The organism is Halopseudomonas salina, from assembly GCF_014637955.1.
Lineage (GTDB): Bacteria > Pseudomonadota > Gammaproteobacteria > Pseudomonadales > Pseudomonadaceae > Halopseudomonas > Halopseudomonas salina.
In genome coordinates this window covers 163,837-221,507 of record NZ_BMFF01000005.1, presented here as the reverse complement: position 1 = coordinate 221,507, position 57,671 = coordinate 163,837, and the positions used below count along the sequence as shown (strand labels likewise).

At 58.1% G+C, this 57,671-nt stretch carries 43 protein-coding genes and 3 tRNA genes (1 of these 46 running past the window's edge); 22 read left to right on the top strand and 24 right to left on the bottom strand.

From position 1 onward, the window contains the following. Nucleotides 1-670 carry the 3' portion of an AI-2E family transporter gene (locus IEV54_RS13080; RefSeq protein ID WP_223825467.1) on the top strand. Its footprint begins 524 nt before the window's first position, so 670 of the gene's 1,194 nt are visible here — the last part of the coding sequence; its start codon lies off the left edge, out of view; the stop codon is at nt 668-670. A gap of 44 nt (nt 671-714) precedes the next feature. Here the strand turns inward: IEV54_RS13080 and IEV54_RS13075 are convergent, their stop codons facing one another. Next, on the bottom strand, nt 715-1,578 hold the full coding sequence (locus IEV54_RS13075) for a DMT family transporter (protein WP_223825468.1): 864 nt from the start codon (nt 1,576-1,578) through the stop codon (nt 715-717). A 160-nt stretch (nt 1,579-1,738) separates the two neighbouring features. Here IEV54_RS13075 and IEV54_RS13070 point away from each other — a divergent pair, with 160 nt between their 5' ends. Next, entirely contained in the window at nt 1,739-3,220 is a 1,482-nt protein-coding gene (locus IEV54_RS13070) for an HDOD domain-containing protein (protein ID WP_373286450.1), read from the top strand. On the opposite strand, the gene msrA is transcribed toward IEV54_RS13070, so the two are convergent. The 3 genes from msrA to nudE form a co-directional block, all read right to left on the bottom strand. After that, nucleotides 3,221-3,868 (bottom strand): peptide-methionine (S)-S-oxide reductase MsrA, encoded by a 648-nt coding sequence (gene msrA, locus IEV54_RS13065; protein WP_150278199.1) that lies wholly within the window; start codon nt 3,866-3,868, stop codon nt 3,221-3,223. 99 nt (nt 3,869-3,967) lie between these two features. Next, entirely contained in the window at nt 3,968-4,792 is an 825-nt protein-coding gene (gene cysQ, locus IEV54_RS13060) for a 3'(2'),5'-bisphosphate nucleotidase CysQ (protein WP_150278021.1), read from the bottom strand. Then, nucleotides 4,789-5,355, bottom strand: coding sequence for an ADP compounds hydrolase NudE (gene nudE, locus IEV54_RS13055; protein WP_150278022.1), 567 nt, complete (start codon nt 5,353-5,355; stop codon nt 4,789-4,791). The genes cysQ and nudE overlap by 4 nt, the downstream gene beginning before the upstream one ends. Before the next feature lie 71 nt (nt 5,356-5,426). Here nudE and yrfG point away from each other — a divergent pair, with 71 nt between their 5' ends. Further along, nucleotides 5,427-6,089: a GMP/IMP nucleotidase gene (gene yrfG / locus IEV54_RS13050; protein ID WP_150278023.1), complete on the top strand. Its 663-nt coding sequence runs from the start codon at nt 5,427-5,429 to the stop codon at nt 6,087-6,089. Between the two features lie 6 nt (nt 6,090-6,095). On the opposite strand, the gene rimK is transcribed toward yrfG, so the two are convergent. Together rimK and rimB are read right to left on the bottom strand one after the other, a co-directional pair. Continuing rightward, nucleotides 6,096-7,001, bottom strand: coding sequence for a 30S ribosomal protein S6--L-glutamate ligase (gene rimK, locus IEV54_RS13045; RefSeq protein WP_150278024.1), 906 nt, complete (start codon nt 6,999-7,001; stop codon nt 6,096-6,098). 10 nt (nt 7,002-7,011) lie between these two features. After that, nucleotides 7,012-7,482, bottom strand: coding sequence for a retropepsin-like aspartic endopeptidase RimB (gene rimB / locus IEV54_RS13040; protein WP_150278025.1), 471 nt, complete (start codon nt 7,480-7,482; stop codon nt 7,012-7,014). 96 nt (nt 7,483-7,578) lie between these two features. On the opposite strand from rimB, the gene IEV54_RS13035 reads away from it, so the two are divergent. The 6 genes from IEV54_RS13035 (at nt 7,579) to IEV54_RS13010 (ending at nt 11,219) form a co-directional block, all read left to right on the top strand. Beyond that, nucleotides 7,579-7,986: an RNA-binding S4 domain-containing protein gene (locus IEV54_RS13035; RefSeq protein ID WP_150278026.1), complete on the top strand. Its 408-nt coding sequence runs from the start codon at nt 7,579-7,581 to the stop codon at nt 7,984-7,986. A gap of 33 nt (nt 7,987-8,019) precedes the next feature. Beyond that, the gene (gene hslO, locus IEV54_RS13030; RefSeq protein WP_150278027.1) at nt 8,020-8,901 is read left to right on the top strand and encodes an Hsp33 family molecular chaperone HslO; all 882 of its coding nucleotides are present in this window, start codon (nt 8,020-8,022) and stop codon (nt 8,899-8,901) included. Nucleotides 8,902-9,114: 213 nt separating this feature from the next. Next, nucleotides 9,115-10,659, top strand: a complete 1,545-nt coding sequence (locus tag IEV54_RS13025) for a phosphoenolpyruvate carboxykinase (RefSeq protein WP_150278028.1) — start codon at nt 9,115-9,117, stop codon at nt 10,657-10,659. 276 nt (nt 10,660-10,935) lie between these two features. Beyond that, nucleotides 10,936-11,011, top strand: a tRNA-Asn gene (locus IEV54_RS13020). A gap of 13 nt (nt 11,012-11,024) precedes the next feature. Further along, nucleotides 11,025-11,101: transfer RNA gene (locus IEV54_RS13015), tRNA-Pro, on the top strand. A gap of 42 nt (nt 11,102-11,143) precedes the next feature. Then, nucleotides 11,144-11,219: transfer RNA gene (locus IEV54_RS13010), tRNA-Lys, on the top strand. Nucleotides 11,220-11,364: 145 nt separating this feature from the next. On the opposite strand, the gene IEV54_RS13005 is transcribed toward IEV54_RS13010, so the two are convergent. Both IEV54_RS13005 and IEV54_RS13000 read right to left on the bottom strand, forming a co-directional pair. Continuing rightward, the gene (locus IEV54_RS13005; RefSeq protein WP_150278029.1) at nt 11,365-12,687 is read right to left on the bottom strand and encodes an NAD(P)/FAD-dependent oxidoreductase; all 1,323 of its coding nucleotides are present in this window, start codon (nt 12,685-12,687) and stop codon (nt 11,365-11,367) included. A gap of 55 nt (nt 12,688-12,742) precedes the next feature. Then, a complete protein-coding gene (locus tag IEV54_RS13000; protein WP_150278030.1) occupies nt 12,743-12,919 on the bottom strand; it encodes a DUF3094 family protein in 177 nt (58 codons plus the stop codon). 216 nt (nt 12,920-13,135) lie between these two features. Here IEV54_RS13000 and IEV54_RS12995 point away from each other — a divergent pair, with 216 nt between their 5' ends. Together IEV54_RS12995 and IEV54_RS12990 are read left to right on the top strand one after the other, a co-directional pair. Continuing rightward, nucleotides 13,136-13,813, top strand: a complete 678-nt coding sequence (locus IEV54_RS12995; protein ID WP_150278031.1) for an energy-coupling factor ABC transporter permease — start codon at nt 13,136-13,138, stop codon at nt 13,811-13,813. A gap of 69 nt (nt 13,814-13,882) precedes the next feature. Then, entirely contained in the window at nt 13,883-14,098 is a 216-nt protein-coding gene (locus tag IEV54_RS12990) for a hypothetical protein (protein WP_150278032.1), read from the top strand. Nucleotides 14,099-14,137: 39 nt separating this feature from the next. Here IEV54_RS12990 and IEV54_RS12985 read toward each other — a convergent pair whose 3' ends face one another. Continuing rightward, complete coding sequence (locus tag IEV54_RS12985) at nt 14,138-14,842, bottom strand: SIMPL domain-containing protein (RefSeq protein ID WP_150278033.1); 705 nt, start codon at nt 14,840-14,842, stop codon at nt 14,138-14,140. A 212-nt stretch (nt 14,843-15,054) separates the two neighbouring features. On the opposite strand from IEV54_RS12985, the gene IEV54_RS12980 reads away from it, so the two are divergent. The 3 genes from IEV54_RS12980 (at nt 15,055) to IEV54_RS12970 (ending at nt 17,982) form a co-directional block, all read left to right on the top strand. Beyond that, the gene (locus tag IEV54_RS12980) at nt 15,055-16,329 is read left to right on the top strand and encodes an ATP-binding protein (protein WP_150278200.1); all 1,275 of its coding nucleotides are present in this window, start codon (nt 15,055-15,057) and stop codon (nt 16,327-16,329) included. Next, nucleotides 16,322-16,876 (top strand): response regulator transcription factor, encoded by a 555-nt coding sequence (locus tag IEV54_RS12975; RefSeq protein ID WP_150278034.1) that lies wholly within the window; start codon nt 16,322-16,324, stop codon nt 16,874-16,876. The genes IEV54_RS12980 and IEV54_RS12975 overlap by 8 nt, the downstream gene beginning before the upstream one ends. Nucleotides 16,877-16,947: 71 nt before the next feature. Beyond that, nucleotides 16,948-17,982 (top strand): Leu/Phe/Val dehydrogenase, encoded by a 1,035-nt coding sequence (locus IEV54_RS12970; protein WP_150278035.1) that lies wholly within the window; start codon nt 16,948-16,950, stop codon nt 17,980-17,982. A gap of 3 nt (nt 17,983-17,985) precedes the next feature. On the opposite strand, the gene IEV54_RS12965 is transcribed toward IEV54_RS12970, so the two are convergent. The 7 genes from IEV54_RS12965 to IEV54_RS12935 all read right to left on the bottom strand — a co-directional run bounded on the left by IEV54_RS12965 (nt 17,986) and on the right by IEV54_RS12935 (nt 31,431). Next, entirely contained in the window at nt 17,986-18,810 is an 825-nt protein-coding gene (locus tag IEV54_RS12965) for an SDR family oxidoreductase (RefSeq protein WP_150278036.1), read from the bottom strand. A 39-nt stretch (nt 18,811-18,849) separates the two neighbouring features. Further along, on the bottom strand, nt 18,850-19,314 hold the full coding sequence (locus IEV54_RS12960; RefSeq protein WP_150278037.1) for a hypothetical protein: 465 nt from the start codon (nt 19,312-19,314) through the stop codon (nt 18,850-18,852). 49 nt (nt 19,315-19,363) lie between these two features. Then, entirely contained in the window at nt 19,364-20,158 is a 795-nt protein-coding gene (locus IEV54_RS12955; protein ID WP_150278038.1) for a TatD family hydrolase, read from the bottom strand. A gap of 3 nt (nt 20,159-20,161) precedes the next feature. Beyond that, on the bottom strand, nt 20,162-24,061 hold the full coding sequence (locus IEV54_RS12950) for a DUF1631 family protein (RefSeq protein WP_150278039.1): 3,900 nt from the start codon (nt 24,059-24,061) through the stop codon (nt 20,162-20,164). Between the two features lie 155 nt (nt 24,062-24,216). Beyond that, a complete protein-coding gene (locus IEV54_RS12945; protein ID WP_150278040.1) occupies nt 24,217-25,800 on the bottom strand; it encodes a peptide chain release factor 3 in 1,584 nt (527 codons plus the stop codon). Between the two features lie 98 nt (nt 25,801-25,898). Beyond that, nucleotides 25,899-27,431, bottom strand: a complete 1,533-nt coding sequence (gene glpD / locus IEV54_RS12940; protein WP_150278041.1) for a glycerol-3-phosphate dehydrogenase — start codon at nt 27,429-27,431, stop codon at nt 25,899-25,901. Nucleotides 27,432-27,564: 133 nt separating this feature from the next. Then, complete coding sequence (locus IEV54_RS12935; protein ID WP_150278042.1) at nt 27,565-31,431, bottom strand: DUF1631 family protein; 3,867 nt, start codon at nt 31,429-31,431, stop codon at nt 27,565-27,567. Between the two features lie 250 nt (nt 31,432-31,681). Here IEV54_RS12935 and IEV54_RS12930 point away from each other — a divergent pair, with 250 nt between their 5' ends. From IEV54_RS12930 to pelG, 7 genes are read left to right on the top strand one after another with little or no spacing between them, the layout of a single operon-like run. Beyond that, complete coding sequence (locus IEV54_RS12930; protein ID WP_150278043.1) at nt 31,682-34,516, top strand: bifunctional glycoside hydrolase/polysaccharide deacetylase family protein; 2,835 nt, start codon at nt 31,682-31,684, stop codon at nt 34,514-34,516. Continuing rightward, nucleotides 34,494-38,084, top strand: a complete 3,591-nt coding sequence (locus IEV54_RS12925; RefSeq protein WP_150278044.1) for a tetratricopeptide repeat protein — start codon at nt 34,494-34,496, stop codon at nt 38,082-38,084. The genes IEV54_RS12930 and IEV54_RS12925 overlap by 23 nt, the downstream gene beginning before the upstream one ends. Before the next feature lie 29 nt (nt 38,085-38,113). Then, nucleotides 38,114-38,629, top strand: coding sequence for a penicillin-binding protein activator LpoB (locus tag IEV54_RS12920; RefSeq protein ID WP_150278045.1), 516 nt, complete (start codon nt 38,114-38,116; stop codon nt 38,627-38,629). Continuing rightward, entirely contained in the window at nt 38,629-39,993 is a 1,365-nt protein-coding gene (locus IEV54_RS12915; protein WP_150278046.1) for a PelD GGDEF domain-containing protein, read from the top strand. The genes IEV54_RS12920 and IEV54_RS12915 overlap by 1 nt, the downstream gene beginning before the upstream one ends. Beyond that, nucleotides 39,971-40,960: a tetratricopeptide repeat protein gene (locus tag IEV54_RS12910; RefSeq protein WP_150278047.1), complete on the top strand. Its 990-nt coding sequence runs from the start codon at nt 39,971-39,973 to the stop codon at nt 40,958-40,960. Before IEV54_RS12915 ends, IEV54_RS12910 begins: the two co-directional genes overlap by 23 nt. Further along, nucleotides 40,957-42,495 carry a GT4 family glycosyltransferase PelF gene (gene pelF / locus IEV54_RS12905; protein WP_150278048.1) on the top strand — a complete coding sequence of 513 codons (1,539 nt, stop codon included), beginning with the start codon at nt 40,957-40,959 and terminating at the stop codon, nt 42,493-42,495. Before IEV54_RS12910 ends, pelF begins: the two co-directional genes overlap by 4 nt. Further along, nucleotides 42,495-43,865, top strand: coding sequence for an exopolysaccharide Pel transporter PelG (gene pelG / locus IEV54_RS12900; protein WP_150278049.1), 1,371 nt, complete (start codon nt 42,495-42,497; stop codon nt 43,863-43,865). Before pelF ends, pelG begins: the two co-directional genes overlap by 1 nt. Nucleotides 43,866-44,138: 273 nt before the next feature. On the opposite strand, the gene urtE is transcribed toward pelG, so the two are convergent. The 8 genes from urtE to atzF form a co-directional block, all read right to left on the bottom strand. Continuing rightward, the gene (gene urtE, locus IEV54_RS12895; protein ID WP_150278050.1) at nt 44,139-44,834 is read right to left on the bottom strand and encodes an urea ABC transporter ATP-binding subunit UrtE; all 696 of its coding nucleotides are present in this window, start codon (nt 44,832-44,834) and stop codon (nt 44,139-44,141) included. 3 nt (nt 44,835-44,837) lie between these two features. Then, complete coding sequence (gene urtD / locus IEV54_RS12890) at nt 44,838-45,674, bottom strand: urea ABC transporter ATP-binding protein UrtD (protein WP_150278051.1); 837 nt, start codon at nt 45,672-45,674, stop codon at nt 44,838-44,840. Beyond that, nucleotides 45,671-46,768 carry an urea ABC transporter permease subunit UrtC gene (gene urtC / locus IEV54_RS12885; protein WP_150278052.1) on the bottom strand — a complete coding sequence of 366 codons (1,098 nt, stop codon included), beginning with the start codon at nt 46,766-46,768 and terminating at the stop codon, nt 45,671-45,673. The genes urtD and urtC overlap by 4 nt, the downstream gene beginning before the upstream one ends. A 51-nt stretch (nt 46,769-46,819) precedes the next feature. Continuing rightward, the gene (gene urtB / locus IEV54_RS12880; RefSeq protein WP_150278053.1) at nt 46,820-48,490 is read right to left on the bottom strand and encodes an urea ABC transporter permease subunit UrtB; all 1,671 of its coding nucleotides are present in this window, start codon (nt 48,488-48,490) and stop codon (nt 46,820-46,822) included. A gap of 98 nt (nt 48,491-48,588) precedes the next feature. Continuing rightward, nucleotides 48,589-49,884, bottom strand: coding sequence for an urea ABC transporter substrate-binding protein (gene urtA / locus IEV54_RS12875; RefSeq protein ID WP_150278054.1), 1,296 nt, complete (start codon nt 49,882-49,884; stop codon nt 48,589-48,591). Between the two features lie 111 nt (nt 49,885-49,995). After that, entirely contained in the window at nt 49,996-50,772 is a 777-nt protein-coding gene (locus tag IEV54_RS12870; RefSeq protein WP_150278055.1) for a GntR family transcriptional regulator, read from the bottom strand. A 3-nt stretch (nt 50,773-50,775) separates the two neighbouring features. After that, nucleotides 50,776-54,405: an urea carboxylase gene (gene uca / locus IEV54_RS12865; RefSeq protein ID WP_150278056.1), complete on the bottom strand. Its 3,630-nt coding sequence runs from the start codon at nt 54,403-54,405 to the stop codon at nt 50,776-50,778. Between the two features lie 22 nt (nt 54,406-54,427). Beyond that, nucleotides 54,428-56,209 (bottom strand): allophanate hydrolase, encoded by a 1,782-nt coding sequence (gene atzF, locus IEV54_RS12860; protein ID WP_150278057.1) that lies wholly within the window; start codon nt 56,207-56,209, stop codon nt 54,428-54,430. 623 nt (nt 56,210-56,832) lie between these two features. Between atzF and IEV54_RS12855 the strand changes: the two genes are divergently transcribed. Beyond that, nucleotides 56,833-57,671, top strand: an 839-nt coding sequence (locus tag IEV54_RS12855; protein ID WP_188434466.1) for a type III PLP-dependent enzyme, incomplete at its 3' end; no start/stop codon positions are given.

Below are 57,671 nucleotides of genomic sequence, written 5' to 3'. Positions count from 1 at the left end.
CGTCAGCAAGCATGTAAAGCAGGGTGGTATGGAGTTGATGGTGGCTATTCTGGCAGCCACGCCCGTTATGATTGCTCAGCTCCTCACCTGCGTTATTCTGATTCTCTTTCTGCTGATATTCGGTCCGCGATTATTCAATGCGTATATTCATATATTCGTGCCACCGGACACGCGTGAGGAAAGGGTCAATCTCGTAGGTACCATCCAGCTTGAGCTATCACGGTATATCGGCACGGTCAGTGTGATTAATGCTGGGCTCGGTATGACAACGGGGCTGGCGCTGTGGCTCTTCGGAGTGGAAGACGCTCTGCTCTGGGGAGTACTGGTCGGTTTGCTCAACTTTGCTCCCTACGTAGGGCCTATCTTCGGCATGGCCATGCTCTGTCTTGCGGGGCTTGCCCAGTATGGTCCGGTAGCCCTGGCGGCGTTGCCGGTGTTGATCTATTTTTCCATCAATCTTCTCGAGGCGCAGTTTGTCACGCCCCTGGTGCTGGGTAAGAATATGCGCCTGAACCCCTTGATACTGATTGTCTGGCTGTTCATCTGGGGCTGGTTGTGGGGCGCGGTGGGTGTGTTGATCGCAGTACCCTTGCTGGTCTGTATCAAGCTCGCGGTCGGCAAGCTGCCAATGACTGATCGCTGGGTAAGGCTCATAGAAACCCGGGCCTGAGGGCGTCGGCCTGAGGTTCGCTCGGGCGGGTTGAGGGTTGGGTTTCAGGCCGGTTTGGGTGGCTGCCGGACCAGGGCGAGTGCTGACACAATCAGAACCCCACCCAACAGCATGGAGAGGGTGGGCTGCTCGGCAAACAGAAACCAGGCAAACAAAATGCCGTAGACTGGTTCCAGCGCGAAGAACAGCGAAGCCACCCTGGCTTTGAGAACCTGCAAGCTGGCTACAAATAGCCCGTGGGCCAGCCCGGTGCATAGCAAGCCGAGCAGGGCGATCCACAGCCAGTCCAGAGGTGCCATCTGGCCGACGGCCATTGGCGCGAAGGGTAACAGGCACCCCAAGATCACCAGGTTTTGCCAACAGGCAATCTGCACAGGGTGTAGGTCGCCAGCGGTATAGCGATTGCCTACCGAGGCGCCGGCAAAGCAGAGGCCCGAGAGCAGCGCCCAGAGCAGGCCGGCTGTCGCCTGGTTGCCCAGGCTGAAGTCGGGCGTAACCAACGCCAGGCCGATACAGATTAGCACGACCTTGAGCAGGTCCAGACGACTTGCCGACTCCTTCCACAGCAGCCATTCAAGCATGACAACAAAAGCCGGAAAGCTGGCAAACCCCAACGTGGCTATGCCAACACCAGCAATTTTCACCGCGTGAAAAAAGGTCATCCAGTGTACGCCCAGCAGAATGCCGCAAGCTGCCAGCTGCATGAGGCGCGTTCTGTTAATGCCGCGCAAGATGGGAGAGCTGAATATGCGCGCAAAGATCAGTAGCGCGAGCACTGCAAAGAATGCCCTGCCCAGCACTATGGCGATGGGCCCCGCCTGGGTGAGTTTGCCAAAGATGCCGGTAAGTCCGAACATGAGCGCGGCGACGTGCATGCTGGCGATCGCCCGGCTCGTTGTCATCTGCATGCTGTCATCCTGGTTCGTCAATGGTGGTCTGGCCGCGCAGTCTACCCAGCGCTGCCAACCTGGCCAAGCTACAGCTATGGCCGCACAGTTCACCGCCGCGGTGGGTAGATGTTACATTGGCATCATTTGGTAACATTCAAACAAGAGCAAGGGTCCCGAATTGAGTGATCAAACCCACGGTCTGGCGCAATGGACGGCTCGCCTGAATAATGCCGAACTGCCTGCAATGGCAGTGGTAGTACATGACTTGCTGCGACTTTCCCAGTCGCAAACCGCTTCGGTCAGGCAACTGGCGGAAGTTCTTCTACGTGATGCCTCACTTACTTCCAAGGTGCTGCGGGTCAGCAATAGCGTTTACTGTAATCCGGGCCGTGAGGTTATCCGCACGATTTCCCGAGCTGTTGTGGTGATCGGCTTCGACCAGGTGCGGATGATCGGCCTGTCAGTCAGCCTGCTCGATGGTCTGCTGAAGGACTCGCCGCGTGAACAGCTGCAGTCACTTTTGGCGCGTTCCTTTCACGGTGCAATGCAGGCGCGCAATCTTGCGGACTACAGGGCCTTGCCGGAAAAGGAAGAGATTTTCATAGCGACACTTTTGCGCCACCTCGGCGAGATGGCGTTCTGGAGTCACGGCGGCAAACAGGCTGACCTGCTTGCGGACGCGCTCGCGGTGCCTGGGGTTGACCGGGACAAAACGGTAAAGCGTGTAGTAGGCGCCAGTTTTGATCAGTTGACCTTCGGTTTGCTCAAGACCTGGAATATGGGTGAGATCGGTCAGTTGGTCAAAGCCAGTCATAGCTCCTCCGGGCCTGCCGCGCGAGCAGTTACTTTGGGCTCTGCCATTGCCGAGGCTGCCCGAGAGGGTTGGGCAGGGGAAACAATGCAGGCCTTGCTGGATCCGGTTGCGGAGCTGACCGGAACCACTCGCGAAGAGGCCATGCAGCAGATTCTGGCCAGTGCTGACGAGGCGGTCCGGGTCGCTGGCACTTGCTCCAACGCCGACCTGGGAGCATGGATACCCCGTACCGATGACCTCCCTCTGGATCTCTCCGAGTTGCTACAGATGGATGCTGTGCCCGCGCAGTCGGCACGCACAGCGGTACAGGAGCCCCTGTTGCAGCCAAATGTAGAGATGCTCAAGCTGTCGGTGCAGAACATGATGCTGATGACCAAAAGCCCGATCAATCTCGAAAATACCCTGACCGGTGTGATCAATGGAATGCACTTGGGAGCTGGGCTGGAGCGGGTCATGCTTGCTGTTTTGGCGGATAACCAGACGCGTTTTCGGGCACGGCGAGTAGCCGGTAAGGGAACCCAGAGCTGGGCCCAGGATTTCAATTTGCCCTGTGTGGTATCCAATCCTCATATATTCAGTTACGCGTTGCAAAACAACGAAGTGATTTGGATGGGTACGCCGACTAGCAGCGGCTTAAAGGATTTGATTACGTCCGACATTACCAGCTGGCTGGGTGAGGGCCCGTTCTTTATTGCGCCGGTAATCGCCGGCACCCGGCGAATTGGCATTCTTTATGGCGATATGCGACTGTCGGGAAGGCCCTTGACCAAGGCTCAGTTCACGGCTTTTCAGCGTCTGACCGAACTCACTGGAAGCTGCCTGAAAGCCCTGAGCGGGCGCGGCTGATCAACTACCCTGCATGCATATACCTGTACCGGCAAGATTGCAGTAGCCACCCGGATTCTTGTGCAGGTATTGCTGGTGGTAGGGTTCTGCATAATAGAAGGTCGGGGCCGGAATGATCTCGGTAGTGACCGCATCCATGCCGGCTTGCAATAACAGATCGGCGTAATTGGCCTTGCTGACTTCTGCCGCCGCCTGCTGTGCCGGAGTACTCAGGTAAATGCCCGAGCGGTACTGTGTGCCGGTATCGTTGCCCTGACGCATGCCCTGGGTAGGGTCATGATTTTCCCAGAAAGTCTTGAGCAGCTCCTCGAAGCTCACTTCCTCCGGATCGAAGACCACCAGAACCACTTCGTTGTGACCGGTCATGCCCGAGCAGACTTCCTCGTAGGTGGGGTTGGGAGTCAGCCCTGCGCAATAGCCGACGGCGGTGGTGTGCACCCCAGGAATCTTCCAGAACAACCTTTCCACTCCCCAGAAGCAGCCCATGCCAAAGATGACCTGCTGCATCCCCGCTGGAAAAGGGGCATGCAAGGAAGTGCCGAGCACGGTGTGGATCTGGCTGGTCTGGATGGCTTCATCCCGGCCTGGCAGGGCCTCTTCAGCGGTGGGCAGGCGCATTTTATGTTCGGGAATACGGCGGAAAAACATGGGCGACTCCGGGCAGAGGGGCAGGGCGAATTTGAATTTCATGGTGCGCCTGGCAGTGACTACCTGTCCAGCCGCGGATTCATTGCTGTGTGTGTCCTGTCAGATGCTCAGGTCAAGCGCCTGGAGCAGGTCAGGAGGCAGCTTGCCCGTCGCGACAAAGTGCGGGTTGAGCCAGGTGTCTCGAGCCGGATAGCCGAAACGCTGTCCGTCCAGGCCGAGAACCTGCCCGCCGGCGCCTTCGAGCACCGCCTGGGCTGCGGCTGTATCCCATTGACTGGTAGGGGCGAACCGCGGGTAGAGATCGGCGTTGCCCTCGGCCAATAGGCAGAACTTGAGTGAGCTGCCGATATTCACCAGATCGATCTGCTGTAGTGATGTCAGGCGGCTGAGCAGTGCTTCTTGTTCCGGACTGGTGTGTCTGCGACTGGCAACCACTGTCAAAGTCTCGCTCGTACTGCGGCAGCGGATAGCTTCGGCGGGCTCCCTGCCGGAGCGGCGCCATGCACCGAGCGATTGGCCTCCCCAATAGAGATTGTCACGGGCTGGCACGCCTACCACTCCAAAACGGATCTGCCCCTGCTCTATCAGCGCTATGTTGACGGTGAACTCATCCGTGCCGGCAATAAACTCCTTGGTACCGTCTAGCGGATCGACCAGCCAGAACCGTTGCCAGTGTTGCCGCTCAGTCAGGGGCACTTGCGCGTCTTCCTCAGATAGTACCGGGATCTCGGGCGTTAGCTGGCGCAGGCCCTCCAGAATCAGGTGGTGTGCTGCAAGATCCGCTGCGGTCACCGGAGAGTCATCGGATTTGGCGGTAACCTCAGGCTTCTGACGCCACCATTTCAATGTTTCCCGTCCCGCCCGCTCGGTCAGCGCCAGTAGTGCATCGGTATTGAAGGGCAGGCTGTCGAGTGAGCGGGTCATCTGTGCAGCTCTCCGCGCTGCTCGAGCAGGTCGCGCACAAGGTATAGTGCGGCGAGGGCGCGGCCTTCTGTAAAGTCCTCACGTGCAGCCAAGTCGCTGAGTGCGTAGAGGTCGACACTGTCGACCCGCATGGGTTCGGGTTCGTCACCCGGCAAACGCTTTTCGTAGAGGTCGCGGGCCAGCACTATGGCAATCTGCTGACTCATGTAGTTGGGAGACAGGGAGAGGTGGGTCAGATATTCCAGGCGGCGGGCGCCAAAGCCGGCCTCTTCCATCAATTCACGGTTAGCGGCATCAAGTACATCTTCGCCAGGTTCCACCAGGCCCTTGGGGACGGACATCTGGTAGTTGCCCATGCCGCCACAATATTCCTCTATCAAGACCACCCGGCGCTCGTCCTGCATGGCTATCACCATCACCGCCCCATACCCCTGGCTGCGGTTGACCAGGCGCTCGTAGGTGCGCTCGACGCCGTTGCTGAAACGCAGTTGCACCTGCTCGACGGTAAATAGTCTGCTCTTTGCGACGATCTGCGCCTCGAGGGTTTCGGGCAGTTTTGGCATTGGGTGCTCCGTGGTTAACAGCGTTTGGCTTGGGTATCATAGCGGCACATGTCACCAAAGCCCAAACGCCCATGCTGAACTGGAACAACATCGATACCGTCCTGCTGGATATGGACGGGACCCTGCTGGACCTGCATTTTGACAACCACTTCTGGGTCGAGTATCTGCCGCAGCGTTACGCCGAGCATCATGGTCAGTCGGTCGAGTGGGCCAAGGCCGAGATTTATCCTCTGATGAAGGAAAAGCAGGGGCAACTGGACTGGTACTGCCTGGATTTCTGGACCCGTGAGCTGGCCATGCCGATCGTTGAGCTCAAGCGCGAAGTAGCGCACCTGATCAGCCTCAGGCCTGACGCGGAAGTATTTCTGCGGGCGCTACAGGCCAGTGGCCGTGATGTGATATTGATCACCAATGCGCACCGTGGCTCCCTGTCATTGAAGCTGGAGCGCGTCGAGTTGCGAACCTACTTTCAGCGTCTGATCAGCTCCCATGACTTCGGTTTTCCGAAAGAGGCGCAGGCTTTCTGGGTTGCATTGCAAGCTGAAGTCCCCTTTGATCCGCAGCGCACGCTCTTCATTGATGACAGCCTGGGAATTCTGCGAGCTGCCAGGGACTACGGTGTCAGCCACCTGCTGGCGGTCAGGCAGCCAGACAGTCGCGGAGCCTTGCGTGATACCGAGGAGTTTGATGCCGTGGAGGACTACCGCGATCTGGCGGCAGCCTGCCAGGGCTAATATTGTTCAGCCTTCGCCCTTGGTCCGGGTCTGATTGGGCTTGGCGTTCTTTTCAATGTACTCGATGATCAATCCGGCGATATTGCGGCCGGTGGTTGACTCGATACCCTCCAGCCCCGGGGAGGAGTTGACCTCCATGACCACCGGGCCATGGTTGGAGCGCAGAATATCCACACCTGCGACGTTAAGGCCCATCACCTTGGCAGCGCGTACTGCGGTCATGCGCTCTTCCGGGGTGATCTTGATCAGGCTGGCGCTGCCGCCGCGATGCAGGTTGGAGCGAAACTCGCCAGGCTTGGCCTGGCGTTTCATTGCTGCGATGACCTTGTCGCCCACGACCAGGCAGCGAATGTCCGCTCCGCCCGCTTCCTTTATATATTCCTGCACCATGATGTTGGCCTTCAGGCCCATGAACGCCTCGAGCACTGATTCAGCAGCCTGCTCGGTTTCGCACATCACCACGCCAATGCCTTGCGTGCCTTCCAGCAGCTTGATAACCAGCGGCGCGCCGCCGACCATGCTGATCAGGTCCGGTATGTCGTCGGGTGAGTGAGCGAAACCGGTGACCGGCAGGCCAACCCCCTTGCGGGCCAGCAGCTGCAGTGAGCGCAGCTTGTCCCGGGAGCGGGTGATGGCGACTGATTCGTTCAGGGGGAAAACGCCCATCATCTCGAACTGGCGCAATACCGCCGCGCCATAAAAGGTAACCGACGCACCAATGCGCGGAATGATCGCATCGAAGCCTTCCAGCTCGGCGCCCTTGTAATGGATGGTCGGCTTGTGACTGGCGATGTTCATGTAGGCGCGCAGGGTGTCGATAACGCGCACCTCGTGGCCGCGTTCGCGTGCCGCTTCGACCAGTCGGCGGGTGGAATACAGGTTGGCGTTACGCGACAGTACCGCAATCTTCATGGTGGTTCCTTCAGGGGGTTACGGCGAACAGAGAGGTTTGGGGTTTTTCCTGGACAAATCGGCGGCCGGGATCAATTACCAGCTCGCCTTCCAGCATGGCGGTACAGCCCATCAACACGCGATAGCGCATGGATTTACGGCAGGTGAGCGTGAAATACACCGACCAGCAACGGTCACCGAGTACCAGTGGCGTACGTATGACATGACGCTCCTGCAAATGACCATTGGAGCTGCGGATGGATTTGTATTCCACCAGTTCCGCCTCGCAGCGCTGGGCCCGTTGTTTCTTCTGGCTACCAATGTGCGCATTGAAGCGCACCCAGGTTGCACCTTTGCGCTCGAACGTCTCGATATCACTGGCATGTAATGCCGAGGTTCTTGCCCCGGTATCTATTTTTGCCATGATCTGGTCGATGCCAAGCTCGGGCAGGCCAATCCACTCGCGCAACCCGATAACATTAAGGTGATCAAAAGTTTTCAAGCAGACAGCTCCTGGTGCATTTGGCGCGCATCATGGGGCAAGTCATGGGCGACGACAAGCCTGATACACTCGGCCTGAATGAGGAGTACAGACCCTATGGGCGATGATAGCAAGGTACGGTTGGATAAATGGCTCTGGGCCGCTCGATTTTTCAAGACTCGAGGTCTGGCGAAGGCGGCCATAGAAGGCGGCAAGGTGCAATGCCGGGGTGAGCGCTGCAAGCCCAGTAGAGAGCCGAAGGTGGGTGAGCAATTGCAGATACGTCAGGGCTTCGAGCAGCGTACGGTGACTATTCTCGAGCTCAGCGGCCAGCGGCGTGGGGCTGCTGAGGCGCAGTTGCTTTACGAAGAAACGGCCGACAGTCTTCGCCAGCGCGAGGAAGCTGCAGCCAAGCGCAAGGCCATGGGGCCCGGTCTGCTGATCAGTGAGCATCGCCCGAACAAGAAGCAGCGCAGACAGATCCATCAGTTTCGCAATGCACGCAATTCACCCGAGGATGGGTGAAGGGGTATAATCGCCATTTGCCAGGGGCTGATCATGGCGTATCAAGATACCACCCAACGTTTTCTGTTTGAAAACGCCGACGTGCGCGGCGAACTGGTCGCGCTGGAGACCAGCTACCGCGAGGTGCTGGCCAAGCACGACTATCCCGAGCCGGTTCGTGAGCTACTGGGCCAGATGCTAGCTGCGGCGGTGTTGTTGTCGACGACTATCAAGTACGACGGCCTGCTGATACTGCAGGCGACTTCTTCGGGTCCTGTTTCGACACTGATGGTCGAGTGCGCCAGTGACCAGGCCGTGCGAGGGATAGCCCGGTACGATGTGGATATGACCGATGGCAGTCTGGCCGATCTGATGCCCGGCGGCATCCTGGCCATTACCGTAGATCCCCAGGAGGGACAGCGCTACCAGGGTATCGTCTCCCTTGATGGGGCCACCCTGGCCGAGTGCCTTAACGGCTACTTTGAAAACTCCGAACAGTTGCCGACCAGGTTCAGGTTGCAGGCCGACGGGCGCTCTGCCAGGGGATTGTTGCTGCAGGCGCTGCCTGCCGATCGTCAGCGGGATCCGGAGCAGCGCGCAGCAACATGGGAACACCTGAATATTCTTGCTGACACGCTCACGGCTGAAGAGCTGCTGTCCCTCGATAACCAGACAATTCTGCGCAGGCTCTTTCACGAAGAGGACGTACGATTGTTCGATCATCAGGCGGTGCGATTCGAGTGCAGCTGTTCAATGGAGCGCTCGGGTAATGCCCTGGTGAGCCTGGGGCGAGATGACGCCATGGCATTGCTCGATGAGCAAAACGGTGAAATCGAGATCGACTGTCAATTCTGCAATACCCGCTATCTGTTTGATCAGGCCCGCCTGGAGGCGCTGTTTCACTCGGCACAGGAGCATGCCAGGCGGTTGCATTGATCAGCGAAGGCGAAATACATGCATTGCAACTCAAGTAGATAGTCAACGGCTATGGTCATGATGAATAACGAGTGCTGATCAGGTTTAGCGCGGCTGGTTTTTTTTTGGCATAATGGCGCGCCCGCGCGCTGACCTGGCGTACACACGAAGAGCTGAGGCCGATCTGTCGGTCCCATGGAGATTTCGGCCCACGCCGAACGAGGATGAGGTTTGATGACGCACAGTAACCATACGGTTTATACCGACCTGAGTATTCCACACCTCGTTGAGCTGGCTATTCAGCGTAACGAAGGTCAGTTGGCCGATAACGGCGCGCTCGTGGTCAAGACCGGTGAGCGCACCGGCCGTTCACCCATGGACCGCTTCATTGTCGAGGAGCCATCGACGCAGGACTCCATCGCCTGGGGCCCTATCAATCGTCCGTTTCCGGCTGACAAGTTCGATGCCTTGTGGAAGCGCGTTGCAGGCTATCTGGCTGAACGCACCAGTTTTGTGTCCCACGTGCATGTTGGCGCCGATCCTGAGCATTATCTGCCTGTGGTGATGGCTACTGAAACAGCCTGGCACAACCTGTTCGGGCGCACGCTTTTCATCAACCCGGAAGAGTTCAATCCGGCTGCCAGGGACCGTTGGCATATCATCAATGCGCCGCATTTTGTTTGTGAGCCCGAGCGCGATGGCACCAACAGTAATGGTTGCGTGATCATCAACTTTGCCGAGCGCAAGGTGCTTTTGGCTGGCATGCAGTACGCCGGTGAAATGAAGAAGGCGATGTTTTCGGTACAGAATTTCCTGCTTCCGGCCAAGGACGTTTTGCCTATGCACTGCGCCGCCAACGTCGGCGACGAAGGTGATACCACGCTGTTCTTTGGTTTGTCCGGCACTGGTAAGACCACACTCTCTGCTGACCCTGCGCGTAATCTGATTGGTGATGACGAGCACGGCTGGGCTACCGGTAGCGTGTTCAACATCGAAGGTGGTTGCTATGCAAAGTGTATCGACCTGTCGGAAAAGAATGAGCCAGTCATCTGGAAGGCGATCAAGTTCGGATCCATTATCGAGAACGTGGTCATCGATCCTCAGAGCCGGACTGCGGACTACGCTGATGTCAGCCTGACCCAGAATACCCGGGTTGCCTACCCGCTGAAGCACGTTGAAAAGCGTGTTGAAGCAAACCGTGCCGGTGAGCCGAACGCGATTATCTTTTTGACCTGCGATCTTACCGGTGTGCTGCCCCCTGTATCGATTCTGAACAACGAGCAGGCCGCCTACCATTTCCTCTCCGGTTACACCGCTCTGGTCGGCTCGACCGAGATGGGTTCCGGCGATGGCATCAAGTCGACTTTCTCCACCTGTTTTGGTGCGCCATTCTTCCCGCGGCCTGCCGGCGAGTATGCCGAATTGCTGATCAAGCGGATCAACGCCTTCGGCAGCAAGGTGTACCTGGTTAATACCGGTTGGACCGGGGGCAGCTACGGTACCGGCAAACGCTTCAGCATTCCTACCACCCGCGCAATCATCGCGGCTGTGCAGTCCGGTGCGCTGATTGGTACCGAAACTGAACACCTGCCAGTGATCAACCTCGATGTGCCAACCTCGGTACCCGGTGTCGATACCCATTTGCTGAACCCGCGTAATACCTGGGCAGATCCGTCCGAGTACGACGCGGCTGCACAGGCCTTGACTAAATTGTTTGTCGACAATTTCAAGAAGTTTGATGTTGCGCCCGAGATTGTTCAAGCGGGCCCGCAGCTCTAAGCCGCCAGGCGCTGCGTTGTAAAGCAAGACCAAGCCCGCCATTGGCGGGCTTTTTTGTAGGCGGGAGCGGGCCTCTGAGGAGGCTGGCTGCTATTTCGGCTGCTTTGGAGTGTGGGCTTTGCACGCTATTGGCTGGCCACTACCCAGGCTTTTTCAAGATAGTGTCCATAACCGCATTTTTAGGGTTGACAGTCTGACTGCGCCCGGTAAAATGGCGCGCCTTGGCAGGGGATATGTAACGACAGTTACTGCCCAAGTCAGGTTGTTTTAGGTAATTCCGCGATAGCTCAGTTGGTAGAGCAAATGACTGTTAATCATTGGGTCCCAGGTTCGAGTCCTGGTCGCGGAGCCATCTAGAACCGGATCGGGGTATAGCGCAGCCTGGTAGCGCGCCTGCTTTGGGAGCAGGATGTCGAGAGTTCGAATCCCTCTACCCCGACCACTTTTTTCCCGGATGTGTCGCTTGACATGTCCTTTGAGTACCGGGTCGTTAGCTCAGTTGGTAGAGCAGTTGGCTTTTAACCAATTGGTCGTAGGTTCGAATCCTACACGACCCACCACTCACTCCCTTTCGCTTCAATCATCCACGCAAAAAATATTCATCGGCATTTGGCCGACCTTTCCCGTGTCTGACTTTGCCGCGGCCTGCGTCTGCAGGGACGCGCCACTATGGTAGTGGCCACGCCCGGCTGCAGGGCTTGTGGGCTAGTGTAATTTCAGCCTTGGCGCTGTGCTGCTACCGATCCTGTCGCTGAGCATCAACATCAGGGTGCGTGGCACGCCGTACAGCGCCATCTGGTGCATTCGGTACAGGGACACATAGAACATCCGCGCCAACTTGCCTTCAAGCATCACGCTCCCTGTGAGGTTGCCCATCAGGTTGCCTACCGCGCTGAAGGTCGAGAGTGAGATAAGTGATCCATAATCCCGGTAGACGTATTCCTGTAACGGCTTGCCCTCTATTAGCCGTTTGAGATTTTTTGCCAGCAAGGTGGCCTGCTGATGAGCTGCCTGCGCCCGTGGCGGTACAAAACGTCCGTCTTCACCCGTAGGGCACGCAGCGCAATCGCCAAAGGCGAATATTCGTGAGTCTAGTGTCGTTTGCAGGGTGGTATAGACTGCCAACTGATTGATCCTGTTGGTCTCCAAGCCAAGGTGGGCAAGAAACGCAGGTGCCTTGATGCCCGCCGCCCAGACTTTCAGGGAAGCGGCAATGTGCTCGCCATTGGCCAGGAGCAGGCCTTCGTTGGTTACCGTTTTGACCGGCGATCCGGTATGCAGATGGACACCCAGCTCCTTCAAGGTTTGGGTCACTGGCTCGCTGATACGCTCGGGTAACGCCGGAAGTACCCGTGCACTGGCTTCCACCAGATTGATGTGCAGGTCTTCGGGGCGAATGCGGTTCAACCCATAAGCCTGCAATAATCGCGCGGCGTGGTGCAGTTCGGCAGCCAGCTCGACACCGGTAGCGCCGGCACCGATGATCGCGACATTGATCTTCTCGCTGATAAGCCCCTCGCTGCTGGCCTGCGCTTTCATGTACTGATTGAGCAGCAGTCGATGAAAACGTTCAGCCTGTTCACGCGTATCCAGAAACAGACAATGATCTGCGGCGCCTTCGGTGTTGAAATCGTTGGTGTTGCTGCCTACCGAGATTACCAGATAGTCGTAGCCGATCTCCCGTCGGGGGATGAGTTCTTCACCATTCTCGTCCTGGATTGACCGAAGGCAAATGACACGACGCTCACGGTCGATGCTGTCCATGGCGCCCAGCTGAAAGTGAAAGTGGTTCCACTTGGCCTGGGCCACGTAGTTGAGTTCATCGCCACTGGAGTTGAGTGATCCGGCCGCCACTTCATGAAGCAGTGGTTTCCAGATGTGGGTCATGTTGGTATCAACCAGGGTAATTCGCGCCTTGTTGCGCTTGCCCAGGTGTCGGCCCAGGCGGGTAGCCAGCTCAAGACCGCCGGCGCCACCACCCACGACCAGGATGCGGGGTAAAGATTCGAATGTTGTTGCTTGGGACATGGCAGAGACTCGACACAAAGAATGATTCCGGGTCGGTCAAGCAGCGGTACGCCCGTTACACCAGTACCAAGGAGGCGAGCATACGTGCGATGAGGCCCATGCCAATGACTGAAGCGAGAATGACTCCGAGCAACAGCCAGACATTGAAAGGCTTGCGCTCGACTCGGTTGGCCGGTTGATTGAGATACGCATCAACGCGTTCCTGATCTTCTGGATAGAGGCGGCTGGGCATGCTGGGACCTTTGGCTTGGGCGCAACGCAGGGTTACGGGAGCTGGCTTGACTGATAATGGCATTATTCTAGACCCTGACGACATATATTGCATCAGGCGCTTCTGCGTGCCTGGAGCGCGCTCACTGTATTTCGGGATATGAGTGCGTTACCGTAAGCAGTGAGTGGGCCGGGCCTTGGTGCTATGCTCCTGCGGATATCCTGACGAGGTTCCCCCATGCTCGCTGCCGCTCTGTTGACCCCGATACAGTTGGTGCTTGGCGCCACGCTTTTCGCTCTGGCGGCGCTCTGGGCATTGGCCCGGGTGTCATGGGTAGAGTTGCTGGCCGATGATCGTCGTCAACATCTGTTCTTCGGCAGTATCTTCGTTCTTTTTGTACTCTGGCTGGTGCGTCGCGATTTCGACAACGGACTGACCTTCCATTTTCTCGGACTGACTGCGGTTACCCTGCTGCTTGATTGGCCGCTGGCTGTGGTTGCCGGCGGCCTGGCGCAACTGGCGCTGGTGCTTCTGGGATTGGATGACGCTGAGGCTTTCGGTATCAATGGCATTCTTCGAGTGCTGGTGCCGGTGCTGATTACTGTTTTGATCAGCCGTGGTCTTGAGCGCCTTGAGCCGCGTAACCTGTTTGCCTATATATTTGTCAGCGGCTTTTTTGCGGCCGCTGTGGCTGCCGCTGCGGTGATCCTGGTAGGAATGGGGCTGCTGGCCTGGTCAGGAGAGCTGGCGCCCCCCTCCAGCTTGATGGAAGCATTTGGCTATCTGTTGCTGGTCGCGTTTCCAGAGGCGTTTATCAACGGTACGGTGATAAGCGCGTTGGTGGTTTTCTGTCCTGATTGGCTGGAAACTTTTGATACCGACCGCTATCTGCAAGAGCCGTTCGACAAACCATGATCCTGAGCCAGATCAATAACCCGGTACGCCTGATGTGCTGGAATAGTGATTTTTGAGCGGAGAATTCGAATGTCTGTCTACAAGCTGGCTGAAAAAATAGTTGTCGAGGGAGTCGAGCAAGCCCAGCGGGCTGGATACAGTGAGCAGGATCTGGCCAGAGCCCTGATGGCTGAGGTGCTCAATGTATACAAGCGTGAGCGCTCACTGACGGACATAGCCCATGAACTGAATTTCCTCGCCGAGAATCTCGACGAGGATACCGATTACGCCTTTATGCGGCCCTAGACTGGGGTAATGGCATGCGTGCGGGGGGCGGGCTTCTGTTTACGGCATTGTGACTTCGATTGTGCCGTTGGCATTCAGTGTTACGTCGGCCTGGCCACCCTCTACCGATGGCGCGATTGACTCGCTGTCTGCCATGCTGGCCATCTTGGCACCGCGATAGGCCATAGGTTGCATGAACTGGGTATCAAGGCTGAGGTTGACAATCCGGTATCCGTTACCGCCCAGGCTCTCGGCCGCTATGTCTGCGCGCGCCTGAAAGGCAGCAATGGCCTCTCGCATAAGCTGATTCTCGGTATCGCGACGCGCTTGCGGTGACAGGCTGAAGCGCATGTCAGCGAGGCTCAGATCATCCATGAGCTGGCCTGTCAGCGTGGATAGCGCAGCGAAGTCGGTGCTCTCGAGTACGATTTCGCCACGCTCGCGCCAGGCAACGATCTTTTCACCCTTTTCATCGTAAACCGGCTGGCTGCTGCGTGTGCCGCTGGACACCTCGATATTTTCGGTTTTACGTGCGGTGTTCAAGCTCTCGTTCAACCGCTCGGAAATACGTCGTGCCAGTTCGCTGGCATCCTTTCCCTGGTCTTGCGCGTACATTCTTACGGTCAGAATGTCATGGCTGACCGCCTGCTGTACTTCGGCCCGCAGCGACACCTGGTTGTATTGCAGTTCGTTGGCTACCGCCTGGGTAGCTCCCAGGGCGCAGGTCAGGCCAAGTAGGAGAGCGGAGAATGGCAACTTACGCATAGATTGCTTCCTGTGCAGTGTGATAAGTGGAGAGAGAATTGTAGTCAGTATTGGGGGTATGTGCTTGAGGATCTGCTGCGTAATACATTCTCGATAGTATCGGGTATCAGGCAGTGTGGTTTTGTGCGACGCTGTGTCGCACTTCAAGGACCCTCGTCCTGGTCCGTGGGCCACCTATAATCGGAGGTTTACTCTTGGTGCGATGGGCAGTCATGGGCTTCAATACTCTCGCTTTATCGCCTACCAGGCAGAACCTGTGGCGGCTCATACTGATCCGTCTGCTGGTTCTGCTGGCGCAGAGCATCTCGGTGATGGGCGCTTACCTCAGTGGTTGGTTTCCACTGCCCTGGACGGCGCTACTGATTATCCTCGGCATATCGGCGCTGGTCAGTATCCTGACGCTCCTGCGCCTTTCGCGTCGCTGGCCAGTGACGGATATGGAGTACGGAATTCAACTGGCCTTCGATGTGCTCGTGCACAGTATTCTGTTGTACTTTTCCGGCGGTCCGACCAATCCGTTTGTTTCCTATTATCTGGTGCCCCTGACTATAGCAGCAGCGACCCTTCCCTGGTTCTACACGGCTTTTCTGGCAGGGCTGTCAGTTTTTGCCTACAGCCTGCTGCTGCTCTGGTACGAGCCCCTTCAGGCGTTCGAGTTCACCATGGGGCGGGGAGTCATCAACCTGCACATGATAGGCATGTGGTTGAATCTGGCAATGAGTGCCGGTTTGATCACGTTCTTTGTGGTGCGCATGGCCGCCGCCCTGCGTCAGCATGCCGAGCGGCTGGCGGATAAACGGGAACAGGGTATTCGCGATGCGCAGCTGCTTGGTATTGCCAGTGTGGCAGCCGGAGCTGCACATGAGCTCTCCACGCCGCTGTCGACAATGAGTGTGTTGCTCAAGGATCTGCGTAGCGACTACCACGAGCCGGCATTGCAGGAAGATCTGGCTCTGCTGCAGGAGCAGGTAGGTCTATGCAAGGAGAGCCTGCAGCAAATGGTGCGTCGCGCCGAGTTGACGCCCAGCCACCCCGTACAGGTCGAGCCGGTAAATGCCTGGATGAAAGCGTTGTTGGCGCGCTGGCAGTTGATGCGCCCCGAGGCCTCATGGCAGTTGCAGCCCATGCCGCCCGGCGCGATACCGCTCGTCAAGGCGAGTCCGGAGCTGGGGCAGGCGATGCTCAATTTGCTGAATAACGCGGTCGACGCCTGTCCTGATGATATAACCATCGCCATGGAGTGGGACCAGAAACGCCTGCGCCTGCTGATTCGTGATCATGGTCCGGGGGTTCCCTTGCATATTGCCGAACAGATTGGCACGGCTTTCGTCACTACCAAGGGCAAGAAGGGGTTTGGCCTTGGCCTGTTTCTCAGCCATGCGGCAGTCGAGCGGATGGGTGGGAGCGTTAAATTATTCAATCAGGACACGGGGGGCACGCTGACGGAAGTCCTCCTGCCGATTGTGTGGGAGACAGAGCATGACTGAAGACATCGAACAGGAAGAGCAGCCACTGTTATTGCTGGTGGATGATGATCCAACCTTTACCCGGGTTCTCGCCCGGGCTCTGACTCGGCGTGGACTGCGGGTCAACACGGCTGGCGATGCCGAGGAGGCAATGCAGCTGGCAAGGCAGGAACAGCCGGATTTTGCGGTTCTGGATCTCAAGATGGAGGGCGACTCGGGGCTTGTGCTCCTGCCGCGGTTGCTGGAGCTCTACCCGGATCTGCGGGTAGTCATTCTTACCGGTTATTCGAGTATTGCCACCGCGGTGGAGGCAATCAAACGGGGCGCCTGTAACTACCTGTGCAAGCCTGCAGATGCCGATGACGTATTGACTGCGCTGCTATCCGAGCAGGCTGACCCGGAATCCCTGGTTGCTGAACATCCAATGTCGGTCGATCGCCTGCAGTGGGAGCACATTCAGCGCATTCTTGCCGAGCATGAGGGCAATATTTCGGCAACCGCCAGAGCCCTGGGCATGCATAGGCGCACCCTGCAGCGCAAGTTGCAGAAGCGGCCGGTTCGGCGCTAGGGGTTTGCATTGGGTTTTTTCCAAATTGCGTATAGGGTGGTAACAGGCTCATCGGAAACAGGCGATACTCCATGTTTGCAGCAATGCGGTCAGACAAGATGCAGGCGCTTCATCTCTTTTCTGATGAGGCGACCGGGCTGGAAGCTATCATAGCCATTCACAATACCCGGCTGGGGCCGGCGCTGGGCGGCTGTCGCTACATGCCCTATGCAAGTATCGAAGCCGCCAGCGCTGACGCAATGCGGCTTGCTCGAGGCATGAGCTACAAGGCTGCACTGGCTGGACTGGAGCAGGGCGGTGGCAAGGCGGTTATCATTCGTCCGGCTCACGTTCCAGATCGGGCAGCTCTGTTTGAAGCCTTCGGACGCTGCATAGAATCCCTGCGCGGGGGCTACATTACGGCAGTGGACAGCGGCACCAGTAGCCAGGATATGGACTGCATCGCGCAACAGACGGGGCACGTGACCAGTACCAGGCAAGCGGGCGACCCGTCACCCCATACAGCTCTTGGCGTTCTAATGGGCATCAAGGCTGCGGCGCGGCGGCAGCTTGGGCAGGAAAGTCTCGCCGGCGTGCGCGTCATGCTGCAGGGACTTGGCAATGTGGGCTATGCCCTGGCTGAAATGCTGGTAGCTGAAGGTGCCGACCTGCTGGTTGCCGATCTGGATGCCGGTAAGGTACGTATGGCAGAGGACGACCTGGGCGCCACGCCGATAGCCCCCGACGCCGTATTCGAAGCACCTTGTGATATCTTCGCTCCCTGTGGGTTGGGTGGGGTGCTCACACCCGCCAGCATCGCCCAGCTACGTTGTGCCGCCGTCGCAGGTGCCGCCAACAACCAATTGATCAACAGCGACGCGGCTGACCTGCTGGATGCGCGCGGTATTCTCTACGCGCCGGATTACGTGATCAATGCAGGTGGTTTGCTACATGTGGCACTGACTCACCAGGGCGTAGCAGCCGGAGAGATTGCCGCCCGGGTGCGCCTTGTTGGCGACCGGCTTGATAGTATATTCGCCCAGAGCTTAGCCGAAGGACGCTCTCCGTCGGAGATAGCCGACCACCAGGCTGAGGCAATTATCTACGCCGACTTAGCGCTTTCCTGAATATCAATTTCTGTCCAGGCCAAAACGCTTGCGCAGTCGTGCGTCAAGTATCGAAGCGGGCAACCAGCGCTTGAGCCGCACCATGCTGCGGCTGCTGGTTCCGATCAAGGCCACTTCCGGGCGCAGCGGATTCTTTATGTAGCCCATGAGTTCCCGGGAGAAGTCTGCAGCGCTGGTGGATGTCGACTTCTGCGAGGCCTTGGCGCGGGCCTGTACCGCCTTTTCCCATGGTTTGAACCAGGAATCCTCGGCGATGGTAATGGCTGCACTGGCGTTATTGCCGAAGTCCGAGGCGATTGCTCCGGGCATGACGGTAAGCACCTTGATACCAAAAGGTGCCAGCTCCAGACGCATCGCATCCGACAGCGCATGAAGGGCAGCTTTGGACGCGCAATAAACGCCCGAGAATGGTGTGGTTGTGACGCCTGATACACTGCCTATATTGACAATCAGACCCTTACTGTCGCGGAGCAGGTCACTCACGGCGCGTACCATTGCAACCGGAGCGAATACATTGGTATCAAACTGCTTGAGCAGCGTGGCCCGGTCGGCATCCAATATCGGTCCCATGGCGCCGTAACCGGCATTGTTGACCAACAAGTCCAGGCGGCCCGCCTCAGTGCGCAAACGCTGTGCACAGGCCAGTACCTGGGCATCGTCGTTGACATTAAGCTTCATGGCCATTGCCCCGCGTGCCACCAGAGCATCCAGGCTGTGCGGATCACGGGCGGTCGCCCAGACCTGATAGCCCTCGTCGAGGCAAACTGTGGCCAGGGCCTGGCCAATGCCGCTGGAGCAGCCGGTTATCAATGCGACGGGTTTTGTCATGGTGTGTAGGCCTTTGTTGTTATCTTTTGTCTGTTTCGATCAATCGTGAAAATGGGCACTCAAATCTGCTGCTCGGTAGCGAAGATCGGATGGGCGATAACCGCTGCGTAGCGGTGGAACGCGAAAGCAGCGCTCCCAATCACCGCCGGCCGCGACTGGCTCGCCAACACGATAGCCGCCACCGGTCACGCTGGAATCCAACAGGTTTCTTTGCTGGCCTGCCTGACCGGCGTGCAGTTGCCATTCAATATTGCTGGCAATCCGACCGCTCTGATTGTCGATCCGGACACGCAGAGGCTTGCCAAACTCACAGGCCTCAGGCTGATAGTCGATACTGATGTGCAGTTGGTCCAGGTGCTGACTGTTCTGCCATTGACGCACCCCGACAAATGCAGCGAGTATCAGGGCGAGAGCAACCAGCACGCCGCTTGCGGGGAGCATGATGCGGGGATAGCGTAACAGCAGAAATAGCCAGACAAGCAGCAGGACTATGCCCAGAGGCATGAGTGTCTCCTTCGCGGAACAGGGGTATGACTTTACCAGACCTGGCGCTTCAACACATCGCAGATGGATCCCAGCCGAATAATTCACAGCTGTTCTGCAGGCAGGCGCGAGCAAGAACATCGGCCGGTTCTTGGCGAATCATGGCGAGTATTTCACAGATACGTGGAAGATTGCCGGGGGTATTTCGTTGATGAGGATAAAACGCCGGCGCCATGTCCGGCGAGTCGGTTTCCAGCACCAGGCTGTCGATCGGCAGCTGCGCCAATACACGATGCATTCGCTTGGCCTGGGGCCAGGTAGCTGCACCGCCGAGGCCTATCTTGAAGCCGAGCCGGATGTATTCCCGAGCCTCCTCCTGGCTACCGGAGAAGGCGTGCACGATGCCTGCGCGGCGGAGTTTCACATGCTTGAGCAGGGCTATGGTGGGTGCATGGGCTCGCCGTACATGTAACAGCGCGGGCAGGTCGAAATCAGCGGCCAACGCCAGTTGGGCCTCGAGCAGATGCTGTTGGCGCTCGCGATTCAGTCCTTTCACGAAGTAGTCCAGCCCGATTTCACCTACGGCGCAGCATTTGGGGTTTCCAGCCAGCTGGCCCAGCCACTCACGCAACTCTGTCAGATGTTCATCCCGATGCGCTTCGACAAAGACCGGGTGCAACCCCAGCGCGGCATAAACGCAGGTTTCCCTCTGGCTCAGATCCCATACCTCCCGCCAATTGGTCTGGCTTACCCCCAGTACCACCAGGCGAGTCACGCCCGAACGGCGGGCCTGTTCGATAACGGCAGTTCTGTCGGCTGCAAAGACGGGGAAATCCAGATGTGTGTGGGTATCGATGTAGCGCATGGTTCAGCGCCGGGCGGAGGAGCTTGTAAAGGTGCCCGAATTCGGAAACAGGTTTTCGAGCAATATGGGGCGCCCGATATGGTAGCCCTGGGCGTAGTCCACACCAATGGAGCTGACCACGTCGAGAATTTCCGGACTGGAAACAAACTCGGCCACAATCTTCTTGTTCAGGAAGTGGCCCATTTCAGTGATGGAGCGCACCAGTGCGTAGTCGAAGTTGTCCGTGACGATATTGCGCACGAAAGTGCCGTCGATCTTGATGAAGTCGACCGGTAGACGTTTGAGGTAGGCATAGGATGATTGGCCCGTGCCGAAATCATCCAGGGAGAAACGGCAACCGATCTCTTTCATCTCGTTGATAAAGTCTGCAGCATCCTCGAGGTTGTCGATGGCCGCGGTTTCGGTAACCTCGAAGATCAACTTGTCGCGTGGTACATCAAAGCGCACCAGAGAAGCAAAGATAAAGTCGAGGAAGGAGTCATCGTTGAGCGAGCACCCCGACAAGTTGATAGAGAAACCGCCAAACTCATCCAGCTCCTCCCTGTGCTCGGCCATCCAGCTGAGCACGGTTTCAATTACCCACCGATCCACCGCGCCCATTCGATTGTATTCTTCGGCGGCACGGATGAAATCGGCAGGCGGCAGGTGCTCGCCATTCTCGTCTACTACGGTGAGCAGGGTTTCGTAGTGCATGTCGACTGCCCTGTCGCTCTGGATGGGCTGGATTTTCTGACAGCGGACTTTCAGCAGGCCCTCATCCAGGGCGTGGTTGATGCGGGTGACCCAGGAAATCACCTCGTCGCGCTCGCGGAAACGGGTGTCACCCGGCTTGATCGTCTGAATATCCCGGTGGCCGGATCTTTTGCTCAGGTCTGCTGCTGATTCAACTGTTCTCAGCAGCTCCATAGGATCTACGGCATCGCCATCAACAGCCATCATGGCCACAGCGGACTGTATGGTAAAACTGTGCTCACCGCTGACAAATCGACTGCGCTCCACAGCGTTTTTAAGCTGCTCGGCGGTCTGATGGTCCGCCTGACGGGATTGGGAGGGAAGAAGCACGCAGAACTGATCAACACCTACCCGTCCGGCAATAGCCTCCGGTTCCAGTTCAGCCATGATGGTCGCGGCGATATCCCGCAGGAACTGGTCGCCTACCTCATAGCCACAGGTATTGTTGATCAGCTTGAACTGCATGATGTCGATGAAAATCAGGATATAGCGGTTCTTTCCTTCCCGAGCCTGGTCGACGCTCTGCGTCAACCAGCGGACAAATTCGCGGCGGGTGCGCAGGCCGGTCAGCGGGTCGTGCGCGGTTTCCAGCGCCAGCTTGTCATAAACCTTCTGGACCAGCGCGTCGAGCCCCTGTTCGAGGGCCGGCATGCTCTCGTCGTTGAGGATGCTGAGGCGGCCGTCGCGAAGTCGTTCGGCGACCTCTTCGAGCGTCAGTTCAGCGGCCTTCATACCACGATGGTTGCTGAATACATAGCGGCTGCACGCTTCGGCGACCCAGGCCAGATAGAGCAGCTGTGGCTCGGAGTCGGGCGCATTGCCTTCCAGCCATTGACCCACTTTCAGGTTGCGTGCGCGCTTGAGCCACCGTTGCAGCTGACGATCCTGTGCCCCGCCACCAGATGGCTCCTCCTGCAAGGGGCTGACAAACTGCACCTGATTGATTGAGGGATCATCCGGGTTGGCCAGTAACATTTCCAGGTTGCGCACCAGGGTCTTGTGACCCAGCCCTGAGTGGGGGATCTTTGACAGTCCCTTGGCGATCAGCCCCAGCAGCTTCTGCGAACTGAAGCGCAGACGGCTCTCGTCGTACGCCCCGGGCACGGTTCGCACCAGTAGTTGATCAATCACTACCAGGGTCATTTCCCACGCCAGGCTGGAGACCCCTTCACGCAGGTAGCTGAGACGCATCAGCTCCTTCCAGCCATTATCCACCAGGTCGATTATCGGCTGGGCGACAGGCTGCGATCCGAGCAGACGGTACAGCTCCCAGTCAATCAGCAGATTGGCCTGGACGATCCGCTGCTGGCCCTCACAGGCTTCGGTTACACGGGTCAGGTTGCGTTCGAAAAAGTGTTTTTCACGCCCAACCAGTTCGTCCAGACTTTCCAGAGCACGGGTAAAGCCGCTGTTATCGTCACCCTGGTCCTGCAGAAGGCTGGCAATGGTGTCGATAATGACGGGGCGGTTCTGGTTGATATTGATGCTGCGTCTGTCTGATAGCAAAGCCAGGTAGTTGACTGTCTGACGCGCCGGGTGAAAGTCTGCGGAGAACAGAGTCGGGTCCTTGAGCATGACCTTGAGGATCGGAACCTCGAGTTTGCGCAATTCATGTCGGAGGTCTTCGAGCACCCGTTCGTTCTGAACAATATTGTCGAACAGTCCTTCGACCATGTCTGCAGAGTCACACTCATGGCTGCTGACCTTGCCATCTATCCCACCGGCTTCAAGCAGATAGCGCTTCAGGGCGCCGGGTTCATCCAGCCGTGCAGACCCTCTGAGGACGTCATTTTGCACCTGATGCAGCGCATCGAGCACTTCTATCTGGGGAGGACCCGACGGCGTAATATCCTCGACTGCAGGGCGGCTTGTGCCGCTGGGGGCGCCGGACAGATGGCGCTGCATCGACCAGAGACGGGATGCCGCGGTAAAGGCGGCCTTTATACGTCCGACCGGACTGCTTGCGGGTTGTACCTGGCCGCCAATGCTGGCGAAAGAACCTGTATGGCGGGTGGTGCCCGGGGCGTCCGCGTCGCCCCCGGTTCTTTGCTCTTCGACGATGGCTGTTGGGGTCAGTGTGGGTGCTGTTGGTTCCTGCGCCGTTGGCACATTGGAAACCCTGTCGGCCTGAGACGGATGCGCATTCTGGCTGGCCAGGTAGCGACTGACGTTGAGATCGGGCAGCACTCCGGCGTCGATCAGCAGCCCATTGAGTGCCGTATAGACAGCATCAAGCTCCAACAATATGACTTCGTGAAAAACCTGAAAAATCAGCCTTAGTGCCTGGTTGCCCAGATGCAGATGGCGGATTGCATCTGCCAGGGCAAGCCCCAGAGCCGATGGCGAATAGGGGTTACTGACCTCGGGAGTCTGCGGGTTCGAGAATGCGGCATCCAGGCGAAGCTGCAATTCGAGCAGTTGTGAACGCAGGTGTAGTTCCGCCTTGGAAATCGAAACGCGGACCACCAGCCAGTCTTCGAATTCGTCTTTCTCGATCAGAGCCAATGTCGACCGTGTATGTCCGGGCTGTTCGTCAGCGCCCACCTGGCCAGCCTGCGATATGCCGGTAAGGGCTAGTGCTTCGCTGGTAACCGAGTCGATAACCTGAGATCCGATGCGTGATTCCTGCACGTGCAGCAGGGCTCGGGCGTCGAGTAGTTTCTGGCGTCCATCGAGTGTTTTGCCTGCATCTGCTTCCTGGCCCAGCACATCGTCCAGGTGCTTGAAAAAGTGCGGCATATGGGTGTCGAAAAAGCGGCGTACCAACTGGTTTGTGCCGCCTATAAGGCTCGCTTGCCGTGCGTGGGTCAGCGGGCGCTGACCAGGGGTAGGATGCCAGTGCGCACTATCGCTCGTTGCGGTTTGTTGCAACATGTCCAGCTGTGGAGGATTGTCCTGATGAAATCGCAGACCAATGCCATTTCCGGAAGCATGGACGATATGGACGGGGACCTGAGTGCGGTCAGCACCTCTGCCAAACAGAACAGCCGTATTGATAGTGCTGTTATCGACCAGTGCATGCAGCTGCCTTGTGCGACGGACGTCATTGAGCGAAAGCAGTAGTCCGCCCTGACTGAAATCCTTGATGCAGCAGCCAAAGTCCTCGATTCCATCGACGCGGAAGATGGCATCTATCGAAACACTCTGGCGCGCGTATCGCCTTTTATCCACAACTGAATCCTGATAACGACCGCTGGAAATTTCCTTGCGTTTCAGTCTAGCGCTGTTAGACCGGAAAATCAGTCAATATGCGAGAACGCATTAAATATTCACCTCTTCGGGTGATCTTTTGAGTGGCCTTCAGTTACAAATGGCGAGGCGCAGGATCAGTGGTGCTCCCGGGTCGCGAGGAAGCGAATGTCTGGCCAGCGCTCCTCTGTCAGACCCAGGTTGACCCGGGTTGGCGCGAGGTAGGTCAGGTGTCCGCCGCCATCGATCGCCAGATTCTCCATCGCCTTGTTGCTGAACTCCTCGAGCTTTTTCTTGTTATCCGACTCGACCCAGCGCGCCGACCAGACGGTGACCGGCTCATATATGCACTCGACCTTGTACTCCTCCTTCAAGCGACTGGCGACCACATCGAACTGTAGGACGCCGACCGCGCCGAGGATAATGTCGTTGCTGCGCTCGGGGAAAAATACCTGGGTCGCACCTTCTTCGGCCAGCTCCTGCAGCCCTTGGCGTAACTGCTTGGACTTGAGCGGATCCTTCAGACGAACACGACGGAACAGCTCGGGTGCGAAATGCGGTATGCCGGTGAATCCAAGGCTTTCGCCCTGGCTGAAGGTATCGCCAATCTGGATTGTGCCGTGGTTGTGCAAACCAATGATGTCCCCAGCCCAGGCTTCTTCCAAGTGCTCGCGCTCGGCGGCAAAGAAGGTCAGGGCATCGGGTACCCGCAGCTCCTTGCCAGTACGCACGTGATGCAGTTTCATGCCCTTCTCGTACTGGCCGGAACAGATACGCATGAAGGCGATACGGTCGCGGTGCTTGGGGTCCATGTTCGCCTGAATCTTGAACACGAAGCCGGTAAAGGCGTCTTCGGCGGGCAGTACAGTGCGTTCGTTGGCGGCGCGCGGCAAGGGTGGTGGAGCCCAGTCGACGATCGCATCAAGCACCTGGTCCACACCAAAGTTACCCAGGGCGGTACCAAAGAATACCGGTGTCATCTTGCCGTCGAGGAAGGCCTGACGGTCGAAGTCGTGGCAGGCGCCCTGTACCAGTTCGAGCTCCTCGACGAAGCTGTCGTAAAGGTCGTCGAGATGTTCGCGGGCCTCGTCCGAATCCAGCTTGCTGATGATGCGGCTAACGGTGCGTTCATGCCCATGGCCGGTCTCGTACACGATGATCTCGTCCCGAGTCAGATGGTAGACACCCTTGAAGTCCCGGTAGCAGCCGATGGGCCAGGTAATGGGTGCAGCCTTGATATTCAGTACCGCCTCGATTTCATCGAGCAGTTCGATAGGGTCGCGTATATCCCGATCGAGCTTGTTCACAAAACTGACGATAGGCGTGTCGCGAAGACGACATACGTCCATCAGGGCAATGGTCCGTGGCTCCACGCCCTTGCCGCCGTCGAGCACCATCAGCGCCGAGTCGACCGCGGTCAGGGTGCGGTAGGTGTCTTCGGAGAAATCTTCGTGGCCGGGGGTGTCCAGCAAGTTGATCATGCATTCACGGTAGGGAAACTGCATGACCGAGGTACTTACCGAGATGCCACGCTGCTTCTCCATCGCCATCCAGTCGGACGTCGCGTGGCGGTCGGACTTGCGCGCCTTTACGGTGCCCGCCACGTTGATCGCCTGGCCCATCAACAGTAGCCGCTCGGTGATGGTTGTCTTACCCGCGTCGGGGTGCGAGATAATGGCGAAAGTACGGCGTTTGGCGACTTCGGCGGCGTTGTTGCTCATTGAGACCCTTGCTGAATAGCTGGCGTATTGAATTTAGCCGGCGATTATACCCCATAAGCCGGGTTGATCTCATGCCTGTGCCGCCATCTCTGCCCGGATCAGGCGGGACAGGGTGTCCTGTCCAGTCGGTTGGCACTGGCCCGCTCGATGCAGGCACTTAGCTGAGCGGTATCGGCATGCTGAAGATGCAGGCCAAGCTTGGTTCGGCGCCACAATATGTCCTCAACCGTGATTGCCCATTCGTGGGTTACCAGATACTCCACTTCTAGGGCATACAGACCAGCACCGAAATGTTCACCCAGATCGCCCAAGCTGGTGCAGTCGCGCAGCAGGTTCTGCACAAGCGTGCCATAGGTGCGCACCCAGCGTGCTACCAGTGTGGTTGGCAGCCATGGGCGGTGACGCGCGATATCTGCAGCAAGGGAGGCATGATCAGCAAAATCCCCTCCCGGTAAGCTGGCATAGCGTGTCCAGGCTGGCCCAGCCTCAGGAAAGAATTCGCCAAGGTTGTCAACTGCCGCCTCTGCCAGTTTGCGGTAAGTGGTTATCTTGCCGCCAAATACGGAGAGCAGGGGCGCCTGGCCAGGTGCAGCGTCCAGTTCAAAGCTGTAATCGCGGGAGGCTTTTTGCGCGGAGGACGACTCATCGTCCATCAGTGGGCGGACCCCGGAAAAAGTCCAGACTACGTCATCTTCTCTCAGCTTTTCACGAAAGTGATCGTTGACCACCCTGATCAGATAGCTGGTTTCGTCGGGGGAAATGCTCACTACGGAAGGGTCGTCCTGGTAGTCGACATCCGTAGTACCGATCAACGAGAAATCATCCTCATAAGGGATGACGAAAACGATTCGCCCATCCTCGTTCTGGAGGATGTAGGCTTGCTCGCCAATAGCCATCCGCGGCACTACGATATGGCTGCCCTTTACCATGCGTATCTGTTTGGGAGCGGGTTGCTGCAAGGCATCACTGAACAGACTGCTGACCCAGGGGCCGGCTGCATTGATCAGGGCGCGGCATTGATGTTGGCTGGTTTTGCCGGTTGACAGGTCCTGCAGGGTCACATGCCACATTCCGTCTACCCTCTCGGCCCGGATACAACGGCTGCGGGTGCGTATCGTAGCGCCTTGCTGACGTGCGGCCGTAGCGCAGAGCACCACCAGTCGCGCATCGTCTACCCAGCCATCGGAGTATTCGAAACCACGATCAATGCTCTCTACCAGAGGGCTGTCAGGTCCGAATCGCAAGCCGCGGGAGGCCGGTAGCAGTTCGCGCTTGGCCAGATGATCATAAAGAAACAGACCGATACGGATCATCCATGCTGGCCGAAGATGTGGTCGGTGGGGCAGGCGAAAGCGCATGGGCCACATTATGTGCGGAGCATTGCGTAGTAGCGCCTCCCGCTCGGCCAGGGCCTCACGTACAAGGCGGAATTCGTAGAATTCGAGGTAGCGCAAACCGCCGTGAATCAGCTTGCTGCTGCGCGAGGAGGTGGCCGAGCCAAGGTCGCCCATCTCACAAAGCAGCACCTTCAGGCCTCTCCCGGCAGCATCCATTGCAATACCGCTGCCATTGACGCCGCCACCAATGACGATGACGTCCTCAATTTGCTGCGCTGACTGAAGCTGTGACATCGAACAGACCTGATCGCTGATAAAAGTGTCGTTCAATAATACACATCAATGTGTATCAGGGTCATGCGCCTGGATGTTACGACACCCTTAGGAGTGTTGCAGCGCACTACGGCACGTAGCTTTGTATTGTCGTCTATGGCTCCAGATGTGGGCCGGGGACGCCCAGATGGTCCAGGAGCACCGGCAAACCGTGGACATGGCCCTGAGCGTAGTCGACACCAATCGCCGTGACCGTCGCCAGTATTTCCTGGTTGGATACGTGTTCAGCCACCACCTGCTTTTGCAGGTAATGACCCATCTCGGTAATGGAGCGCACCAGGGCAAAATCCACATCGCTGCTGGTGATATCCCGTATGAAAGTGCCGTCGATCTTGATGAAATCCACTGGTAGCCGCTTGAGGTAGGAATAGGACGATTGGCCTACACCGAAATCGTCCAGGGAAAAACGACAGCCGATACTGCGCATTTCAGCGATGAAGTCCGCGGCGTCTTCAAGATTGGCGACGGCGGTACTTTCGGTTATTTCGAAGATCAGCTTGTCGCGGGGTACCTGGTAGCGCACCAGGGCGTCAAATATGAAATCCAGAAAGGTCTCGTCGTTCATCGAGTGTCCGGACAGATTGATTGAAAAACCGCCAGACAGGCGCAATTGCTCAGGGTGCTCCATCATCCAGCGCAGGACAGTCTCGATAACCCAGCGATCTACCGAGCCCATGCGGTTATAGTCTTCTGCTGCTTTGATAAAGCCAGCCGGTGGCATGTGTTCGCCCTGGTCATCGATGACGGTCAGCAGGACTTCGTAGTGGGGCAGTTTCTGGCCACCAGCGCCGGCCAGCGGGGCGATCATCTGACAGCGCAGTTTCAGATTGTCGTCGTCAAGGGCGCGGTTTATGCGCGTAACCCAGGTCATGACCTCATCCAGCTGTTCGAGTCGCCCATCGCCGGGTAGTACCACCTGGATATCCTTGGAGCCGGCTCGTTTGGACAGCTCCGAGGCCGTTTCGACCGAGCGCAGGAGCTCCATGACCTTCTTGTTGCGGTGATCAAAACCGAGCATCGCGATGGCAGCGTGGATGACAAAACTCTGGCCGTTTTCGACAAAACGGTTGGTTTCTATCGCTGACTTGATCTCCACCGCAAGGCGGTAACCCAGGCTGTCTGAGGGCACCGGCAGCAACAGGGCGAACTGGTCTGCACCTACCCGGCCAATAATGGTCTCTTTCTCTTTCTCTTTCTCTTTCTCTGTGACAAGGTTTCCCGCGGTGCCAGCAATGGATCGCAGGCGTTCGGCAAGCTCGCGAAGAAACCGGTCCCCGGCTTCGTAGCCACAGGTATTGTTAATGACCTTGAACTGCTGGATGTCGATAAAAATCAGCGTATAGGTCTGTGTGGCTTGGCTGGCCCTCTCAACGCATTGGGCCAGGCGGCGTGAGAATTCCTTGCGGGTCTGCAGTCCGGTCAACTGGTCGTGGGAAGAGTCAAACGCCAGCTTGTCATACATTTTCTGGATCAGTGCATCCAGCCCCTGATCCACTGCGGGCAGGGCAGCCTCATGCATCGGCTCCAGACTGCCGTCACGCAGGCGCCTGGCAACGTCATCGAGGGGCAGGGCGAGACTGCGGGTACCCTGGCGGTTGGCGAACATGAACTGGTCGGTGTCCTCTGCTACCCACAACAACTGCAGCAGTTGGGTTGGAGTTGACTCTGATGTGACCTCAAACCATTGCCCGGTTTCCAGTGCCCGCGCGCGCTTTAGCCAGCGCAGGAGATGCTCATCAGTATCTGTCTGTTCAGCCAGACGTTTTTCCAGAACCTCGCTGTCCAGCTCGGCACCGGTGTAGTGCGCCATCGGGGTTGTAGGGGTGATGCCGGTATCTAGCAGGACACGCAGTGAGTCTGTGAGCGCATCCCTGGAATCTGTCCCCTGGGACACCCTGGACAGTCCGCAGGCCACGGGTTCGATCAGCTCGCTCGCGGAGCCTGCGGGTAGCTGATCAGGAGCACGCTCGGGTTGCAGGTACAGAAGAATCGCCTGAAGCGCCTCGATGGTATCAGCAAACTCCTTGCTGTCAGCGCCCTGGCGTAGACATGCCAGGCGCATGTATTCCCGCCAGCCCTGCTCCACAATATCTAGAATGACTATGGGTATGGCCCGGTCCAGCATGTACGTCAGCTCGCGTTCGACCCGTCGTGTGGCCTGAGTCAGGCGTTGCTGACCAGTGCATTTTTCCCTGATGCGCTGTCGGTTCCGATCGATGATGCGTTGCTCACGCAGCACCAGTTCCTCCAGTGCGGGCAATGCCTGGACGAACCCGTCGACATCGTCTTCGCTTCCCAGAATCTGTTGAATGGACTGACGGATCGGTTGGCGATTGGCGGTCAGGTTGATGCTGTCCTGATCCACCAGCAGCGCCAGATGGTTCATGGCCTGGCGGGCAGGGTGGGCGGGTGCATTGAACAGCTCGGGATCTGTCAGCATGATCCGCAACAGGGGGATTTGCAGGCTGTGCAGATCGTCCTGCAGGTCGTCGGCTACCCTTTCGCTGCTGGCGATGCTCTGGAACAGACCCTCGATCATCTCCACTGCGTCCAGCTCGCGCTCACACATCATATGACCCGCCGGCGCCGCATCAAGCAGTTGCTGCCTTAGTGACAGGGGTCTGTAAACCGCGGCTGTATTCAGTAGTCGCGCCTTCATGTTTCCAAGCGCCAGCATCGTCAGCACAGCGCTTTGTTCATCAAATTCAGGCATTTCTGCCGCGGCATCCGCGGGCGCGTACCACGCCGAGTTTGAATCGGAGCGGCGGTGCAGGGAATTGAGCCGGGTGACAACATTGAATGCACTGGCAGGCACTCGGGGTGACGAATCGGCGGTTCCCGGCTGGTCTGCTACCTGGGGCTTGTCTGGTGGTATCTCTGTTGGGCCCAGCTGGCGTGGTAGCTCGTTGTGCGTGGCTTCGGAGCGCGCCTGGTCGGCCAGGTAGCGGTTCACATCCAGGCGTGGCAGCACCCGGGCCTCGGTAAACAGGGTGTTCAGTTCGGTGTAAATCCCCGGCAGCTTGTCCAGAATATGGCTTTGAAACACGCGAAACACCACTTCTAGCACGGCATTTTTCAGGCCCAGGGGGCGGATGACCTCGGACAGGGTGTGGCACAAGGCGGCGGGAGAGAAGGGGTTGAACAGCCGATGCCCGGTTTTACTCGCAAAAGCAGCATCAATGCGCAGCTGCAGTTCGATCATCGCTTCGCGCACCTGGGAGTCTGCGCGCGAAACTGCCACTCGAACAACCAGCCAGTCCTCGAAGTCCTCTTTTTCCACCAGCTCCAGCGTGTTGCTCGCTGCCGGTTCGCGCGCCATCGGTTGCTTTGCGGCCTGATTGCCGGATGCGGCGTTCAGAACGGCTTGGTTTAGACGATTAACCACGGCAAGTAATACGCGTGGTCGTTGCCTGCGCAGTAGCGCAACAGCATCAAAAAACGGCTGCTGAGCATTCTGGTTTTTTTGACGGTCGGTTTCGAGCACCAGTGCCCCTTCCAGCTGGTCAAAATAGCCGGGAAGCTGAAGTTCGAGAAAACGACCGAACAGGCTTTGCGCCGCTCTGGCGAGCGTTTCTTTCTCTGCCGGATCCAGCATTTTGCTGGGGCCGGATGCAGTCTGGTTGGCTGTGCTTGCCGAGTTGTCGGCCAGCCCGGCAGCGCACTGCAAGGCGTAATAATGATCACTGCCGGGGTTAAGGAGGCGCAGGCCGGCGCCCTGGTCGGTAACCCGTGCGAGCTCGACCTCAAGTACTGTGCTGCGGCCTGCGCTGGTAAGGTGCAACTGCCCTGTAAGCGGTTGCTCGAGGGCGTGCTGGCCAAGTGAGTTCAATGCCTGCCTGCTTAGGCTGGCAAGTACGCCTGTCTGGCTGAAATCGCGGACCACGCAGGGATAATGGCTATGCAACAAGCTGAGTCGGGCATTGAATCTGGCGGCCTTTCTTGGCCAACTTCTCTTTTCCATGACGACACCCAAGGGGACTATAGACGAAGACGGTCTTATGCGGGTTTTGTCTCTCACGCGGGACTGTAATCTTGCTAGATTACTGTGAGTACGAATTAATTTGTTAATTTATTGACGCATGTGTTGTGATACTTTTCACAGGTGTTAGTATTTTGGCATAATAGCAGTTAGCTATATTTTGTGGCGACAATGTGAACCGTTTCATAAAGTGACAGTCGGATTGTTGCCTATGCAAAATCAAGGGATTGGAATGATAGATTGTAGTTTTCGCCAGTTAGCAGTCAGTATCGGTAAGCCTTTCGGGCTCCTGATTACCCTTTTCCTGTCGCTTTTCGCAATGGCTGGCCTGGTGAGAGCCGAAGCCGGTGCTTCTGCTCCTGCTAGCGTGGCTTTCTGGTACGCAGAGCAACCGCCCCTGTCGGAATTGTCCCAGTTTGATTGGGTCGTGTTCGAACCGGCACACGTGTCTGCAGCAGACGTCCTTTTCGTTACCGCGCAGGGCTCAGAGCCATTTGCCTATCTTTCCGTAGGTGAGCTTGATGAGCACCAGGCTCAACTGGATCCTGGTCTGCGCGACGAGGCAGCCAGTGAGGCGCGCAACGATAGCTGGAACAGTAGCGTGATGGATCTCACCAGCCCACGCTGGCGTAATCACCTTCTCGAGCGGGCCTCAGACTACGCTCGTCTGGGCTACAGCGGTTTGTTCCTTGATACCTTGGACAGCTTTACTCTCCTTCCCGAAGACCGACGCGCAGCCCAACGTTCCGCACTATTAAGTGTTTTGCAGGAAATAAATCGGCTTCATCCGCAACTCAAACTGTTTTTCAATCGGGGTTTTGAAGTACTTCCCGATATGCATAAGGGTGTTGCAGCCGTTGCAGTTGAATCCATTCATGCGGGCTGGAATGCCCGCAATCGGGCTTATAGTCCGGTGCCGGAAGAAGATCGCGCCTGGTTAGTCAATGCACTGCAGCCGCTGCGTGAGCGGGGCATTCCTATCGTTGCCATTGATTATCTGCCCACCGACCGTCGTGAAGAGGCACGGGAGCTGGCCGGTCGTCTCGTGGACGAAGGTTATGTCCCATATGTGGGGACGCCCGAGCTGGCAACGCTCGGTGTGAGCAGCATCGAAGTACAGCCCCGCCGCATTGCGCTGCTCTATGATCCCCGCGAAGGCGAGCTCACCCGAAGTGGGGGCTTCAGGTCTCTCGGCGGCTTGCTTGAGTACATGGGTTACCGCATTGATTACATGCCGGTGGATGATTCTCTTCCTGCCTCCTCGATGACCGGGCTCTATGCAGGGGCCATTATCTGGATGACCTCTGGCGCGCCGCCTGAAAGTGGCAAATTCAACAGGTGGATACTCAACCGGATGGAGGAGGGTATTCCGCTGGCATTCTTTCAGGGCCTGCCGGTAGATGACGCTGCCATTCTCAACAAATTCGGCCTGCAGCGTAATGGTGATCAGCCGGCTTCTGGCCTGAAAATGGTCAGCCATGACCCGCTGCTTATCGGTGAGTTCGAAGCCCCCCTGATCGTGCGTTCGCGGGGAATGATTGCCATCGGCACTCAATCGGCGTCCAGTTCAGACCACGCAGCTCTGGTGCTGGTTGACGACAATGGCCGCGAGCATACCCCTGTAGTGACGGGTGACTGGGGTGGTATAGCGCTGGCGCCCTACGTATTCGAGGGTGAGGACGACACCCGTCGCTGGATTGTAGACCCCTTCGCTTTTCTGCAAAAAGCCCTGCAGCTGGCCCCGTTTCCGGCCCCTGATGCGACCACTGAAAATGGCCGTCGAATCGCCACAGTGCACATCGACGGGGATGGCTTCCCGTCCCGTGCTGAAGTGCCCGGGACTCCCTACGCCGGCACCATTGTGCTGAACGATTTCATCAAGCCCTACCCACTGCTGACCTCGGTGTCCTTTATTGAAGGTGAGGTAGGACCCAAGGGAATGTACCCCTATCTGGCTCGCGAACTTGAGCCTATCGCCCAACGCATACTCGCCCATGGGCGCGTGGAGCCGGCTACCCACACCTACAGCCACCCCTACTTCTGGCAGGCCGAGAGAGAAATCCAGCGTGAGGGTTTTCAGGCTGACTACGGTCTGATGATGCCAATCCCGGGCTATGACACGATCGATTTTCAACGGGAAGTCATCGGTTCGCGCGATTATGTGCAGAGTCGGCTGGCTCCGGCGGACAAACCGGTCAACATGATCTTCTGGACTGGCGACGCGATCCCCGATGCTGCAACGATCAAGCTCGCCTACGACGCCGGCATGTTGAACGTCAACGGTGGAGAGACCCGGCTGACCCGTGCGGATCCCTCGCTGACCGGGTTGTATCCGCTGCTGCGTCCGACTTCAGGTGGGCTGCAGGTTTTCGCCCCCATCATCAACGAAAACGTCTACACCAATTTGTGGCAGGGGCCCTACTACGGCTTCCGCGATGTGATAGATACCTTCGAACTGACCGACTCGCCGCGACGCATGCGCGGTCTGCACCTTTACTACCATTTCTACTCCGGTACCAAGCCGGCGGCGATCAAGGTAATGGGTGATATCTATCGACATATGCTCGATCAGGAGCCGATATCCCTGTGGATGAGTGAGTATCTGATGCGGGCCCATGGTCTGCACACAGCTTCCCTGGCCCGCGCCTCAAATGGCAAATGGCACATCAGCGCGCTGCAGGGCTTGCGTACGGTACGGATTGATCCGGATATGGGGTGGCCAGACATGTTGGCCTCCACAGGGGTTGCAGGTGTGATTGACCTCCCGCAGGGCCGTTACGTCCATCTCAGTGATAATCGTGCAGTGCTCGCGCTGCAAGCCGTTCGCGACTCTGCTCCGGCCCTTGAAGAGGCCAATGTCCCCTTGACTGCCTGGCGGTATCTCGACGCCCGGCGGGTTGAACTTTCATTTGCCGGTGAGTTTCCCATCGCCTTCTCTGTCCGCTCCTCGTCCGCCTGTCGCCTAAATGTCGGTGGTCGGAAGATCAGCGGTCGTGCGGCAAATGGGCTCTGGCATTTTTCCCTATCGACTAAACAGGTGAGTGATGCGCAACTCGTCTGCGAGTAAATCCGTTCGGCTGGTCAGCCCCTGGACGCTCGCGTTTTCCGCTGCGGCAATAGGCGGTGTCCTGGTGTTGACCTACAACAGTGAGGACGTATTCCTCCCTGACGAGCAGGAGCGAGCCGACGATGTGTCAGCGAGCTACGCCGAGGTTCTTCTCGCTTCACGACCTGAAGATGACGAGTTGCGGCTTGATCTGGTTCAGCTGCTGGTCGACCTGGGACAGTACAGCCGCGCGCGACGTCACCTGCTGGGCTGGGAAAATCCAGATGTCGGCCAGATGGAATACTATCGGCTGAAGATTGATGCGCTCAGTGCACTGCACGGCCAGGATCCGAGTCGCTTGGAGCCAGCCCGTGCCCAGTTGATGGCATACGACCACCGGCAGTTGTCGGTGGAGCAGGCGCGTCACTGGGCAGACCTTGCGCTGCGCATGGAAATGCCCTGGTTGGCGGCTGACGTTTACCACTCGCTCGCACTTCGAGTACCGGAAGAGCACTTGCCTTACCTCAAGCGTGCTGCTCGCTGGTATCTGGCAAGCAACCAGTCTGGCAAGGCGGCGATGGTCTATCTGGATATCCTTGCAGCCAGCGAAGAGGTAGAGGATCGCCGATATTATCTGCGCCGCGCCTATGATGCACTGCTGGCTGTTGGTGCCGGTGATCAGGCTTCCAGACTGCTGGTCAGGGAGCGCGCCGAGCTGACTGATACCGAAGCGGACGCCGCCTGGCTCAAGCAGGGCGTTCAGATGGCAGTGGGTAGCCAGCGAATGGACCTTGCAGCCATTCTTGTCGCCCGCTGGCGTGAGCTTCAGCCCTATAGTGCAGAACCAGTCGACGCTCAGTTTCGCCTGGAGCTCGCCCAGGGCAACCTGCGTGAAGCCTGGGAAACTGGTGATCTGCTGCTGGCTCTGCGCCCCGAAGATCCGGACCTTCTGCGCCAGATGGCTCAACTTGGAGAATGGCTTGGTAATAGCCGCGCGGCCCTGGATTACTGGACTCAATACCTGAATTTGCGCGAGGATCCCCAGGCCCGCGAACACGCCTGGCGCCTGGCTTTTCAGTTATACGATTACCAGCAGGGGATAGCCCTGCTTGAGCCAACCGCGGGCGATCGCAGGCTCTCTGAAGAGAAGCTCGATGCGCTGGTATTCGGTTATGAGTCGCTGGGTCAGCCCGCACGCACCGAAGCCTGGTTGCGCCAGTATCTTCGCAGTTATCCCAGCCATCGCATGGCCTGGGTGCGTCTTCTGCAGAATCTGGAGCACACTCAGCAGTTCGAGGCACAGACCGCCGTCTGGGATGACATGGCCAGCCGCTTTGAGCTGAGCACTACCGAACGAATTGAATGGGCCAGCGCCTACTGGCGCATTTATCAGCCCGAGCGCGCCTGGGATATTCTCGATATCGACAACCGTAATATCGATGACCCTGAATACTGGCGGACCCTGGCTGGCCTCGCGTGGGAGCTCGAGCGTGACGACGAGTTGCGCAATGCCTACGAGCGAATGCTCGAGAAGGGCATTGCTCTGAACAGTGGTGAAGAGAGCGACCTGATCGAGCTCTATCGCCTGGAGCAGCCGCGCAAGGCGCTGGAGATGCTTCTGGCAGGCTGGCGCGAGCGGGGCGATCCAGGTTACCTGGTGATGGCGCTGGATATGGCTATCGTCCTGGGCGATATCGATCTTCTGCGTACCCTGCTAGCCGAGGCAGATGAACAACCCTCGGTGGCGCTCCGTCCTCAGGTCATGCTGGCCAGAGGCTGGCTGGCAGAGCGCGATGGCGATCTTGATACCGCGACGCGTATCTACCGTTCTGCCCTCGCCAGGTATCCAGGCAGCCCCTTGGTGCGCGAACGTTTGATGTGGTTCTTCATCGATCACCGTCGCACTGCAGACCTGCCTTTGATGACCCATCGCTGGCGAGCCTTTGCACGTCGTAACGGGAATATGTGGCTACCTTTTGCCGCCGCCAATCAGATGCTCGGCAGGCACGAAGAGGCCCTTGCGTGGTATCGCATGCACCTGCGCGCCAACCCCTACGACTGGCTTGCCCGAGCTGCTTACGTTGATGGCCTGGAAGCGGCGGAGCGTTTCGATCTGGCCCAGCGTCTACGCCACCAGTTGGTAGAGGAGTTCGAGACGCGCCCGGGCGATGCACCCCGTATGGCATTCGAATCGCCTGAAGTGGCGCCCCAGCGTTACGCAGTGTGGCTGCGCCTGTTGGCGGCCAGTCATTCGGGTCTGCGTTCAGAGAAGCAGGCCATGCAGTGGCAGGACGGTTCGCCGGCAATGTTGCAACTCTGGTTCGACCGCATGCTGACCCAACTGGATATTATCAACCAGCCGTCGCAGAAAGACGCCTGGCAAGCCTGGGGTCGAAGTCATGGCCTGGATATCAATGCTTATCACAGCATGCAGGAAGCTCTGCGTAACTATAACCGTGACATGCTCACCAAGCTGGTTGCCACGGGCGAACTTGATCCGGCTCAGAACGTCGAGGCGCTAGACCGCCTGGGCGAGGAGAGTACCGCCTTAGGCCTTGCACTGAGCCACTTGGGCGGCGGCAACCCGACTATTGTCGATCAGCAACTGCGTCGACAGGCCGTGGATATCCAGTCACGTATTCCCCAAGGCGCACGGATCGGCTGGCGCCGCGAAGACCTGGGGGGTGTCGAGCTCAGTGGCACCCACGCGACCATCGCCGGCAATGTCGCCGATGACTGGTACACCAGCGTTGATCTCGAGCGCCTGAACTACAAGGCTGACGACCTCGATAGCAGCGTACTGGGTACGGAAAAGAATGCCCGCGTCACCCTGAGCCGCAAGCTGGAAGACGGGCGTATTGCCTTGACAGTAGATAGCAGCAGCCGCGCCGATGAGGATCGTGTTGGCGTAGGCGCCTCGCGCACCTGGCAGTTGGGTGGGCGTGACCAGCTTGAAGTGGGTCTGGGTTGGAATCAGGAGAGCCTCGACAGCGGTTTCATGCGTGCCGTCGGTACCCAGGACTCGATCTACGTAGCCGGTATTCACGGATTTTCAGCACGAGATCAGCTTTCCTGGTCGATTGAACAGCGCGCCTACGGCACTCGTTATGGGCATAGCCTGGGTAACGGCACCGCCTTCAATATCGAGTTCAACCAGATCCAACGTTTTGAAGGGCCGACATGGGTGGCACGGGCAGGTATCGACTATCAGCGCAACAATCTGAGCCGTCGGCAGCTTGACGACCTTACCGTGGCAGATGGCGGACCAGTGGAGTTCGACGTGATAGAAGCGTCAGGACTCTTGCAGGAAGAGTACGGCCGGTTGTACGCCGGTACTTCATGGCGCAGGGGCTTCCCCGGCGCACTCAACCGTGGCCAGCCTGAGTACACATGGCTGGTGGACGTACAGGCGGGGTGGGACTGGGTTGATAGCCAGTTCACCTACGGTCTGAGCACCGGGGTCGGTTCGCGGGTCCTCGGTGATGACGAGCTGGCGTTGACCTTTGGTTATCAGTCGGAGCCGCGAGGCACCGATGCGGAGGCTGGCGGCATTCTGGAACTGACTTATAGCAAGAGATTCGGACGCTGATTATGTTATTCAAACAGGAGAGATTCATCATGCAATCGAGAGCGGGCCTGGCCCTCATACTGGCACTCACTGTGGTGACCGGCTGTAGTACCTTCACTGGCAAAAGTGGCGAAGCGCTGCCGCGTGACGCCCGCTGGGGGCTTGTACCCCTGGTGAACTATTCACAGACACCGCAGGCGGGTGAGCGTAGCGAGCAGATATTGCTCAGCGTTCTCAGTCAGCGCGGCCTGCAGCCAATTGTCTATCCCAAGACAGAGCAGGAAACCATGCTGTTTGATGATAGCGAACGTCTGGCTGCTGGTATGGAGTGGGCGCAGCGCCAGGGTTTCGACTACGTGATCAGCGGTAGTGTCGAGGAATGGCAGTACAAGAGTGGTCTGGATGGTGAGCCTGCGGTTGGTATCAGTCTGCGCGTACTGGAGCCAGTAACTGGCCGCGTTATCTGGAGCAATAGCGGAGCCAGGGCTGGCTGGTCGCGCGAAAGCCTTTCCGGTAGCGCCCAGAAAGTACTGCGTGAGCTCACCGACGACCTGCGGCTGGAATAATGTCAACTGAATCCCCGTACAAGGACTTCACCCTCGCGGCGCGTGCCAGTGAACTCGCAGCCTGGGTTGAAACAGTCCTACTAACCGCACTGGCGATCGGTCTGGGCATTTATTTCGTGCCGGAAGATCCATTGCAGGTGTATGAGTTTACCTGGCCGATGTTGGCACCGTTGCTGGTGGGACTGCGTTACGGGTTCGTCAAGGCGCTGGTCAGTGCCTGTCTTCTCGTTGCAGCATTGCTGTTGCTGCGCGAGTCGGGTCTGGAGGCATATCAGCGAATGCCGGGCGCCTGGATCATCGGCATGCTGGTAATCAGCATGGTGGTCGGTGAATTTCGGGATCTCTGGGATCGTCGGCTGCAGCGATTGCAGATGGCCAATGAATATCGTCAGTACCGGCTGGATGAATTTACCCGGGCGCATCAGATACTGCGTATTTCCCATGACCGGCTGGAACTGCGGGTTGCGGGCAGTGACCAGAGTCTGCGCAGCTCTTTGCTGATACTCCGTGAGCGTCTGCGTGAACTGAAGCCTCAGGGTGATCCGCTGGTAGCCATGGCGCAACCCATCATGGCCTTGCTGGGACAATATGGCTCATTGAGTATCGCCGGTCTGTACGCGATCAAGGACGGGCAGATGCAATCCCGTGCACTGGCCACCCTCGGCGATATGGACGAGCTGGATCCTGAAGATCGTATGATAAAGCTGTGTCTTGAGCAGGGCGAACTGATCAGTATTCGTGAAGAATTTCTCGAACGCGGTGATCAGGAGCAGTTTTCTTCGCTTCAGGTGTGTGTACCGCTGATCGATACCGAGGATAACTTGCTTGGCATCCTGGCGATCCGGCAAATGCCGTTCTTCGTCTTCAACGACCGTACTCTCAGTCTGTTGGCGCTCCTGGCTGGCCACGTAGCGGATCTGTTGCGTAGTGACGCCGCTGCCCTGCAGCTGCATGACGCCGACGCTCAGAGTTTCTCCCAGCAGCTGCGTCGGTCTCTGATCGACGTTGAACAGCATGATCTGGATGCCAGTTTGTGCATGTTCGAGTTGACGGATGCCAATCAGGAAATGATTCGTCTGTTCGCCGACAGTCAGCGTGGTCTGGATTTGCAGATACGCTTGATCAATGACCGTGGGCATGACTGCATTCTGGTATTGATGCCGTTAACGTCGACTGAAGGCTCTCGCGGCTACCTGACGCGTCTGCAGCACCAGGTTGCTGAACATTTTGGCCAGGGTCGTACGTTGGATGATGTGGGTGTACGGGTCATGTTCCTAGAGGTGGACCCCACGGGCAGACGCGAAGGTTTGCGCAATTTCCTTTATCACGAGTGTGGGTTGAATGATCAACAAGTTGCTATTTAGCGGCGCGCTGGTTTTCGAGTCCCTGAGTTGGGCCATGATCTTCCGTGAGCCGACGCTACTCGAAGGCATGCTGTATATCGTGCTACCGCATGCGGTGGCCTGCATACTGCTGGCGCTTGCCCTGTGGATGTTCCTGCCCATGCGCTACAAGTCGCCTGTGCCCTGGGCACCACTGTTTCTATTCAGCATCGCCTTTTTCATTCCATTGCTGGGTATGATCGGGGTCATCTTCTCTGTATTTCCGGCCTTGTACCTGCAGCGCAAGCGTGAGGAACAGGTTTGGCAGGCTACGGGTGTGCCCGGGCTGCCGTTCCGTCCCCTGGAGCGTCGGCACTCGCCCATGTTTCAGGATGGTGGTCTGCAGGACGTGCTGTTTCTTGCGACTGACCCGGAACGTCGCCTGAACGCACTTTTGGCGACCCGTCGCATGCCATCCCACGAATCGGTGCCGATACTCAAGTTGGCCTTGCGGGACCCGGCAGATGATGTACGTCTGCTCGCCTATTCGATGCTCGATCAGAAGGAGAGCGGCATCAACCACAGGATCGAGCGTCTGCTCGATCGGCTCGGCAAGAGTGATGATGAGAGCCCCGAGGCAACCCACGTCGGGCTGGCGCGTTGGTACTGGGAGCTTGCCTACCTGGGACTGGCCCAGGGCAGCGTTCTGGACCATATCCTTGGTCAGGCGCGTAAACACGCTGAACAATCCCTGGCCCTGCAATCCAACCCGGAGGTTCATTTGCTTGCTGGACGCATTGCGCTGGAGCAGGGTGACCTGAGTGCAGCCCGGACATCTTTCAAACATGCGGAAACCGGTGGTATTCGTTTCGAGAAAATTGCTCCCTTCCTCGCCGAGGCCGCATTTGCCGCGGGCCAGTATGAGGAAGTGCCGCGCTTACTGGCACGCTTACCCCAGCATGCCCTTTCCAGGCCGCCGTTTGCTGACCTCGCGAGGTACTGGTTATGACTGACCAGAACAGGTCGGGGCCTGTAGCACAACATGGCGATCAAGCCGACGTATGTCTGTTGCTCGAAGGCACCTGGCCCTATGTGCGTGGCGGTGTGTCTGGCTGGATAAACCAGATTATTCTCGGCCTCCCCAACGTCACTTTTTCAGTTCTCTTTATTGGTGGTCAGCGGGAATCCTATGGTGAGCGCCATTACGTAATTCCACCCAACGTAAAGCATATTGAAGAAGTTTTCATCGAGGATGCGTGGCAGTTTGCTCCCCGTGCCGAGCAAGCGCCGTCTGACGGCTCCGTACGCGATCTGGCGAACATGTACCGATACTTTCACCACCCGCAGAAACCCGACGAGATTACCGGGGATGCCGTGCTCGGGGCCTTGGCCAGTGGTCAGTTGACCATGCAGGATGTATTGCGCAGCCGGGCGAGCTGGGAGGCTATCACCGAGGGCTATCTAAACCACTGCAGCGACCCCTCGTTTATCAACTATTTCTGGACCATGCGCACCATGCAGTCACCGATGGTGATGATTGCCGAAGCCGCCGCGCGTATGCCCAGGGCGCGTCTGCTGCACGCAATCTCGACAGGATATGCGGGTTTGGCTGGTTGCATTCTCAAGCGCCGCTGGCAGTGCAAGTTCATACTCAGTGAGCACGGCATCTATACCAAGGAACGCAAGATCGATCTGGCTCAGGCCAGCTGGATCGCCGAGAACGCTGACGAAGCCCTCAATAGCAGCCTTGACCCAAGCTCTGGGTATATTCGTTCCATGTGGATCCGTTTTTTCGAGCGTATCGGTTTGATGGTCTATCGAAACGCTGACCCTATCATTGCCCTGTATGACGGTAATCGACAGCGCCAGGTACTAGATGGTGCCGACCCGGACCGCACCCGGGTGATACCCAATGGGATCGATCTGGAGCGCTGGAATGCCTTGCGGCAAACACGCGCTGAGGGTATCGCTCCAGTGGTAGGCCTGATCGGCCGGGTGGTGCCAATCAAGGACGTGAAGACCTTTATCCGCGCCATGCGTACCATTGTGTCCGAACTGCCCGAGATGGAAGGATGGATCATCGGTCCGGAAGATGAAGACATCGAATACGCCGCAGAATGTCACAGCCTGGTCGCCAGTATGGGCCTGGAAAAGAACGTACGTTTTCTGGGATTTCAAAAAGCCGACGAGATCATACCCAGGCTTGGAGTCATGGTGCTGACCTCCATTAGTGAGGCGCAGCCTCTGGTGATCCTTGAAGCCTGGTGCGCTGGCACCCCGGTAGTCAGTAGTGATGTCGGTTCGTGTCGTGAACTTATCGAGGGCGGCACAGCCGAGGATCGCGATCTGGGCCAGGCTGGCGAAGTGGTAGCCATCGCTGATCCCCAGGCCACAGCCAGTGCGGTCCTCAGACTGCTGCGCAACCCTGAGCGCTGGCAGACGGCGCAGACCGCGGGTGTGGCTCGGGCCAATCGCTACTATGGTGAAGCTTTGATGTTAGAGCGTTATCGCAAGCTTTACAGTAATTCAATGGGGAACCTCTAATGGCAGGAATCGGTTTTGAGCTGCGCAAGATCCTGGCGCGAGATTCCTACTCGTCGACGCTGCGGGCATACGTATATGCGGGTCTGCTGAGCGCGGGCCCATGGGTGCTGTCGATTATCAGCGTCATGCTGATCGGCATCATGAGTATTGGCGTGGTGTTTCCGGAATTGCTGGTCAGGCAGTTTCTGGTGACCACCACGTACCTTTTTGCCACATCGTTGATTACCACCGGTGGTCTACAGGTATTCTTTACCCGATTTGTTTCCGACAGGTTGTTCGAGAAAAAGCCCCACGTCATTTTGCCCAATCTTCTGGGCATCATGCTTATTGCGACTATTTGCGCTGGCCTGCTGGCCTTTGTACTGCTGTGGTGGCTGTTTGATCAGCCGTTCCTGTATAGGCTCCTGGTCCTGACAAACTTCGTCACCCTGTGCAATCTCTGGCTGGTGATCATCTTCCTGTCGGGCATGAAGCAGTACAACCGCATCCTGCTGACGATGCTAGGCGGTTATTCGCTTATGGTGGTGGCTTCGTTTTTCCTGCGCCCCTGGGGCCTGGACGGCCTGCTATTTGCGCTGCTTCTTGGTCATGCCACGCTGTTGTTCGTATTTCTGTTCGATATCCTTCGCGAATACCGTGCTGAGAAACTGATTGCCTTCGATTTTCTCGACCGCAAACAGGTATTTTTGAGCCTGCTGTTGACCGGCGTTTGCTACAACATGGGTATCTGGGCTGATAAGTTCATCTTCTGGTTCAACCCGATGACGTCGGAACACGTCATCGGGCCGTTGCGCGCATCAATGTTGTACGATCTACCGATCTTCCTTGCCTACCTCTCCATTATCCCAGGGATGGCCGTGTTTCTGGTACGCATCGAGACGGATTTTGCCGAGTGGTACGAACGCCTGTTCGACGCAGTGCGTGAAGGCCAGACCTTGCAGCATATCCAGCAGTTGAAGAGTGAAATGACCGTTGCCATCCGGCAGGGCTTGCAGGAAATCTGCAAGGTGCAGGGCATCACAGTGGTGCTACTGTTCCTGTTTGCTCCCAAGTTGCTGGAGTGGCTGGGAATCTCGCACTTCTATCTGCCCCTGTTTTACATCGACCTGATTGGCGTGAGTTTCCAGTTGCTGCTCATGGCTTTGCTCAACGTGTTTTTCTATCTGGATAAACGCGCCATCGTGCTGGAGCTGAGCGCCCTCTTTGTCTTGCTCAACATCGCACTGACCCTGCTCAGTCAGTACCTTGGGCCAAGTTTCTACGGTTATGGCTTCACGGTATCGCTGGCGATCTGTGTGCTGCTGGGGATGATGCGTCTGAACAAGTCGCTGGATGATCTGGAATACAATACCTTTATGTTGAGCCGGTGAGTTTCAGCGTGAAGGTTTTGGGATTCAACCGCTAAGTCAAAATGGATTCCCGCCTTCGCGGGAATGACGGGGGTGGGGTCAAGATGGATTCGCGCCCCGCAGAAATGACGGGGGTGGGGTCAAGATGGATTCCCGCTCCGCGGAAATCAGGGGGTTGCAAGGCGTGCTGTCCATTGACGGGGCGCCGCAGGTAAGCCTTTACGTCATCCTCGCGAACGCGGGGATCCATTCTCGGGTTCGGCAAAGTACAAGCCGCCCCCGAGCACGGAGTGTTTACACCGTCAGATACTGCTGCACCAGCTCATCACTCAGATCTGCAATCGGCCCATCAGCCATTACCCGCCCGCGCTCCATGATGAAAAAGTCATCCGCGGTGCGCCGGGCAAAAGGCAGCTTCTGCTCGACCAACAACACCGTCAGACCCATCTCCCGATTGAGCTTGCGGATCACCTCTCCGATGTCGCGCACGATATTGGGCTGAATGCCCTCGGTGGGTTCATCCAGAATCAGCAGTTTGGGATCCAGCACTAGTGCGCGGCCGATCGCCAGTTGTTGTTGCTGGCCACCGGACAGGTCACCGCCCCGTCGCGACTTCATCTCCTTGAGCACCGGAAACAGCTGGTAGATTTGCTCGGGAATCTGGCGGGCGCCGTCTCCTCGTGCGCCCAAGGAAATCTTCAGATTTTCCTCCACGGTCAGTAGCGGAAAGATTTCCCGGCCCTGGGGCACGTAGCCGATGCCCGCCCGGGCGCGGTTTTCGGTGGACATGCGGGTGATGTCCTTGCCGTTCAGCAGAATCTGCCCGTCACGTACCGGTAGTAGACCAGTAATGCACTTGAGCAGTGTGGTCTTGCCCACACCATTGCGGCCCAGTAAGCAACCGCAGGTGCCTTCGCGAACTTCCAGATCCAGGTCCCAGAGAATATGACTCTGGTTGTATAACTGATTGATCGATTCAATGCGCAGCACGGCTTACTCTCCCAGATAGACTTCGATGACGCGTGGATTGTTCTGCACCTGGTCCATGCTGCCTTCGGCCAGCACTGAACCCTGGTGCAACACCGTGACCTTGCGCGCAATGGAGCGCACAAAAGCCATGTCGTGTTCCACGACAATCACCGAATGCCTGCCTGCCAACGAGGTGAGCAACTCGGCAGTTTTCTCCACCTCTTCGCCGGTCATGCCAGCCACCGGTTCATCGACCAGCAGCACCCGTGGGTTCTGCACCAACAGCATGCCGATCTCCAGCCACTGCTTCTGACCGTGGGAGAGCGCACCCGCCTCCTGGTGGTAGTGCTCGGTCAGGCCGGTCTGGCGTAGCACCTCGTCAATGCGGTCGCGCTGCTCACCGTTCAGATCGTTGTTCAGCGTGTACCACACGTTCTTTTTCGACGCGGTTGCCAGCTCCAGGTTCTCGAATACCGAAAGCGCCTCGAACACCGTGGGCTTCTGAAACTTTCTGCCGATACCACCCCGTGCAATCTGGTGTTCTGAACGTTTGAGCAGATCGATACGTTGGCCGAACCAGATACTGCCGGTGTCGGGTTTGGTCTTGCCGGTAATCACATCCATCATCGTGGTCTTGCCGGCGCCGTTAGGCCCGATGATGCAGCGCAACTCGCCTTCATCGATAGTCAGGTCCAGATTGTTCAGCGCTTTGAAGCCATCGAAGCTAACGCTGATGTTTTCCACATAAAGAATCGGGCCGTGGGTGGTATCGACCACGCTATCGAACGCAGGCGGCGGCTGGACGAAATCAAACACCTGATCCCGGCGCCAGGTTTCGCGCAGTTGTTCTGTGGTTTTCATTCTTTGTCTCCCTTGCGCAGTAACCGACCGGCCAATCCCACCAGACCCTTGGGCATGAACAGGGTGACCATGACGAACAGGCCACCGAGTATGAACAGCCAGGTTTCCGGTGAAAATGTGGTGAAGAAGGTCTTGGCATAGTTGACCGAAAACGCACCCACCAGGGCGCCGAACAGCGTGCCGCGCCCACCGGTGGCAACCCATACCACCATCTCGATCGAATTAAGTGGCGAGAATTCGCCCGGGTTGATGATGCCCACCTGGGGTACGTAGAGCGCGCCGGCAACCGCTGCCAGCATGGCCGAGAAAACGAACAGCCAGAGCTTGTAGGATTCGACCTGATAGCCGGAAAAGCGCGTGCGGCTTTCCGCGTCACGGATCGAGATGATCACCCGGCCCATGCGCGAGGTAACGATATAGCGGCAAGCCAGATAGCCGAGAATCAGCATGATGGCGGATGCGATCAGCAGGCCGGCACGGGTCGAGTCAGCACTCAGACTGAAGCCGAGAATATCCTTAAAGTCATTCAATCCGTTGTTGCCGCCAAAACCCATCTCGTTGCGGAAGAAGGCCAGCATCAGTGCGTAGGTCAGGGCCTGGGTGATGATTGCAAAATACACACCGGTGACCCGCGAGCGGAACGCCAGCCAGCCAAACACCAGGGCCAGCAGGCCCGGCACCAGCAGCACCATCAGCATCGCGAACCAGAACATGTCGAAGCCCTGCCAGTACCAGGGTAGCGTTTCCCAGTTGAGCACTACCATGAAGTCCATCAGCTCGGGATGCCCGTATACACCGCGATCGCCGATCTGACGCATCAGGTACATGCCCATCCCGTAGCCGCCCAGCGTAAAAAAAGCCCCGTGACCCAGGGACAGAATACCGGCATAGCCCCAGATCAGATCAACAGACAGGGCGAGCAGGGCGAAGCAGAGAAACTTGCCGAGTAGCCCGACGGTAAAGTTGGATACATACAATGGTGACTCCGGTGGCACGGCCAGGTTCAGCACCGGCACCACGATCGCGATCAATGCGACCAGGCCGAGCACCACCATGCCGCCCCGATCGTTAAGTAATAGACGTTGGATCAGCATACTTCCCTCTCAATAATCATTGGCTTGAGCAGCGATGCACGTTTAAGCGCATCAGTCTGCCGCCGCGCGTCCTTTCTGCGGGAAGAGTCCCTTGGGCCGTTTCTGGATAAACAGGATCAGCATGATCAGCACCATGACCTTGGCCAGCATCGCGCCAGCGTAGGGTTCCAGGAAGTTGTTGATCAGCCCCAGGCTCATCGCGCTGACCAGCGTGCCCCAGAGGTTGCCGACGCCGCCGAACACCACCACCATGAACGAGTCGATGATGTAGGCTTGGCCCAGGTTGGGGCCTACGTTGGTGATCTGCGAGAGCGCTACGCCGGCGATTCCGGCTACGCCGGAACCCAGCCCGAAGGTCAGCGCGTCTACCCAGCTCGAGCGCACACCCACTGCGCGTGCCATGGCGCGGTTCTGCGAGACAGCGCGTACTTTCAGGCCCAGCGAAGTGCGCTTCATCACCAGTAGCAGGGCGAAGAACACCATCAGCCCGAAGATCAGGATGTACAGACGGGTGTAGGTGATCGACAGTACCGGGTTGATGACCAGTGTGCCGCTGATCCAGTCCGGCGAGCTGACCGAGCGGTTAAGCGGACTGAACAGGGTGCGTACCGCCTGCTGCAAGACCAGGCTTAGGCCGAAGGTGGCCAACAGGGTTTCCAGCGGACGGCCGTACAGGAAGCGGATCACACCACGTTCGATCAGGATGCCGACCAGGCCGGTGATGACAAAGGCGGCGGGAATGGCGATCAACAGGCTCCACTCGATCAGACTCGGGAACAGCACCTGCACGCCCCAGGTGGTATAGGCACCCAGCATGATCAGCTCGCCGTGGGCCATGTTGATCACGCCCATCACGCCGAAGGTGATCGCCAGGCCGATAGCGGCCAGTAGCAGGACCGAGCCCAGGCTCAGGCCAAAGAACAGATTCTCGACGAAGCGGTAGAAACTGATGCGACCCTCGATCGATTGCAACGCCTGTTGCGCCTCGGCGCGCAGTTGGGGGGCTGCGTCGTTGGCTGCGATATCTGCCAGTTCGTTTCGTGCCTGGCGCTCCAGGGAACCGCTGAGCTGCTGTACCGCCTCCAGGCGCACTGACGGATCCTCGCTGTTCAACTGAAACAGGGCCCTGGCAGTCTCTATAGCCTCGAGCACCAGGGTGGATTCCTCCACCTCTTGCCGGGCGCGCAGCATCTCGACGGTTCCTTCGTCGATACCATCGTAAATCATCCGCCGTACAGCGTCATAGCGTACCTGCGCATCCGCGTTATTCAGGCTGAGTTGGGCGATCAGTCCGCGCAGTTGGGTGCGCAGGGCGTTGTGCACCGGCACGCGGCGCAAGCCTTCAGTCGTCGCCAGCATCTCGCCGGTAAGGGCATCGGTAGCCACATCACCGTCGCGTATGGCCACGGTAGGGGGATCATTGCGATCGGCCTGCAGGTCACCTGCGGCGAGCGCGGTAAAAATGGCTGGCAGCCTTTCATCGTCATAGACAGCGAGCTTGCTAACGGTCTTGATGCGGTTGGGCAGGTTGCCTTGCACCAGTTGATGGACCAGTGTTTCAAATTCGTTGGGTTGAGCAGACTCGACTGTGCCGTCGTTTGGATCTGCTGCATTGGTTTGCGCATGCAGACTGGCGTTGAAACCGAGGCTGCAGAGCAGCAAAAGCCACGCGCAACAGACGCGCAGCGATTGCCAGGTTATGGCGCGGCAGGGTGTATTCATCGCAGTGTTCTCACTTGTGTGGTCGTGACAGGTCCGGCGTCGCGCCGGACCTGTAGCCGATCGCGGCCCCTGAATCGAGACCGCTAGCCTGTTGCCGTTTATTCGGCAGTGGCGCCCACGCAGGTCTTGGTTTCTGTGTTGTAGTTGCCACAGTTGACGGGGTCGGTCCAATCACCGATCAGGTTCTTGCTGCCTTCCAGGTAGTCGGACCAGGCGTCACCGGCGACCAGATCATCGGTCTGGGATACTGTGAGGAACTGGCCATCATCCTGGATCTCGCCGATCAGCACCGGCTTGGTGATGTGGTGGTTGGGCAACATGACGCTGGTGCCGCCAGTCAGGTTGGGCACTTCCACGCCGACCATCGCATCGATCACAGCATCGACATCAGTAGTACCGGCTTTTTCCACAGCTTTGACCCACATGTTGAAGCCTATGTAGTGCGCTTCCATCGGGTCGTTAGTGACACGCTCGGGGTTCTTGGTGAATTCGTGCCACGTCTTGATGAACGCCGCATTCTCTGGAGTATCTTCACTCATGAAGTAGTTCCAGGCCGCCATGTGGCCAACCAGCGGACCGGTATCGATACCTGACAGCTCCTCTTCACCCACGGAGAAGGCGATGACCGGAATGTCTTCAGCGGAGATTTTCTGGTTACCCAGTTCGCGGTAGAAAGGCACGTTGGCGTCGCCATTGATGGTCGATACCACGGCGGTCTTCTTGCCGGCACTGCCGAAGCGCTTGATTTCGGACACGATGTTCTGCCAGTCGGAGTGACCGAACGGCGTGTAGTTGATCATGATGTCTTCTTCAGCCACACCATTGGCTTTCAGGTAGGCCTCTAGGATGCGGTTGGTTGTGCGCGGGTAGACGTAGTCGGTTCCAGCCAGCACCCAGCGCTCCACGCCAATGTCGTCCTTCAGGTAATCAACGGCTGGTATGGCCTGCTGGTTTGGCGCGGCGCCGGTGTAGAACACATTGCGCGAAGACTCTTCACCCTCGTACTGCACCGGGTAGAAAAGAATGCCGTTCAGTTCTTCGATAACCGGCAGAACCGATTTGCGTGATACTGAAGTCCAGCAACCGAAGATCGAATCTACCTTGTGTTGCTCCAGCAGTTCGCGGGTGCGCTCGGCGAACAATGGCCAGTCAGAAGCAGGATCCACAACTACGGCTTCAAGCTGTTTGCCGAGCAGACCGCCTTTCTTGTTCTGCTCTTCGATCAGCATCAGCATGGTGTCTTTCAGCGTCGTTTCTGAAATGGCCATGGTGCCGGATAGTGAGTGCAGTACACCTACCTTGATGGTTTCAGCCTGCACAGTCATTGCGCTGAGCGCCATGCTGCACGCGACGCCAAGCGCCCCGGCCTGTTTGACTAATTTTCTGATTTTCATGGGTCTTTCTCCGTGTGAAGTACTTATCCTGATGTGTGAAAACAAGCTTGCAAACAACGGGTGCATCTCTGCGCGGTTGGAGCCGGTCAGCATGCCGCCGGCCCTTCTTTATCAGCTTGGCGCCGTATCTGGCGGTCGGCTTTTGTTCTGGTTCTGCCGTGCTTCAAAAATCATGTGCAGGGTGATCTTGCGCACCTCTGCCTTGCTCTCCTCTATGTGTGTCTTGAGCATCAGCTGGGCCTCCTCGGTGCGGCGCTGAATAATGCTGCCGAGGATTTTGCCGTGCTCCAGATAGGTCGCCTCTATGCGTGGCGCCTTGGTGAAATCGATACGTCGAACGATGCGTAGGCGCTCGGTCACGTCATGATGAATACGGGCCATCTCGACGTTGCCGGTGGCCTCGACCAGTTGCTCATGGAAGCGTTCATCCAAGGCGCAGACTGCCGGGCCGTCGCTCAGGCGGTCCGCTGGGTGAACCAGCCAGATCGCTTTCAGTTCATCCAGCGCCGGCGCTGCCTCCATCTCGCATAGCCGCTTGACCGCCGCCATCTCCAACACGATGCGCACGTCATACAGCTGCTCGTACTGTTCGAAGTCGAAGGGCCGCACCTGCCAGCCGCTGCGAAAGGATACCTCTACAAAGCCCTCGCGTTGCAGGCGTGTGAGCGCCTCGCGAACTGGCGTACGGCTGGCTGAAACCCGCTCGGCTATTTCGCTTTCGGTAAAGCGATCCCCGGGCAGCAGCTGAAAATCGAAGATGCTCTGCTTGAGTTGCACATAAATACGTTCGGTCAGGTTCTGCCGGCGTTCTGGCGTCTTGCTCGCCTGGCCGTCAGCTGCCCTGTTCAATCTCAGAACCCCTGTTTCTCTTGCTGCGCCCTGGTCCATTATCTAGTCCTCGAGAACCAGTAGCAGATCACCCGCATTCACCTGCTTGCCCGGGGCGCAGTGGATAGCGCCCACCAGACCTGCCCGCTCGGCGTGCACGGCGAACTCCATCTTCATGGCCTCGACAATCAGCAGTGGCTGATCGGCCTCGACTGTTTGTCCGGGCTCGACTAGCAGCTTCCAGATATTGCCGCTGATGTCGGCCAGTACCGCCAGGCCGTCGACCTCGATGGGTTGTTCGCTGGTCCTTGTTTGTAATGCGGCGTCGACGTTGGCTTCCTCGTCTGCCTGCCAGAGTGCAACTTCCTCGGTGAAGGCGGCCTGCTGATGCGCCTTGAATGCGCTGATGCTTTCGGCGTTGTCATGTAGAAACTGTTCGTGTTCCGCCAGATCGAAGTAGCTCTCCTCGATACGAATATTCAGGCGGCCCTCACGGAAGGCTTCGCGCTGCTCGGTCAGCTCTTCCTCGGACACCTCGTAGTAACGTACCTGGTCAAAGAACTTCAGCAACCAGGGCTCCTGGTTGATAAACACGGGGCTTTTCAGGAACTTGTTCCAGATTGGCAACGTACGACCCACCAATTGGTAGCCACCGGGAGAATCCATGCCGTAGATGCACATGTAGACGCCGCCGATACCCACAGTGCCCTCGGCGGTGTAGGTACGCGCCGGGTTGTACTTGGAGGTCAGCAGGCGGTGGCGGGGATCCACGGGCACTGCGCAAGGGGCGCCCAGGTACACGTCGCCCAGACCGAGCACCATGTAACTGGCGCTGAACAGCACATCACGCACCGCATCGATACTGTCCAGCCCGTTGATCCGGCGCATGAACTCGGTGTTGCTCGGCAGCCAGGGCGCGGTGTCGCGCACCGACTGGCGATAGCGTGCAACAGCGTCCAGGGTGGCAGCGTCCTCGAAAGCCATCGGGAGATGAATCACCCGGCTGGGCACGCGCAGGCTGTCGGGCAGGTTGTGCTCGATCGCCAGCAGACCCGCAACCAGATTCTGCTGATGCAGTACGCGGCTGTCGTAATTCACCTGCAGTGAACGCACCCCGGGTGACAGCTCGATGATGCCCTCGATAGGCGTGGCCTTGAGTGCTTCCATCAGCGCGTGAACACGCAGTCGCAGACGCAGATCAAGCACGTTGTCGCCATATTCGAGCAGGATGTACTTGTCGCCGGCCTGACGGTAAGTCACTAGCGGGCGGCTGCCTTGCTCGGGTAGTGACGCAAGAATGCAGGCAGACAGCCCATGATCCGGCTCGGGGATGGACTGTGGCTCTATTGCCGGCAGCACACTGAGGGTCTCGATTGCCTGATCCTGCGCCTGCTCCATGGCCAACGCCGTATCAAAGCCCACTCGCTTGAAGCGAATGCGATCCCCCGGCTTTACCTGACCCACTTTCCACAGCTCGGCCTTGATGATGGTGACCGGGCACACGAAGCCGCCCAGGCTCGGCCCGTCGCGGGTCAGAATCACCGGCATGTCGCCGGTAAAGTTGATCGAGCCGACCGCATACTCGGTGTCATGGATGTTGGAAGGGTGCAGTCCGGCTTCGCCGCCGTCACTGCGGGTCCAAGTCGGCTTGGGGCCGTTCAGGCGTATGCCCAGGCGGTTGGAGTTGTAGTGCACCTCCCAGGCGGTGCCGAAGAACATCTCGATGGCTTCTTCGGTAAAAAAGTCCGGCGCCCCATGGGGCCCGTAAAGCACACCGACTTCCCACTCCCGCGGACCGGTGTCGTCACTGGCGTAGTCGGGAATCAGTCCATGCGGGGCGGCAGCCGGCTCGTAGCAGGGCGCGGACGTGGTGCAGGCGGCGATCGCCGGATTGCTGATTGGCAGCATGTCGGTAGCGCGCAGGGTGCGACCTGCATGGCCGCCAAACTGGCCGAGCACAAAGGTCGAGCGGCTACCTAGGTAGACCGGTACATCGATGCCATTGCGCACGGCGAGATAGGAGCGGCAACCGGTGCTGGCTTTGCCGACTTCAAGCACCTGTCCGGCCTTGACGCTAACCGGTGCCCAGAAGGGCACTTCGGTACCATCCAGAGTGGCACTTGATTGTGCACCGGTCAGGGCGATCACACTATCGGTATGAAAGCGCAGAGTCGGACCGATCAGCGTACATTCCAGGCCGGCTGCACTCTCGTGGTTACCGACAATCCGGTTGGCCAGGCGGAAGCCATAGTCGTCCATCGGCCCCGAAGGCGGCACACCGACACTCCAATAGCCAGCACGACCGGGGAAGTCTTGCACCGTTGTGTATGTGCCGGGTTTCACCACCTCGATCACCGGCGCTTGGAAATCAAAACTGGCCAGGCGATTGGTTGCCACATCGCCAGCGGCAAAAAAGTCGGTGGCGATGATCTGGCGCAGGTAGTCCAGGTTGCTGGCGATGCCGGCGACCGAGGTGCTGTCCAGCGCGGCACGCATTTTCGCAATGGCGTCGACGCGGTCGCTGCCGTGCACAATGATCTTGGCGATCATCGGGTCGTAGTAGGCTGAGACTTCAGTGCCGGTCGCAACCCAGGTATCGATGCGGGCGTCTTCCGGAAAGCTCACATGGGTCAGCACGCCGGGGGAGGGCTGGAAATCGCGGACCGGATCCTCGGCATACAGGCGCACTTCGATTGCTGCGCCCTTGGGGTTAATTTCTATATTCAGGGCCGGCGGCTCCCCGGCGGCGGTCAGGATCATCCACTCGACCAGATCCACACCGGTGCATGCCTCGGTAATCGGATGCTCGACCTGCAGACGCGTGTTTACCTCGAGAAAATAGAACACATCACGGTTGGCATCGTAGATATATTCCACGGTGCCGGCGGAGCGATAGTTGACTGCCTTGCCCAGCTCCACCGAGGCGGTCATCAGCTTCTCACGGGTGGCGGCGGGCAGATCGGGTGCGGGGGTTTCCTCGACCACTTTCTGATTGCGGCGCTGCAGGGAACAGTCACGCTCGCCCAGAGCCAGCACCTGACCCTTGCCGTCGCCGAATATCTGTACTTCCACATGGCGCGCATTATCCACAAAGCGCTCAAGGAAGACGCCGCTGTCGCTGAAGAAGTTCTGCCCCAGGCGTTTGACGGTTTCGAAGGCTTCGATCAGTGCTGCTTCATCGTTACAACGCGTGAGACCGATGCCGCCGCCGCCGGCGGTACTTTTCAGCATGACCGGGTAACCCAGTTCGGCGGCGGAGCTGATGGCTTCCTCCAGGGAGGCAAGCAGACCGGTGCCGGGCGTAAGTGGCACACCGGCACGCTCGGCAATCTCGCGGGAGGTATGCTTGAGACCGAACTGGCGGATCTGGTCCGGTGTAGGACCGCAGAAGGCGATACCGGCTGCTTCGCACTGTTCGGCAAACTTGGCGTTTTCGGACAGAAAGCCATACCCCGGAATGATCGCCTGCGCGCCGCAATCCTTGGCAGCCGCCAGTATGCGGTCGGCCTGCAGGTAGCTGTCGGCGGCGCTGTTACCGCCCAGGCAGATTGCCTCGTCACAAGCATGTACGTGAGCGCTGTTCCGGTCGGCGTCGGAGTAAATGGCCACCGAGCGGATGCCCATGGTCTTCAGGGTGCGGGCGATGCGGACCGCAATCTCCCCGCGGTTGGCTATCAGTACAGTGTTCAGCATGGTGCAAGTCCCTTTGATGTGCTCAGCGTGAGGCGATGTAGGCGCGCCAGCCGCCAAGATGCGTGATATCGGTAGCGCCATCGACTGCAGCGCCCTCACAGATGAAGCCCTTCACCTCACGGCCGTCCTGCAGTGTCAGAGTCCCGATACCCAGCGGGGCTGGAACCAGCGCAACAAAACTGCCGAACAGGTCGACTGGTACATCCCAGAGCTCAACGGCAATGGTTGCTCCCTCGTTGGCGCGGATCAGACCGGGTTTAGGTGGTGTGGTATTGGGCAGGGCGTAGAGCCGGTAATTGCCGGCGGTAAAAGTGCTCTCGACAAAGCGTGCATGGCGCTCGGTCAATTGGATGTTCAAGGGCATGCCGCTCAGGTGGGCACCGACTACAGCCAGTCGTACATGTCCGGCGGGAACTTGGGTAGCTATAACAGGTGCGGGTAATGAGCGATCGGTAGCGCCGGCTTTCCAGGGAGCGAAAGCCTCCCAACGGCGACCGAATTCAGCCAGTGAGCCATCCTGCCAAGCGGCGCCAATCAGTGTGATGCCGAATGGCAGGCCGTCTTCGCGCAGGCCGGCGGGCAGCGCCAACGCGGAGCAGTCTGCCAGGTTGACGAAGTTGGTCCAGGTGCCAAGCTGGCTGTTGACCCCGACCGGATCCTGTTCCACTTCTTCCAGGGTCGGCATCCGCGGAGTGGTCGGTACCAGCAGCGCATCCACGCTACCCATGAGCGCCTGAATGGTCCGTGCCAGATCCGCGCGGCGGTATTCGGCCTTGTAGGTATCCGTAGCGCTGAAGTTCTGCGCCTGGGCCAGGATGCCGCGCACCACCGGGTTCATCTGGTCGGCGTGGGCGTCCATGAATTCAGAGACCGCAGCGTAGCGCTCGGCCACCCACGGCCCTCCATAGAGCAACTCAGCCAGTTGCTGCATCGGGCTGTAATCAAGCTCGACCAGCTCCACGCCCATCGCCTGCAGTTTGGACAGACTGGCTTCCCAGGCGGCCGCATATTGGCTGTCGCCGAACCAGGGAAGCGAGGCGGGGATGCCCAGTCGTGGCTTGACCGGTAACAGCGTGGCGGCAGTTGGCGGCTTGCGGGAATAGCCGTCGGTAGAGTCAAAACCTTCCATCACGCCGGCGACTATCTCAGCATCCGTCACATTCAGGGCAAAAATCGATACGCAGTCCAGACTGCGACAGGCCGGCACTACGCCAGTGGTGCTGAAGCGGCCTCGAGTAGGTTTGAGTCCGACCAGGTTATTAAAGGCAGCCGGCACGCGGCCGGATCCTGCGGTGTCGGTACCCAGGCTGAACGGCACCAGGCCGCGGGCGACGCTGACCGAGGACCCGGAGCTGGAGCCGCCAGAGATGTAATGCTTGTCGAAACTATTGGGTACCGGGCCATAGGGTGAGCGAGTACCGACCAGTCCGGTAGCGAATTGATCGAGATTGGTCTTGGCCAGGACCACAGCACCGGCCGCACGCAAACGCGCCACACAGGTGGAGTCAGCAGTAGCTGTATAGGCATACTCAGCGCAGGCGGCGGTGGTTGGCAGGCCGGCAACATCAATATTGTCCTTTACCACATAGGGGATGCCATACAAGGGCAGCTGGCGTGCGTCGGGCAGTGCTTCCAGCGCATCGAGCTGAGCGCTCAGTTCGGCATGGGAAAGCACATGGATGAACGCAGGGTCCTGCCCATCGAGTTGCGCATGAATTTGCTCAAGGGCGGTGCGTGGAGTCAGGTCGCCGCTGCGGTAGGCTTCGAGCCACTCTGTGATTGTCCATCCGGATTGCTGAGCCATCTGGCCTCCTGCTGATCGTGAAAATACCGTCTTGTATACAAGTGGGTGTTCAACACGAGAGAGCAGGTAACGTGCCAATTTCTGACAATGTCATTAATTGACAAATAAATACCTTGTAAAACAATGAAATACCTCCAGTCCAGAGTGTCTGGCTTTCGATGGAAAGATGTCGGAGTAGCCGACGTGCATGGTCTTTCGCGGCCCAAAACAGTGCCGTTGGTCCCGTTTTGGTGCGCGCAGGGGAGGGGATGTTGCCGCCGTTGGCCGGCCTGATGGTCTAGTATGAAGACCGCAGGTCTTAGCTTTAAGGATCAGATAAATGCGCAGGTAAAACCGTACTTTTGTCATCCACAGCTGGGAAGATTAATGAAATGTCAGGTCCCTATTGACCCCGAGATCGCTTGGTCTTATGGTGCGCCACGAACGTTGAGGCTGGCACGATCCATACGGCTCAAGTACTGACGACGAGACAGCGAGACACGCGCAATACGGCGTTCTTATTGCTTTCGGCGCACGCCTTGGGAAGTAGGCGAACCAAAGTGGGGATACTGATCAGACGTTCGCACCCCCCGGGTTATTTCTTCACACGACCCGACCTGAAATAGTTGCTTTGGAGCCAATGCATGTCTATCAAACTCGACGAATACTTTGATCGCGAAACCTTCAGCCGTATCAAGGCCTGCGCCGATCAGCACGAGACCCCCTTCCTGGTTGTTGACCTGAAAACCATCGACCGTGCCTATGACGAACTAGTCGAAGGCTTTCCCTTCGGCAAGGTCTACTACGCGGTCAAGGCCAACCCGTCCAATGAAGTTTTGGGGTTGCTGAAGGACAAGGGCGCCAACTTCGATATCGCCTCCATCTATGAGCTGGAAAAGGTCATGGCCCTGGGCGTCAAGCCCGAGCAGATCAGCTTCGGTAACACCATCAAGAAGTCCAAGCATATCCGCGCATTCTATGAAAAGGGCGTGCGGCTGTACGCCACAGACTCAGAAGCCGACCTGCGCAATATCGCCAAGGCCGCACCGGGCTCGAAAATCTATGTGCGCATTCTGACTGAAGGCTCGACCACGGCTGACTGGCCGCTGTCGCGCAAGTTCGGTTGCCAGACCGACATGGCCATGGACCTGCTGGTTCTGGCCCGTGAACTGGGCCTGGAGCCCTACGGTATTTCTTTCCACGTGGGCTCACAGCAGCGTGATATTGGCGCCTGGGACGCGGCGATCGCCAAGGTGAAGGTAATCTTCGAACGCCTGAAGGAAGAGGACAATATCACCCTGAAGATGATCAACATGGGTGGTGGCTTCCCGGCCAACTACATCACCAAGACCAACACCCTGAAAACCTACGCAGAAGAAATCACCCGTTTCCTGCAGGAAGACTTTGGTGACGACCTGCCCGAGATCATTCTCGAGCCTGGTCGCTCCCTGATTGGTAATGCGGGCGTATTGGTCAGTGAAGT

Excerpts from the sequence above, each read along its gene's own strand:
- nudE (WP_150278022.1), bottom strand. The coding sequence starts at position 5,355 with ATGCCAAAACTGCCCGAAACCCTCGAGGCGCAGATCGTCGCAAAGAGC.
- IEV54_RS12925 (WP_150278044.1), top strand. The coding sequence starts at position 34,494 with ATGCGCAACTCGTCTGCGAGTAAATCCGTTCGGCTGGTCAGCCCCTGG.
- pelG (WP_150278049.1), top strand. The coding sequence starts at position 42,495 with ATGGCAGGAATCGGTTTTGAGCTGCGCAAGATCCTGGCGCGAGATTCC.
- IEV54_RS12935 (WP_150278042.1), bottom strand. The coding sequence starts at position 31,431 with ATGGAAAAGAGAAGTTGGCCAAGAAAGGCCGCCAGATTCAATGCCCGA.
- IEV54_RS12995 (WP_150278031.1), top strand. The coding sequence starts at position 13,136 with ATGCTCGCTGCCGCTCTGTTGACCCCGATACAGTTGGTGCTTGGCGCC.
- IEV54_RS12920 (WP_150278045.1), top strand. The coding sequence starts at position 38,114 with ATGCAATCGAGAGCGGGCCTGGCCCTCATACTGGCACTCACTGTGGTG.
- IEV54_RS12910 (WP_150278047.1), top strand. The coding sequence starts at position 39,971 with ATGATCAACAAGTTGCTATTTAGCGGCGCGCTGGTTTTCGAGTCCCTG.
- urtA (WP_150278054.1), bottom strand. The coding sequence starts at position 49,884 with ATGAAAATCAGAAAATTAGTCAAACAGGCCGGGGCGCTTGGCGTCGCG.
- IEV54_RS13000 (WP_150278030.1), bottom strand. The coding sequence starts at position 12,919 with ATGCCCAGCCGCCTCTATCCAGAAGATCAGGAACGCGTTGATGCGTAT.
- glpD (WP_150278041.1), bottom strand. The coding sequence starts at position 27,431 with ATGTCACAGCTTCAGTCAGCGCAGCAAATTGAGGACGTCATCGTCATT.
- msrA (WP_150278199.1), bottom strand. The coding sequence starts at position 3,868 with ATGTTTTTCCGCCGTATTCCCGAACATAAAATGCGCCTGCCCACCGCT.
- pelF (WP_150278048.1), top strand. The coding sequence starts at position 40,957 with ATGACTGACCAGAACAGGTCGGGGCCTGTAGCACAACATGGCGATCAA.
- IEV54_RS12970 (WP_150278035.1), top strand. The coding sequence starts at position 16,948 with ATGTTTGCAGCAATGCGGTCAGACAAGATGCAGGCGCTTCATCTCTTT.
- IEV54_RS12915 (WP_150278046.1), top strand. The coding sequence starts at position 38,629 with ATGTCAACTGAATCCCCGTACAAGGACTTCACCCTCGCGGCGCGTGCC.
- yrfG (WP_150278023.1), top strand. The coding sequence starts at position 5,427 with ATGCTGAACTGGAACAACATCGATACCGTCCTGCTGGATATGGACGGG.
- IEV54_RS12930 (WP_150278043.1), top strand. The coding sequence starts at position 31,682 with ATGATAGATTGTAGTTTTCGCCAGTTAGCAGTCAGTATCGGTAAGCCT.
- IEV54_RS12960 (WP_150278037.1), bottom strand. The coding sequence starts at position 19,314 with ATGCCTCTGGGCATAGTCCTGCTGCTTGTCTGGCTATTTCTGCTGTTA.
- IEV54_RS13075 (WP_223825468.1), bottom strand. The coding sequence starts at position 1,578 with ATGCAGATGACAACGAGCCGGGCGATCGCCAGCATGCACGTCGCCGCG.
- IEV54_RS12985 (WP_150278033.1), bottom strand. The coding sequence starts at position 14,842 with ATGCGTAAGTTGCCATTCTCCGCTCTCCTACTTGGCCTGACCTGCGCC.
- urtB (WP_150278053.1), bottom strand. The coding sequence starts at position 48,490 with ATGAATACACCCTGCCGCGCCATAACCTGGCAATCGCTGCGCGTCTGT.
- urtD (WP_150278051.1), bottom strand. The coding sequence starts at position 45,674 with ATGAAAACCACAGAACAACTGCGCGAAACCTGGCGCCGGGATCAGGTG.
- uca (WP_150278056.1), bottom strand. The coding sequence starts at position 54,405 with ATGCTGAACACTGTACTGATAGCCAACCGCGGGGAGATTGCGGTCCGC.
- IEV54_RS12945 (WP_150278040.1), bottom strand. The coding sequence starts at position 25,800 with ATGAGCAACAACGCCGCCGAAGTCGCCAAACGCCGTACTTTCGCCATT.
- IEV54_RS12870 (WP_150278055.1), bottom strand. The coding sequence starts at position 50,772 with ATGGACCAGGGCGCAGCAAGAGAAACAGGGGTTCTGAGATTGAACAGG.
- IEV54_RS12980 (WP_150278200.1), top strand. The coding sequence starts at position 15,055 with ATGGGCTTCAATACTCTCGCTTTATCGCCTACCAGGCAGAACCTGTGG.
- IEV54_RS13025 (WP_150278028.1), top strand. The coding sequence starts at position 9,115 with ATGACGCACAGTAACCATACGGTTTATACCGACCTGAGTATTCCACAC.
- hslO (WP_150278027.1), top strand. The coding sequence starts at position 8,020 with ATGGCGTATCAAGATACCACCCAACGTTTTCTGTTTGAAAACGCCGAC.
- IEV54_RS12955 (WP_150278038.1), bottom strand. The coding sequence starts at position 20,158 with ATGCGCTACATCGATACCCACACACATCTGGATTTCCCCGTCTTTGCA.
- cysQ (WP_150278021.1), bottom strand. The coding sequence starts at position 4,792 with ATGACCCGCTCACTCGACAGCCTGCCCTTCAATACCGATGCACTACTG.
- atzF (WP_150278057.1), bottom strand. The coding sequence starts at position 56,209 with ATGGCTCAGCAATCCGGATGGACAATCACAGAGTGGCTCGAAGCCTAC.
- urtC (WP_150278052.1), bottom strand. The coding sequence starts at position 46,768 with ATGCTGATCCAACGTCTATTACTTAACGATCGGGGCGGCATGGTGGTG.
- IEV54_RS12975 (WP_150278034.1), top strand. The coding sequence starts at position 16,322 with ATGACTGAAGACATCGAACAGGAAGAGCAGCCACTGTTATTGCTGGTG.
- IEV54_RS12965 (WP_150278036.1), bottom strand. The coding sequence starts at position 18,810 with ATGACAAAACCCGTCGCATTGATAACCGGCTGCTCCAGCGGCATTGGC.
- IEV54_RS13005 (WP_150278029.1), bottom strand. The coding sequence starts at position 12,687 with ATGTCCCAAGCAACAACATTCGAATCTTTACCCCGCATCCTGGTCGTG.
- IEV54_RS12990 (WP_150278032.1), top strand. The coding sequence starts at position 13,883 with ATGTCTGTCTACAAGCTGGCTGAAAAAATAGTTGTCGAGGGAGTCGAG.
- rimK (WP_150278024.1), bottom strand. The coding sequence starts at position 7,001 with ATGAAGATTGCGGTACTGTCGCGTAACGCCAACCTGTATTCCACCCGC.
- IEV54_RS13035 (WP_150278026.1), top strand. The coding sequence starts at position 7,579 with ATGGGCGATGATAGCAAGGTACGGTTGGATAAATGGCTCTGGGCCGCT.